46 protein-coding genes and 1 tRNA gene (2 of these 47 cut by a window edge) are annotated in these 57,671 nt (G+C 67.0%); 13 read left to right on the top strand and 34 right to left on the bottom strand.

The genetic code is table 11. From position 1 onward, the window contains the following. Together GGQ62_RS12515 and GGQ62_RS12510 are read right to left on the bottom strand one after the other, a co-directional pair. Positions 1-319, bottom strand: the 5' end (the start) of a protein-coding gene (locus tag GGQ62_RS12515; protein ID WP_152578631.1) for a 2-dehydro-3-deoxygalactonokinase. 551 nt of this gene lie to the left of the window's left edge; only the first 319 of its 870 coding nucleotides appear in the window; the start codon lies at positions 317-319; its stop codon lies off the left edge, out of view. Next, entirely contained in the window at positions 319-2,535 is a 2,217-nt protein-coding gene (locus tag GGQ62_RS12510; RefSeq protein WP_152578630.1) for an alpha-galactosidase, read from the bottom strand. The genes GGQ62_RS12515 and GGQ62_RS12510 overlap by 1 nt, the downstream gene beginning before the upstream one ends. A 201-nt stretch (positions 2,536-2,736) precedes the next feature. Here GGQ62_RS12510 and GGQ62_RS12505 point away from each other — a divergent pair, with 201 nt between their 5' ends. Together GGQ62_RS12505 and GGQ62_RS12500 are read left to right on the top strand one after the other, a co-directional pair. Beyond that, positions 2,737-5,445: a TonB-dependent receptor gene (locus GGQ62_RS12505; RefSeq protein ID WP_167649619.1), complete on the top strand. Its 2,709-nt coding sequence runs from the start codon at positions 2,737-2,739 to the stop codon at positions 5,443-5,445. A 69-nt stretch (positions 5,446-5,514) separates the two neighbouring features. Further along, on the top strand, positions 5,515-6,552 hold the full coding sequence (locus tag GGQ62_RS12500; RefSeq protein WP_152578628.1) for an aldose epimerase family protein: 1,038 nt from the start codon (positions 5,515-5,517) through the stop codon (positions 6,550-6,552). 46 nt (positions 6,553-6,598) lie between these two features. Here the strand turns inward: GGQ62_RS12500 and GGQ62_RS12495 are convergent, their stop codons facing one another. Genes GGQ62_RS12495 through GGQ62_RS12475 form a run of 5 tightly spaced genes read right to left on the bottom strand, consistent with a single transcriptional unit; the run spans position 6,599 to position 11,927 of the window. Continuing rightward, on the bottom strand, positions 6,599-7,306 hold the full coding sequence (locus GGQ62_RS12495; protein WP_152578627.1) for an SDR family NAD(P)-dependent oxidoreductase: 708 nt from the start codon (positions 7,304-7,306) through the stop codon (positions 6,599-6,601). Further along, the gene (gene dgoD, locus GGQ62_RS12490) at positions 7,300-8,445 is read right to left on the bottom strand and encodes a galactonate dehydratase (protein WP_152578626.1); all 1,146 of its coding nucleotides are present in this window, start codon (positions 8,443-8,445) and stop codon (positions 7,300-7,302) included. The genes GGQ62_RS12495 and dgoD overlap by 7 nt, the downstream gene beginning before the upstream one ends. Beyond that, positions 8,438-9,424 carry an L-arabinose ABC transporter permease AraH gene (gene araH, locus GGQ62_RS12485; RefSeq protein ID WP_152578625.1) on the bottom strand — a complete coding sequence of 329 codons (987 nt, stop codon included), beginning with the start codon at positions 9,422-9,424 and terminating at the stop codon, positions 8,438-8,440. The genes dgoD and araH overlap by 8 nt, the downstream gene beginning before the upstream one ends. Next, positions 9,421-10,938: an L-arabinose ABC transporter ATP-binding protein AraG gene (gene araG, locus GGQ62_RS12480; RefSeq protein WP_207790570.1), complete on the bottom strand. Its 1,518-nt coding sequence runs from the start codon at positions 10,936-10,938 to the stop codon at positions 9,421-9,423. The genes araH and araG overlap by 4 nt, the downstream gene beginning before the upstream one ends. Then, positions 10,935-11,927, bottom strand: a complete 993-nt coding sequence (locus GGQ62_RS12475) for a substrate-binding domain-containing protein (protein WP_152578623.1) — start codon at positions 11,925-11,927, stop codon at positions 10,935-10,937. The genes araG and GGQ62_RS12475 overlap by 4 nt, the downstream gene beginning before the upstream one ends. Positions 11,928-12,024: 97 nt before the next feature. Here GGQ62_RS12475 and GGQ62_RS12470 point away from each other — a divergent pair, with 97 nt between their 5' ends. Next, positions 12,025-12,885, top strand: a complete 861-nt coding sequence (locus GGQ62_RS12470) for an SMP-30/gluconolactonase/LRE family protein (RefSeq protein WP_152578622.1) — start codon at positions 12,025-12,027, stop codon at positions 12,883-12,885. A gap of 31 nt (positions 12,886-12,916) precedes the next feature. Further along, positions 12,917-13,669, top strand: a complete 753-nt coding sequence (locus GGQ62_RS12465; RefSeq protein ID WP_152578621.1) for a FadR/GntR family transcriptional regulator — start codon at positions 12,917-12,919, stop codon at positions 13,667-13,669. A 17-nt stretch (positions 13,670-13,686) separates the two neighbouring features. Here the strand turns inward: GGQ62_RS12465 and GGQ62_RS12460 are convergent, their stop codons facing one another. Continuing rightward, the gene (locus GGQ62_RS12460; RefSeq protein ID WP_341533754.1) at positions 13,687-15,924 is read right to left on the bottom strand and encodes a penicillin acylase family protein; all 2,238 of its coding nucleotides are present in this window, start codon (positions 15,922-15,924) and stop codon (positions 13,687-13,689) included. Between the two features lie 71 nt (positions 15,925-15,995). On the opposite strand from GGQ62_RS12460, the gene GGQ62_RS12455 reads away from it, so the two are divergent. Next, entirely contained in the window at positions 15,996-17,354 is a 1,359-nt protein-coding gene (locus tag GGQ62_RS12455; protein WP_167649618.1) for a M24 family metallopeptidase, read from the top strand. 87 nt (positions 17,355-17,441) lie between these two features. On the opposite strand, the gene ligD is transcribed toward GGQ62_RS12455, so the two are convergent. The 22 genes from ligD to bchF form a co-directional block, all read right to left on the bottom strand. Then, complete coding sequence (ligD, locus tag GGQ62_RS12450) at positions 17,442-19,865, bottom strand: DNA ligase D (protein ID WP_152578619.1); 2,424 nt, start codon at positions 19,863-19,865, stop codon at positions 17,442-17,444. Then, complete coding sequence (gene ku / locus GGQ62_RS12445; RefSeq protein WP_152578618.1) at positions 19,862-20,767, bottom strand: non-homologous end joining protein Ku; 906 nt, start codon at positions 20,765-20,767, stop codon at positions 19,862-19,864. Before ku ends, ligD begins: the two co-directional genes overlap by 4 nt. Before the next feature lie 75 nt (positions 20,768-20,842). Beyond that, on the bottom strand, positions 20,843-21,733 hold the full coding sequence (bchO, locus tag GGQ62_RS12440; protein WP_152578617.1) for an alpha/beta fold hydrolase BchO: 891 nt from the start codon (positions 21,731-21,733) through the stop codon (positions 20,843-20,845). Beyond that, positions 21,733-23,457 (bottom strand): magnesium chelatase subunit D, encoded by a 1,725-nt coding sequence (locus GGQ62_RS12435; protein WP_152578616.1) that lies wholly within the window; start codon positions 23,455-23,457, stop codon positions 21,733-21,735. Before GGQ62_RS12435 ends, bchO begins: the two co-directional genes overlap by 1 nt. Before the next feature lie 14 nt (positions 23,458-23,471). Continuing rightward, positions 23,472-24,488, bottom strand: coding sequence for a magnesium chelatase ATPase subunit I (gene bchI, locus GGQ62_RS12430; RefSeq protein ID WP_152578615.1), 1,017 nt, complete (start codon positions 24,486-24,488; stop codon positions 23,472-23,474). 43 nt (positions 24,489-24,531) lie between these two features. Continuing rightward, positions 24,532-25,797 (bottom strand): M24 family metallopeptidase, encoded by a 1,266-nt coding sequence (locus GGQ62_RS12425; RefSeq protein WP_152578731.1) that lies wholly within the window; start codon positions 25,795-25,797, stop codon positions 24,532-24,534. Positions 25,798-25,859: 62 nt separating this feature from the next. After that, entirely contained in the window at positions 25,860-28,181 is a 2,322-nt protein-coding gene (locus tag GGQ62_RS12420; protein WP_341533753.1) for a TonB-dependent receptor domain-containing protein, read from the bottom strand. 119 nt (positions 28,182-28,300) lie between these two features. Beyond that, positions 28,301-29,950 (bottom strand): hypothetical protein, encoded by a 1,650-nt coding sequence (locus GGQ62_RS12415; protein ID WP_152578614.1) that lies wholly within the window; start codon positions 29,948-29,950, stop codon positions 28,301-28,303. A gap of 106 nt (positions 29,951-30,056) precedes the next feature. Then, on the bottom strand, positions 30,057-31,280 hold the full coding sequence (gene hemA / locus GGQ62_RS12410; protein ID WP_152578613.1) for a 5-aminolevulinate synthase: 1,224 nt from the start codon (positions 31,278-31,280) through the stop codon (positions 30,057-30,059). A gap of 18 nt (positions 31,281-31,298) precedes the next feature. After that, positions 31,299-32,159: a putative photosynthetic complex assembly protein PuhE gene (gene puhE / locus GGQ62_RS12405; RefSeq protein WP_152578612.1), complete on the bottom strand. Its 861-nt coding sequence runs from the start codon at positions 32,157-32,159 to the stop codon at positions 31,299-31,301. Position 32,160: 1 nt separating this feature from the next. Next, positions 32,161-33,267, bottom strand: coding sequence for a magnesium-protoporphyrin IX monomethyl ester (oxidative) cyclase (acsF, locus tag GGQ62_RS12400; protein ID WP_152578611.1), 1,107 nt, complete (start codon positions 33,265-33,267; stop codon positions 32,161-32,163). Between the two features lie 22 nt (positions 33,268-33,289). After that, positions 33,290-33,589 (bottom strand): hypothetical protein, encoded by a 300-nt coding sequence (locus GGQ62_RS12395; protein WP_152578610.1) that lies wholly within the window; start codon positions 33,587-33,589, stop codon positions 33,290-33,292. Beyond that, positions 33,586-34,188 (bottom strand): photosynthetic complex assembly protein PuhC, encoded by a 603-nt coding sequence (gene puhC / locus GGQ62_RS12390; RefSeq protein ID WP_152578609.1) that lies wholly within the window; start codon positions 34,186-34,188, stop codon positions 33,586-33,588. The genes GGQ62_RS12395 and puhC overlap by 4 nt, the downstream gene beginning before the upstream one ends. Then, the gene (gene puhB / locus GGQ62_RS16635; protein WP_207790532.1) at positions 34,185-34,859 is read right to left on the bottom strand and encodes a photosynthetic complex putative assembly protein PuhB; all 675 of its coding nucleotides are present in this window, start codon (positions 34,857-34,859) and stop codon (positions 34,185-34,187) included. The genes puhC and puhB overlap by 4 nt, the downstream gene beginning before the upstream one ends. Next, positions 34,823-35,587, bottom strand: coding sequence for a photosynthetic reaction center subunit H (puhA, locus tag GGQ62_RS12380; protein WP_152578607.1), 765 nt, complete (start codon positions 35,585-35,587; stop codon positions 34,823-34,825). Before puhA ends, puhB begins: the two co-directional genes overlap by 37 nt. 13 nt (positions 35,588-35,600) lie before the next feature. Beyond that, positions 35,601-37,019, bottom strand: coding sequence for a BCD family MFS transporter (locus GGQ62_RS12375; RefSeq protein WP_152578606.1), 1,419 nt, complete (start codon positions 37,017-37,019; stop codon positions 35,601-35,603). Continuing rightward, the gene (gene bchM, locus GGQ62_RS12370; RefSeq protein ID WP_243446253.1) at positions 37,016-37,717 is read right to left on the bottom strand and encodes a magnesium protoporphyrin IX methyltransferase; all 702 of its coding nucleotides are present in this window, start codon (positions 37,715-37,717) and stop codon (positions 37,016-37,018) included. The genes GGQ62_RS12375 and bchM overlap by 4 nt, the downstream gene beginning before the upstream one ends. Before the next feature lie 17 nt (positions 37,718-37,734). Continuing rightward, positions 37,735-38,631: a ferredoxin:protochlorophyllide reductase (ATP-dependent) iron-sulfur ATP-binding protein gene (gene bchL / locus GGQ62_RS12365; protein ID WP_152578605.1), complete on the bottom strand. Its 897-nt coding sequence runs from the start codon at positions 38,629-38,631 to the stop codon at positions 37,735-37,737. Between the two features lie 10 nt (positions 38,632-38,641). Then, positions 38,642-42,337 carry a magnesium chelatase subunit H gene (locus tag GGQ62_RS12360; RefSeq protein ID WP_152578604.1) on the bottom strand — a complete coding sequence of 1,232 codons (3,696 nt, stop codon included), beginning with the start codon at positions 42,335-42,337 and terminating at the stop codon, positions 38,642-38,644. Next, the gene (gene bchB, locus GGQ62_RS12355) at positions 42,327-43,898 is read right to left on the bottom strand and encodes a ferredoxin:protochlorophyllide reductase (ATP-dependent) subunit B (RefSeq protein WP_152578603.1); all 1,572 of its coding nucleotides are present in this window, start codon (positions 43,896-43,898) and stop codon (positions 42,327-42,329) included. The genes GGQ62_RS12360 and bchB overlap by 11 nt, the downstream gene beginning before the upstream one ends. Beyond that, a complete protein-coding gene (locus GGQ62_RS12350) occupies positions 43,898-45,157 on the bottom strand; it encodes a ferredoxin:protochlorophyllide reductase (ATP-dependent) subunit N (RefSeq protein WP_152578602.1) in 1,260 nt (419 codons plus the stop codon). The genes bchB and GGQ62_RS12350 overlap by 1 nt, the downstream gene beginning before the upstream one ends. Further along, a complete protein-coding gene (bchF, locus tag GGQ62_RS12345; RefSeq protein ID WP_152578601.1) occupies positions 45,154-45,681 on the bottom strand; it encodes a 2-vinyl bacteriochlorophyllide hydratase in 528 nt (175 codons plus the stop codon). The genes GGQ62_RS12350 and bchF overlap by 4 nt, the downstream gene beginning before the upstream one ends. 215 nt (positions 45,682-45,896) lie before the next feature. Between bchF and GGQ62_RS12340 the strand changes: the two genes are divergently transcribed. Genes GGQ62_RS12340 through GGQ62_RS12315 form a run of 6 tightly spaced genes read left to right on the top strand, consistent with a single transcriptional unit; the run spans position 45,897 to position 52,292 of the window. Continuing rightward, entirely contained in the window at positions 45,897-46,790 is an 894-nt protein-coding gene (locus GGQ62_RS12340) for a cobalamin B12-binding domain-containing protein (protein WP_152578600.1), read from the top strand. Positions 46,791-46,847: 57 nt separating this feature from the next. Beyond that, positions 46,848-48,254, top strand: a complete 1,407-nt coding sequence (ppsR, locus tag GGQ62_RS12335; RefSeq protein WP_152578599.1) for a transcriptional regulator PpsR — start codon at positions 46,848-46,850, stop codon at positions 48,252-48,254. 52 nt (positions 48,255-48,306) lie between these two features. Then, positions 48,307-49,236 (top strand): chlorophyll synthase ChlG, encoded by a 930-nt coding sequence (chlG, locus tag GGQ62_RS12330; RefSeq protein WP_152578598.1) that lies wholly within the window; start codon positions 48,307-48,309, stop codon positions 49,234-49,236. Continuing rightward, positions 49,233-50,570, top strand: coding sequence for a BCD family MFS transporter (locus GGQ62_RS12325; protein ID WP_243446682.1), 1,338 nt, complete (start codon positions 49,233-49,235; stop codon positions 50,568-50,570). Before chlG ends, GGQ62_RS12325 begins: the two co-directional genes overlap by 4 nt. Next, positions 50,567-51,796 carry a geranylgeranyl diphosphate reductase gene (locus tag GGQ62_RS12320; RefSeq protein ID WP_152578597.1) on the top strand — a complete coding sequence of 410 codons (1,230 nt, stop codon included), beginning with the start codon at positions 50,567-50,569 and terminating at the stop codon, positions 51,794-51,796. The genes GGQ62_RS12325 and GGQ62_RS12320 overlap by 4 nt, the downstream gene beginning before the upstream one ends. A gap of 13 nt (positions 51,797-51,809) precedes the next feature. Next, positions 51,810-52,292: a TspO/MBR family protein gene (locus tag GGQ62_RS12315; RefSeq protein ID WP_152578596.1), complete on the top strand. Its 483-nt coding sequence runs from the start codon at positions 51,810-51,812 to the stop codon at positions 52,290-52,292. A gap of 43 nt (positions 52,293-52,335) precedes the next feature. On the opposite strand, the gene GGQ62_RS12310 is transcribed toward GGQ62_RS12315, so the two are convergent. The 3 genes from GGQ62_RS12310 to GGQ62_RS12300 form a co-directional block, all read right to left on the bottom strand. Continuing rightward, on the bottom strand, positions 52,336-52,866 hold the full coding sequence (locus GGQ62_RS12310) for a c-type cytochrome (RefSeq protein ID WP_243446252.1): 531 nt from the start codon (positions 52,864-52,866) through the stop codon (positions 52,336-52,338). A gap of 121 nt (positions 52,867-52,987) precedes the next feature. Next, positions 52,988-53,061 (bottom strand) — tRNA-Gly (locus GGQ62_RS12305). A 70-nt stretch (positions 53,062-53,131) separates the two neighbouring features. After that, entirely contained in the window at positions 53,132-53,956 is an 825-nt protein-coding gene (locus GGQ62_RS12300; protein WP_167649617.1) for a YfaZ family protein, read from the bottom strand. A 169-nt stretch (positions 53,957-54,125) separates the two neighbouring features. Between GGQ62_RS12300 and GGQ62_RS12295 the strand changes: the two genes are divergently transcribed. Next, complete coding sequence (locus GGQ62_RS12295) at positions 54,126-55,661, top strand: DUF4403 family protein (RefSeq protein ID WP_167649615.1); 1,536 nt, start codon at positions 54,126-54,128, stop codon at positions 55,659-55,661. 40 nt (positions 55,662-55,701) lie between these two features. On the opposite strand, the gene GGQ62_RS12290 is transcribed toward GGQ62_RS12295, so the two are convergent. Then, positions 55,702-57,300, bottom strand: a complete 1,599-nt coding sequence (locus tag GGQ62_RS12290) for a cisplatin damage response ATP-dependent DNA ligase (protein WP_152578593.1) — start codon at positions 57,298-57,300, stop codon at positions 55,702-55,704. 103 nt (positions 57,301-57,403) lie between these two features. Between GGQ62_RS12290 and GGQ62_RS12285 the strand changes: the two genes are divergently transcribed. After that, a protein-coding gene (locus GGQ62_RS12285) for a MerR family transcriptional regulator (RefSeq protein WP_152578592.1) crosses the window boundary here: on the top strand, positions 57,404-57,671 show its 5' portion. 434 nt of this gene lie beyond the right edge of the window; 268 of the gene's 702 nt are visible here — the first part of the coding sequence; the start codon lies at positions 57,404-57,406; its stop codon lies off the right edge, out of view.

Genomic DNA, 57,671 nt, shown 5'->3' with positions numbered 1-57,671 from the left:
GGCAGACGCCGGGCACGATGGCGACGCCGTCGCCGACCGCCAACAACCCGGCGGCAATGGTTTCCAGCCCCGCCGGCGCCGCGACATAGGGCGCTTCGCGCCAGCCGCGCGTCGAACCGACCATCCCCGCCGCCAGGACCGGCAGCGCGCCGAAACGCGCCCGCAGCGCCGCGATCGCGGCCGGATAGGCCTCTGGCGACAGCGCGGCGACGCCCTCGGCATCATCGAGCCGGTCGACGACCCGGCCGTCGTCCAGCACATGATAGACACGCCGGTTGGTCGTGCCCCAGTCGATCGCCAGAAAGCCCTTGCCTGTCATCAGCTGCCCCGGGTCAGGATGAAGCCGGCACCCTGGAAGTCCCCGCGCAACGGCACGTCGAGCCCGCGGCCCATCCAATAGGCGCCGCTGGCGACCGCCGGCACACCTTCGGGCAGCGCCGCGCCGTCCATCCGTTCGATCCGGTAGCGCGCCGCCGGGTCGAGGCCTTGCAACCGGATCGGGGTACGCGGATCGAGCCGGTGGGTGCCCTGGACCAGCGTGAACAGCGCCGCCTGCGACTTGTCGGCCGCCACATAAAGCGTCGTCGATTCGACGTCCCCCGGCGTCGGCCGGACCAGCCGATACAGATCACCGCGCTGCACCGTGGCGCGGATGCGCTTGTAGGCCGCGACATAGGTACTGGCGGTGGCGAAATCCTCCGCGACCCAATGATTGAGGTTGGTGCCGATGCCGAGCCCGCCCTGCATTGCGGACAGGAAGCGGAACGACAGCGGCGTCGAGCGCTTGTTGAGCCAATTGGGGCTGTCGGTGACCCACGCCATCATCGTGCCGGGCGCATAGGCCTGGGTGAAGCCATCCTGGATCAGCAGGCGATCGACCGGATCGGTGTTGTCCGACGCCCAGACCTGGTCGGTCAGCCCCATGATGCCGAGATCGACGCGGCCGCCGCCGCCCGAACAGCTTTCAATCTCCACCCCCGGATGCCGCCGCCGCAGCTCGGCAAGAATGCCATAGAGGTTGCGGACGTAATCGACCCAGATCCGCTGCTGGTCGGCCGGCGCCGCGCCGAGCCAGCCGGGTTCCGACCAGTTGCGGTTATAATCCCATTTCAGAAAGGCGATCCTGTTGGTCGTCAGCAGTTCGTCGAGCACCTTGAGCAGATGGTCGCGCACCTCGGGCTTGGCGAGGTTGAGGACCATCTGGTTGCGCCCTTCGGTGCGCGGGCGCCCGTCGAAGGCGATCACCCAATCGGGATGAGCGCGATACAGGTCGCTGTCGGCGTTGACCATCTCGGGTTCGACCCACAGGCCGAATTCCATGCCGAGCGCGTTGACGCGGCTGATCAGCGGCTTCAGCCCGTTGGGGAATTTCTGCCGATTGACGGTCCAGTCGCCCAGCCCCGCCTTGTCGTTGTTGCGCGCGCCGAACCAGCCATCGTCCATGACAAAGCGTTCGACGCCGATCTTGGCCGCCTTTCCGGCGAGCGCCACCTGCCCCGCCTCGTCGACCTTGAATTCGGTGGCTTCCCAGCTGTTGTAGAGGATCTTGCGCAGTGCCGGCGCCTTGTCGGCGGCATGCGGCAGGATCGTGTCGCGCTGGAAACGATGGAACAGGCGTGACGCCTCGCCCATGCCGCGCCCGGTATGGCCGGCGTAGAAGATCGGGGTTTCGAGCTTTTCCCCGGCGCCGAGCCGATAGGCGAAATCGAACGGGTTGTAGCCGCCGGTCACCCGCACCCGGCCGGCAACATCCTGGTCGACGGTGATGCGGTGCGATCCGCTCCACGCCAGCGCCCCGAACCAGACCGGGCCGTCGGCCTCCGTCGTCGCGCCGGCGCGCGATATGGCGAAAAAGGGGTTGTTCTCGCTGCCGGTCGAACCACGGCGGCTTTCGAGCACGGTGGCGCCGGCCGATACCGGGCGTTGCTGCCGCGTCCATTCCGCGCCCCAGCGGCCGGTCAGGAAATTCAGCTGATAATCCCGCCCGACCGGCAGGACATAGGTGCCCGACATCGCCTGGTCGACGCGGATATCGCCTGCGGTCCCGTTCACGATCGTGGCCGACCGGCCGACGATGCCGGTGTCGCGGTCGATCGTGTAGCGCAGCGTCACGTTCACCGGACGGCTGATGTCGCGCAACTGGACGGTGACGCCATCGCGTTCCAGCCGGTGCGCGGCATAGACGAGGACGAGGTCGCGATTGCCGTCGGGAAAGGCGATCTTCAGCGCCGCTTCGGCGAACAGTCCGCCGCCCCAGCCGGCATGTTCCTGCGGCACCACATTGGCGGCCACATCGAACCCGCTGAGGCCCTTGATCGCCGGCGAATCGACCGGGTCGCCGTTTGCCAGCCGGGCGCCCCAATAGACGGATTGCAACAGTCCCTGCCCGTCCACCTTGAATGCATAGGTGACATCGCCGCCATCGAGGCGGAAGACGCGCGTGCCTGCGTCATAGGCGGACTCGGCCGACGCCGACGCCAGGGGCGAGAGGCACAGGCCGGCAAGCAACACCCCCCGAATGAGCCGCGCCTGCATCGGTATCTCCCTGTTATCATACATTAGCTATGCGCCTCGCTCGGCTTGTGTCACCCGATCGCCACATATCAAGTCATAATTTGTCAAAGGGCACAAAATGCCGCTCGACAAACTTTGCGATAATATCATACTTAATGCTGCGAACATAACAAGCGCCTAGGGGAGGAATTCATGCGTAGCATAAGGTTGGCGGCATATCTGGTGACAACAGCCGGAATGGCCCTGTCGACGACACAGGTGATGGCACAGACGCCGGCACCGGCAACACCACCGGCTGCAGCCGCCGATGACATCGTCGTCACCGGCCAGCGCGCCAGCCTGGCGAAGTCGCTGGAAATCAAGCGCGACACCATCGGCATCGTCGACGCGATCTCGGCTGAAGACATCGGCAAATTCCCCGACCAGAATATCGCCGAATCCTTGCAGCGCATTCCCGGCGTGTCGATCGACCGCGTCAACGGCGAAGGCCGCGGCATCACCGTTCGCGGCCTGGGGCCCGAATTCAACACCGTGCTGCTCAACAACCGCCTGCTGTCGACCGACGCCGGCGGCCGCTCCTTCTCGTTCGACATCCTGTCGTCGGAATTGATCAGCGGTGCCGAAGTCTACAAATCGTCCGAAGCGCGGCTGCAGGAAGGCGGCATCGGATCGACCGTCATCCTGCGCACCGCGCGCCCGACCGACCGCGCCGGCTTCCGCATCTCGGCCAATGTCGCCGGCCGCCATGACAATACCTCGAACGAGGTGACGCCGTTCTTTTCGGGCGTCATCAGCCATTCGAACGAGGATCGCACCTTCGGCGTCCTCGCCAGCATCATCTACGACAAGCGCATTTCGCAGCTGACCAACATCAGCACCGACGGCTGGATCATCAACCAGAACATCGACACCAACGGCGACCGCGTCCGCGACACCCGCGGCGTCTCGTTGCCGCGCACGGTCAACTACACCTCGACGCGCAACGATCGTGAACGCATCGGCGGCACCTTCGCGCTCGATTATGTCGTCTCGGACGAGCTGAAGCTGACCCTCGACGCGCTCTACACCCAGCAGAAGGTCGACAGCCGCACCAACCAGCTCGGCTATTATGTCGATCCCGACCGCATCACCAACGCGACCATCAACGGCAATGGCACGGCGACGAGCTTCACCGTGCTGCCCGCCACCGCGACCTCGGGCCTCGCGTCCGACAATATCCTGTCGACTTCGCCGCAGGATGCCCGCACCTACCAGATCGGCGGCAACCTGGCGTGGACGCCGAGCGACGACCTGACCGTGGTGTTCGACGCCGCGCACTCCAACTCGCGCAACCTGTCCGACCAGCTCTTTTATGTCGTCGGCACCCGCCAGGTCGGCGTCACCCCGACCTTCAATCTTGTCGGCTCCGACGGGCTGCCGGAAATGACCAATATCCTGGCCACCAACGACAAGTCGCAGCCACGGCTGCATTGCTGCTCGGAACGCGGCGGCCGCAACTACGACACCATCAATCAGGGTTCGATCGACGGGACCTGGGACGTGGGCTCGGGCATTCTTTCCAAGCTGCAGGCCGGCGTCCAGTTCACCAACCGCCTGAAGACGACGGTGGTCCGCGAATCGCCCGAGCCGCTCGGCTGCTTCTATTGCGGCTATCTGGCGACCGCGCCGGGCACGCTGTTCAGCGACTTCTCGGCCAACGTCCAGGGCCGCGACATCACCTGGCTCGACTATGATCGCGACGCACTCGTCCGCTATTATGGCAGCGCCGCGGCGGTAAGCCAGGTCGGCGGCACCAGCCAGTCGGCGATCGACGCGCGCAATCGCTTCCTTGCGGTCTATGGCGGCAACAACAACAGCCTCGACCCCATCGATCGGGAGCGCGGCTCGGGAACAGTGCGCGAAAACACCTACGCTGGCTATGTCCAGGCCAGCTTCCAGGGCGATTTCGGTGAACGGCGCTGGACCGGCATGCTCGGCGCCCGCGTCATCCACACCAATTTGTTCGCCACCGGCTATTCGGTGACGCTGCTCAACATCATCCAGAATCCGGCCGATCCCACCGCCGCGGTGCCGGTCTATTCGCCGACGGTGCCGGTCACCGCCAACAACAACTATACCTATGTCCTGCCGACGGCGAATTTCCGCCTCGATGCCACCGACAAGCTGACCTTCCGCCTGGCCGGATCGCGTACGCTGACGCGGCCGACGCTGAGCCGGCTCGGCCTGTCGCAGGATTTCGTCTTCCGCCCCCCCAACTCGAACACGGTCAGCGGCGGCAACCCCTTCCTGAAGCCGTTCCTCGCCTGGAACGCCGATGTGTCGGCCGATTATTACTTCAGCCGCACCAGCTATGCCAGCATCGCCGGCTTCTACAAGAAACTGCAGAACTTCATCATTTCCGGCCAGCAGCCGGAAGAGTATTTCGGCCTGCAGTTCATCGCCAACCGTCCCTATAATGCCCAGGACGGCGATGTGTACGGGTTCGAAGCTGCGGTTTCGGCGACGTTCGACTTCCTGCCGGCGCCGTTCAACCACTTCGGCGGTGCGGCCAACTACACCAAGGTCGAAAGCTCGATCAGCTTCGATCCGTCGCTGAGCAACCAGACCTTCAATGTCGAAGGCCTGTCGGACAGCGCCAACCTGGTGCTGTTCTATGAAGACGACCGGTTCCAGATCCGCGGCGCCTACAACTGGCGCGCGCCGTTCCTGCGCCAGACCTTCGGGCCGCAGAGCCAGCCGGAAAACATCAACAGCTACAAACAGTTCGATGTCAGCGCATCGCTCCGCCTGTTCGACCAGGTGTCGCTCTATGGCGAAGTGCTCAACCTGACCAACCAGAAGTTCCGCAGCTATTCGCGGTTCGACGAACGGCTGATCACCCTGTCCGACCAGGGTCGCCGGGTCACGGTCGGCGTGCGGACCACCTTCTGACGCACGGCGATCATCGATAAGGGGGCCGGAGCGGCGACGCTCCGGCCCCTTTTCGTTTATGGGGCGAACATGATCACGGTCGAACGCACTTCATCGCTGCTACCGGACGGGCGCCGCTGCGGCGTGTTCCGCCTGACCGCTGCGGGCGGCATTGCCGTGACCATTGCGGAGCTTGGCGCCACGATCATGCGGATCGATGCGCCCGACCGCGAGGGCCGGCTGGCCAATGTCGTGCTGGGGTTCGATGATATCGCCCGCTACCCGGCCGCCGGTGGCCCGGGCGGTGACGCCTGCCTGGGCGGCAGCTGCGGGCGCGTCGCCAACCGTGTCGCGGGTGCCCGGATAACGATCGACGGCCGGGACATTGCGCTCGCCGCCAACGATGGCCCGAACCAGCTCCACGGCGGCCCCGACGGCTTTCACCGCCGGCTGTGGCAGGGCGAAGCGCTGGCGGACGGCGTGCGGCTGACGCTGGACAGCCCGGATGGCGACCAGGGCTGGCCCGGCGTGCTGCGCGCCGAAGCCACGATGCGGCTGATCGCCCCCGACACGCTCGCCATCCGCTACCGTGCGACGACCGACCGGGCAACGCATGTCAATCTCGTCAACCACGCCTATTTCAACCTGGATGGCGGCGGGACCATTCTCGACCACCGGTTGACGATCGCTGCCGACACATTCCTGCCGATCGACACTGCCGCGCTTCCGACCGGCGAGCGGCGCAGCGTTGCCGGCAGCCCGTTCGACTTCCGCCAGCCGCGCACCATTGCCGAGGCGATGCGCCAGCCCGACGGCCAGTTGCCCGCCGACCTCGGCTTCAACCATTGCTATGTTTTGCCGGCAGAAGGCCTGAAAACGGCGGCACGCCTGTCGTCGCCGCGCAGCGGCCGCTGGCTGGCACTGGCGACCGACCAGCCGGGCCTGCAATTTTACGACGGCTATGCACTCGGGCGTGGCGGCTCGGGGTTTGCCGACCGGGCGGGCGTAGCGCTCGAGGCGCAGGCCTGGCCGAACAGCCCCAACCGCCCGGACTTTCCCTCGACCCGCCTTGACCCGGGGGGCTCCTACACGTCGGAGCTGCAGCTCCAGTTCGGCGCGGAAGGTTGAGCGATGAGCCCCGAACACAAACGGGGTGCAGGGGCTCAGCCCCTGCCTAAAGCCGCCCCATCCGCCCGCCGTCGGCGACGATATCCTCCCCGGTGATGAAGCGCGCCGCGTCCGACACGAGGAATTGCACCAGTGCGGCGATCTCCGCCGGCTGGCCGACGTCGGCCGGATCGAGGACTTCGGCGCCGGAGCGGATCGCCGGGCTGTCGCGCAGCATCGCGGTGTCGATGGCGCCGGGCAGGATCGCGTTGCAGCGGATGCCGCGTTCGCGCCCCTCGATCGCCGTCGATCGCGTCAGGCTGACCATCGCCGCCTTGGATGCGGCATAGGCGGCAACCAGCGGCGTCGTCCGCCGGGCGTGGACCGAGGCGATGTTCACGATCGCCCCGCCCGGCGCCATTGTGCGCAGCGCGTGGCCGGTCAGCAATGCCGGCGCGACGAGGTTGACGGCGAGCAGGCGCTGCCAGTCATCGGCGTCGTGCGCGGCGATCGGCTTGAAGATCATCATGCCGGCGACATTGACCAATATGTCGATTCGGCCGAGCCGCGCCGTCGCCGCCGCCCAGACGGCATCGACCGCCGCCGGGTCCCCCAGATCGGCAGCGAACCATCCCGCGTCGCCGGCATCCCCGGGCACATCCCGATCGACCAGCGCCAGCACCGCCCCCGCTTCCGCCAGCGCTGCCGCCACCGCGCCGCCGATGCCCCCGGCGGCGCCGGTCACCAGCGCGACCTTGCCGGGAAGACCTACCATTCGCGCAACGCGCCGTCGCGGCCGCGCCAGACCGGGTTGCGCCAGCGGTGCGGCTTGATGGCGGCGGCGCGGACAGCGTCCTCGTCGATCTCCACGCCCAGCCCGGCCCCTTCCAGCACCGCCACCATACCGGCGCTGACCGACAGCACCTCGGGGTTGCGGACATAGCTGAGCAGGTCGGCGTCGGCCTGGTTGTAGTGGATGCCGAGCGACATCTCCTGAATGACGAAGTTGGGCGACGAGGCCGCCACCTGCAGGCACGCCGCAAGCGCCAGCGGCCCCAGCGGACAATGCGGCGCCAGCGCGACGTCATAGGCTTCGGCCATCGCAGCGATGCGCCGGCATTCCGAAATGCCGCCGGCGTGGCTGAGGTCGGGCTGCGCCACGTCGATGCTGGCGGCTTCGAAGAACGGCTTGAAGTCCCAGCGGCTGTAGAGCCGCTCGCCGAGCGCGATCGGCAGCACCGTCTGCGCCGCCAGCTGGGCGATGGCTTCGGGCTGTTCGCTGGTCAGCACCTCCTCAACGAACAGCGGACGCAACGGCTCGAGCGCCCGCACCAGTTGCCGCGCCATCGGCTTGTGAACGCGGCCGTGGAAGTCGATCCCGACATCGACGCCGGTTTCGCGCACCAGCGCCAGCCGTTCGGCGGCGGCGTCGACGGCGGCCGGGCTGTCGAGCCAGTCCATGTCCTCGGTGCCGTTCATCTTGACGGCGTCGAAGCCCTGTTCGCGGCGGCGCCTGGCGGCGTCGGCAACATCGGACGGCCGGTCGCCGCCGATCCAGGCGTATACGCGCATCCGGTCACGCACGCGGCCGCCGAGCAGGTCCGACACCGGCACCCCGAGCATCCGGCCCTTGATGTCCCACAGGGCCTGATCGATGCCGGAAATGGCCGAAAGCAGCACCGGTCCGCCGCGATAGAAGCCGAGGCGATGGAGCAGCTGCCAGATGTCCTCGATCCGTCGCACGTCATGGCCGATGATGCGGTCGCGCACGGCCTCCATCGCGCCGACAACGGCTTCGGCATGGCCTTCCAGGCTGGCTTCCCCCCAGCCGACGGCGCCTTCATCCGTGCCGATGCGGACGAACAGCCAGCGCGGCGGCACGATGAAGGTTTCGATCGTGGAAATTCTATGCATGGGACGTCTCGTTGGGCGCCGCGGCAGGCCGCCGGCGGAAGGTGGGCAGGCGGCCGCCCTGGCGCAGCCGATCGGCAATGACCGCGACGAGCAGGATGCCGCCGCGAACAAGATATTGGTAGAAAGTCGGCACGTTGAGCAGGTTGAGCGCATTCTGCGCAGCGCCCATGATGAGGACGCCGACGATGACGCCACCGATGGTGGCGACGCCGCCCGACAGCGAGACCCCGCCCAGCACGCACGCCGAAATCACCGCCAGTTCCAGCCCCATGCTGGTGTTGGGCTGGCCGCTGGTGATGCGCGCCGCGAGCACGATGCCGGCAACCGCGGCGGCCAGCCCCTGCAGTGCGAACACCATCACCCGCACCCGCGTCACCGGCACCCCGGCGAGCCGCGCCGCCTCCGGATTGCCGCCGATGGCGAGGATATTGCGGCCGAATACTGTCCGGTTCACGACAAGGCCGAAGACGACGAAGCTGAGCAGCATCACCCAGATCGGCCAGTTGATGCCGAGGAAACTGCCCGAACCGAGCGCGTAGAAGGCCTCCGCCGGAATGGCGACCGATTCGCCGCCCGACACCAGGAACGCCAGCCCGCGCACCATCTCCATCGTCGCCAATGTCACGATCAGCGAATTGACCTTCAGCCCGGCGATGACGACACCGTTGAACAGCCCGACGAGCGTGCCCCCCGCCAGCCCCGCCAGCACGCCGAGCGCGACGCTGCCGGTTGCGCCGATGACGACGGCGGTCAGCACGCCGGCCAGCGCCACTGTCGATCCCACCGACAGGTCGACCTCGCGCATGGCGAGCACCAGCATCATCGTCGCCGCAATGGTGCCGACCAGCGTTACCGACAGCATCAGCCCGCGCAGGTTCCGCAACCCCAGAAAGTCCGGAACGAACAGCGACAGCAGGACGAGCAGGACGGCGAGCAGGATCAGCGGCCCCGATCGCTGGAACAAACGACTGGCGGTCATGCAGACATCCTGTGTGGGGCGGCGGCGTCCGCATCGGGCAAGGCGAGGCGCAGCAGGCGTTCGGGCGTCGCGTCACCGCGCGCGACGATGCCGCTGATCGCCCCTTCGCGCATCACGACGATGCGATCGGCCACGCCGAGCACTTCGGGCATGTCGCTCGATGCGAACAGGATGGCGCCGCCGGCTTCGGCAAAGCGGTACATATGGGCATAGATTTCCTGCCGCGCGCCGACGTCGATGCCGCGCGTCGGCTCGTCGAGCAGCAGCACCCGGGCATCGGCCATCAGCCAGCGCGCGATGATCGCCTTTTGCTGGTTGCCGCCCGACAGGGTCGAAATGGCAACCTCTGGGCTGGCGGTCTTGACCCGCATCTGCGCGATCCGGTCGGTCGACGCCGCCTTTTCGGCGCGATCCTGCAACAATGGCGTCGCCCCGGCACGATTGCGCCAGGCCAGCGCGACGTTCTCGCGAACCGAGGCCAGCGGCACGATGCCTTCCTCCTTGCGGTCCTCCGGACACAGCGCCAGCCCGGCGGCGATGGCGGCGCGCGGATCGCCGGGGCGCAGCGGCGCGCCACCGACCGCGACAGCGCCCGATGCCGGCGGCACCGCGCCGAAGACGAGGCGGAAGAGTTCGGAGCGACCGGCGCCGACAAGGCCGAAAAAGCCCAGGATCTCGCCGCGCGCCACGCTGAGCGTGACCGGTGCGGTGACCCCCGGGCCGGTGATGGCGTCGAGCGCGATCGCCATGTCGCCGCTGGCCCGCGCCCGCCAGTCATAGATGTCGGCGATGGTGCGGCCCGCCATGGCCGACAACAGCCGGCCTTCGTCGTCCGGCCCGACCGGTGCCGCATCGAAGACATGACGCCCGTCGCGCAGCACCGTCGCGCTGTCCGCCAGCGCGAACACCTCCTCCATGCGATGGCTGACATAGATGATGGCGCGGCCTTCGGCGCGCAGCTGGCGGATGATCGCCATCAGCCGGGTGGTTTCGCGCGCGCTGAGCGAGCTGGTCGGCTCGTCGAAAGCGATGACGCGGGCGTCGCGGAGGAGGGCACGGCCGATCTCGACCATCTGGCGTCGGCCGATCGGCAGGTCGCCCAGCCGCGAATCGGGGTCGATGGGCTCGCCCAGCCGCTCGAGCACCGCCAGCGCCTGCCGCCGCAGGGCCCGCCGGTCGACAAGGCCGAAGCGGCCCGGCAACGCACCGAGCATCAGGTTTTCAGCGACGCTGAGATCGGGCGCCAGTTGCAGTTCCTGGTGGATGATGGCGATGCCGGCGTCGCGGCTGTCGCGCGGCGCGGCGAAGCGGCGGGCGACGCCATCGACCAGCAACGTGCCGCTGTCGGGCTGATACTGGCCCGACAAGATCTTGAGCAGGGTCGACTTGCCGGCGCCATTCTCCCCGATCAGCGCGCGGATTTCGCCGCCGGCCACGGTGAAGCTGACACCGTCGAGCGCCACGACCCCCGGGAAGACCTTGCCGACGCCGGCATATTCCAGCAGCGCGGTCACGCCGCCGCTTCCCGGGCCAGCAGGTCGCGATAGGTGTCGCGGGTGATGACCGTGCCGCTGGTCAGCGTCAGCGGCGGCGGACGCCGGCCGTCGCCCACCCATTCATACATGGCGAGCGCAGTGTCATAGCCATGGCGGCGCGGACTGAGCAGCACCGAGGCATAAAAGCCGGTCGGCCGCGGCTTCGCCAGGTCGGCGATCGCCACTTCCGACCCGCCGATACCGACCCCGATGATGTTGGCAGCGGCCATCGACAGCCCTTCGGCGGCGCGCACCCCGCCGACCACCGTCTCGTCGTTGAGGCCCAGGATGATCCACCTGTCGATGCCGGCGCGCGCCGTCAGCACCGGCGACGCGGCGCTGAAGGCGCCTTCGGTATCGGTCGTGCGCTGCGGCGCGCTGAAGATCGCCGATGCCGGATAGCCCGCCGCCTGCAGCGCCTCGACGGCGCCAAGCAGCCGTTCGCGGCCGGTTTCCAGGCTGTCGAAGCTGATCCGCAGGATGCCGGTTTCGCCGATCGGCCAGCCGCGGCGCTTGGCCTCTGCCGCAGCCGCCGCACCGGCCAGCGCCCCGATCTTGCGCGCCGAAATGCCGACATGCGGGATGCCGGCGATCGGCAGGCCATCGGCACCGGTCAACCGGTCATCGACCGACATGGCCTTCAGTCCCGTATCGGCGGCAAAGCCGGCGATGGCGGGCCCAAGCCGCGGATCGGGCGCGCAGATGATGAAGCCTTGCGCGAAACGCGCGTACAGCGTGTTGAGCGCCGACAGCACCCGGTCGCCATCTTCCGCGCCGATGGCGATGAGCGAAAAGCCGTGGCGCCGGGCCGCGGCACGGGCAAAGCGCCATTCATCCTGGAACCATTGTTCCTGCGGCTGCTTGACGAGGAAGCCGATGCGGATATCACCGGGCGCCGATGCACAGGCGCCGAGCAGGCTCGCGCCACCCGCCGCGGCGGCGCCCGTCAACCAGGATCGGCGCGTCATCGGCACCCGTTCACTCTCCCCGCAGCAATCGCGTCCACTCTTGCCGCCGTGATCGACAATCGTCAATTTATATCATACTTATATCGCAGGAGACATCATGACCGATTATCGAATTGTCCCGCGCGACGCACATGACATCCTGGGGGAAGGCCCGGTGTGGAGCGCGCGCCGCAACGCGCTGCTGTGGGTCGATATCATGGGCCAGCAGCTCTGGTCGCTATCGCTTGCCGATGATCGCATCACCAGCTGGCCGATGCCCGAACGCATCGGCTGGGTGGTGGAACGCGCGGGCCGCGACGACCTGCTGGCCGGCTTCAAGAGCGGCATCGTCACGCTCGCCCTCGACCCGCTGTGCATCGCGCCGCTGCATCGGCCCGAACCCGACCGTCCGCACAACCGGCTCAACGATGCCAAGGTCGATGCCGCCGGCCGGCTGTGGTTCGGCAGCAAGGATGATCGCGACCAGGATGCCAGCGGCGCGCTGTACCGGCTCGATCCCGGCGGCACCCCGGTCCGCATCGACGACGGCTACAAGGTCACCAACGGCCCGGCGTTCAGCCCGGACGGGCGCTGGCTGTACCACACCGACAGCGGCCTCGGCCGCGTCTATCGCTTCGCCCTTGGCGATGACGGCAGCCTTGGTCCCCGCGCGCTGTTCATCCAGTTCGAAACCGGTTGGGGCAGCCCGGACGGAATGACGATCGACGCCGACGGCCATTTGTGGATCGCCCATTGGGGCGGCGGCCGCATCAGCCGCTTCGACCCGGCCGGACGACTGGTCGACAGCGTCGCACTGCCGGCGACCAACATCACCAGCTGTGCCTTTGCCGGGCCGGGGCTCGACCGGCTGTTTGCCACATCGTCGACAATCGACGCCGAAGGTGAACCCGATGCCGGTGCGCTGTTTGAAATCCGGACGGGCGTGATAGGGTTGCCGCCGCACTGCCACGCCGGATGATTCCGGCCAGATGTCCAGATGAGGGAGCCGGATGAACGACCTGCCACGCCCGGCCATCGATCACGTGCCGAGCACCGATGACGAAGGGCGCAACCTGACCGGCAGCATCGTCAACGATCTTGGCCGTGCCATCGTCACCCAGACCTACACGTCGAAGCAGGCCTTCCCGACCGAGGCAGCGCTGTGCCAGCTGTACAGCGCCAGCCGCCCGGTGGTCCGCGAAGCGGTCAAGATGCTGACGGCCAAGGGCCTGTTGTTCGCCCGCAAGCGCGCCGGCACCGTGGTCCAGCCCGAAGAAAGCTGGAACCTGCTCGACCCCGATGTGCTGCGATGGATGCTGGAGCGCGATTTCTCGATCGACCTGATGATCGACTTCACCGAGATCCGCATGGCGATCGAGCCGCGCGCGGCGATGCTGGCGGCACAGACATCGAACGGCAAGCAGCGCCGCGCCATCATCGATGCCATCGACCGGATGTTTGCCGCCGAGCGCGGCGAGGATGCGCTGGAAGCCGACATCGGCTTCCACATCGCCGTGCTGGAGGCGAGCAACAACCGGTTCCTGCGCCAGTTCACCGACCTGATCGACACGACGCTGCGCTTCTCGATCCGGCGCACCAACGAATACAAGGGCGTGCCGCGCGCCAGCGCCCGCGACCACCAGAAAGTCGCCGAAGCCATCGCCGCCGGCGACGCTCGGCTGGCCGGCGCGCGCATGCACGACCTCATCCGCGACGCGCTCGACCTGCTGCTGGCGGCGGGCAAGCAGCCGCCGCGGCCCTGATCGGGAGGCCTGATCGCCTACCGGTCGAGGCAGCGACCATCGCCGATCGGCGCGGGCGCAGTGCGGCGGACGCCGTCATCCGGCCGCGCGGCGCCGGGCCGGTAGCGCCGCGATTCGAACGGGGCGAGCGCCGCGGCCGTCAACGGCACTTCGCGCAGGTCGCCGGCGACATAGCGGCGGGACTGATCGTCGAAATGCGGTGAGGCGGGGTCGCCGCTCTGCCCGCCGACCGACACCGCCCAGGCGCGCACCTGCGGCCCGAATTCGACCGCCGCGACAAAGCTGTTGCCGGTGCTGCCATAGAAACACCGCTGGCCCGGCTGGCGTTCGACGCTGAACGCTGCCAGCGAGCCGAAATTGCCCGAGGTGAAGCCGACCGGCAGGCTGGGCTGCGCATCGTCGAACGCCTGGGTGATCGCGCCGCTGATCCGCTGCAGCCGATTGATCCGCCCCCAGGCGATGCGCCAGCCACCGAAATCCCGCACCATCGTCGTCACCGCCGTGTCGAACGCGGCGATGCGGTCGGCATCGGTCATCCGCGTGTCGAACCAGGTGAACAGCGGCACATTGGCCGCCGCTGCCTTTGGCCCCTGCTGCGCCCACATCGCCTCGCCCCAATGGACGGCAAGGCTCGTCGGCTCGGAACCGCTGCTCCAGCGCCGGTCCCAGCCTTCCAGCAGCGCCAGCGGCGCCGCCAGCCGCGCCCGCCGCGGGTCGCCCGCCGGCAGCGCATCGAAGCCGCGCCGCAGCTGGGGGATCTGCGCGTCGAACAACGGCAGGAAAGGATCAAAGGCAGCCGCAGCAAGACTTTGCGGGGTGAATTTCGCCGCCGTGTCGAGCAAGGCGGTGGCGTGGACGCCGCGCGGGTTCTCGCCGAACTGGTCCATGTAGCGCGGAAAGTCCGCCGCCTTCGGACTGGCCGAACCGGCGGCGCCCCATGGCCAGTTGTTGGTGTTCATCACCCAGCCGGTCGCCGGCGCCACGGCCTGCGGCAGCTGGTCGAGCCGGTGCAGGCCCCGCCAGTCGGTGGCCGGGTCGCTGCCATCGACGGGCCGGGTATAGTCGAAGCGATCGTCGCGCACGGGGACGAACTGCGGGTGGAGATAGGCGATGGTGCCATCATCGGCGGCGAAGATGGTGTTGTTCGAGGAATTGGCCTTGCGATCGGAGGCGCGCAGATAATCGCGCAGGTCGGCGGCCTTGGTGCGCAGGAAACTCTGCTCCAGCGCGGCACGCGGCGCATTGAGCATTGCCACGGCAATCCAGCGCCCGCCTTCGGCGCGGATGATCGGGCCGTGGTGGGTGGACAGGACGGTGAAGCGCCGCGCCGCCAGCGCGCCATCGGCCTGCCGCACCCGCAGCGTCACGGCGCGCTGGCGAACCGGTCGCCATTTGCTGCCATGGCGGTAATGCAGCACGCCGCCACGCTTCGCCACTTCGACGCCGAACTCGTCGATGGTGTCGACTCCGCTCGACGTATGCATCCAGCCGACATGGCGGTTGAACCCCTGATAGACGAAAAACTGCCCCCAGGTCGCAGCGCCATAGACATCGAGCCCGGCGTCGCTCGTCACCTGTTGTTCGGCGCGGAAATAGAAGGAGGTATGCGGGTTGATCCACAGCAGCGCCCGGCCGTCGGAGCTTCGCGAAGGCCCGATGGCGATGCCGTTCGACCCCTTGGGCTCGGTCATTCGCCCCGCCAGGGCGAGACGCGCCGCCGGATCGGGCGCTGCCGCACCGCCGTATAAGGCCGCCAGCGCCGCCAGATCGACCCCGCGTTCGATGTCGCCGCCGATGCTGCCTTCCGAAAAGGCCAGCGCCATCCAGGGTTCGAAGCGGCTGATGACCTGCGGGCGCACGTCCGGATGCGTCGCGAGATAATGGTTCAGCCCCGCTGCCCAGCCATCCATCAACGCCCGCAACCAGCCCGGCGACCGGCGATATTCGGCCTGCAGGCCATCGAGATCGAGGAACAGCCGCTGGCGCAGATCGAGCCATAGCGCCGCCTCGCCATCGGCCTCCGCCAGCCGGCCCAGCGCCGCCAGATAGTTGCGCTCGATGCGCGGAAAATCATCCTCGGCCTGGGCATAGACCATCGCGAACACCGCATCGGCGTCGCTTTTGCCATGGACATGCGCGATGCCGAAGCCATCGCGGACGATACTCGACCGCGCCGCCCGCGCGTCGTCGCGCCCGGCAGCCGCCGCCGGTGCCGCCAGTGCCATTGCCAGGCCGATCGTCAGAAGCGCGCGCACCCATTCCTCCCGCCGTTGCGTTCACTTTAAGTCATATATATTGTCGCCGCTCAAGGACATTGGAGACTGAAATGGTTCGTCTGCGCGAAATCGCCATCCCCGACTTCGGTGCCATCGCCGATCCGGTCCCGCTGTCGGGGGCGACCTATGCCGCCCGGTGCGATGCTGCGTTGGCGGCGGCGGGGACCGACTGGCTGATGGTCTATGCCGATCGCGAGCATATGGCGAACATCGCCTTCCTCTCGGGCTTCGAGCCGCGCTTCGAGGAGGCGCTGCTGCTGCTCGGCCCGGCCGGCGCGCGCGTGCTCGTCGCCGGCAACGAATGCCTCTCCTACGCCCGCATTTCGCCGCTGCCGGGGCTGCGGCCATTGCTCAGCCAGACGATGAGCCTGGCCGGGCAGGACCGCACCATCGCCCCCCGGCTGACCGACGTGCTGCGCGACGCCGGCATCGGCCACAGCCACCGCCTGGGGCTCGTCGGCTGGAAATATCTGGAATCCGCCGAATGGGATGGCGATGCACCGCTGCCGATGTATCTGCCTGCTGTCCATGTCGCGGCGGCCACCCGTGTCGCCGGCAGTGTCGTCGACGCCACCCCGGTGCTGCTCCACCCCGAAACCGGCCAGCGGTCGATCATTGGCGCCGACCAGATCGCGGTGTTCGAAGCCGCCGCCGCGCGCAGTTCCGAAATGGTCTGGTCGATCCTCAGCCAGGTCCGCCCCGGCGACAGCGAACGCGAAGCCGCAGCGCGCATGGGCTATCGCGGCGAACCCTTTGCCGTCCACGCCATGCTGGCCTCGGGCGATGCCGCGGGTGGCCCGGTCATCGGCCTCGCCAGCGCCGGATCGCGCCGCATTGCCGAAGGCGATGGCGTGTCGACCGCCGTCGGCCTGTGGGGCGGCCTGACGGCCCGCGGCGGCCTCGTCACCGCCGGACATGACGCCTTCGAAAGCCTCGCCGCCGGCTATTTCGCCGGGCTGCTGCGCTGGTACGAAGTCGCCGACATCGGCGTGGAGGGCGGCACGCTCGAGGCCGAAGTCCAGGCGACTCTGGCGCAAGGCGGGCTGCGCTCGATGCTCAACCCCGGCCATCTGACCGGGCACGAGGAATGGTCGGCAACCCCCGTCCGCCCCGGATCGACCGACCGGCTGCGATCGGGCATGCACATGCAGGTCGATGTCATCCCGACGCCGATGCCCGACGGCTGGGCGCTCAATTGCGAAGACAGCATCGTCTTTGCCGACGAACACCTGCGTGCCGAGCTCGCCCGCGACTATCCCGCCGTCTGGGCGCGCATCACGGCCCGCCGCGCCTTCATGACCGATGTCATCGGCGCACAGATCGCACCATCGGTGCTGCCGCTGTCCGCGACACCGCTCTGCCTGCCGCCCTGCTGGCTCCGCAGCGACCGCCTGTTCAGCAGGGGGTGACCCCCTGCACCCCGTTGTTGGGGCCATCCGCCGACGCTTCGTTCACTTCAATAAATTGGGTGCAGGGGGTCACCCCCTGCCGGGCGTTCACTTCGGCAGCTTCGACGCCCTCACCGTCTTGCGCCGTTTCGCCATCGCCAGCACGGCGGCCGGGTCGGCGGCGGTGAAGCCATTGCCGCTGGTCGCCTCGGCGAGTTCGGCCCAGGTCAGCGGCACGGCGACGCCGGCGCCATCCCGGGCGCGCACCGAGAATGGCATGACGGCCGTGGCGCCGCGCTGGTTGCGCAGCCAGTCGATGAAGATACGGCCCTTGCGCTTGGCCTTGCTCATCGTCGCGGTGAAGTCCGCCGGACGTTCGGTTGCCAGCGCTTCGGCGAAGCTGCGCGCCCAGGCCTTGACCACCGGCCAGTCGGCATCGGGCACCAGCGGCGCCACGACATGGACGCCCTTGCCGCCGGTAACCATCGGCAGCGACGCCAGCCCGACCGCCTTCAGCCGATCACGGACAAGCAGCGCGGCCGCCTTGACCGCGTCGAATCCCAGCCCCTCGTCGGGATCGAGGTCGAACACCAGCCGGTCGGGACGCTCGAGATCGGCAACCCGCGACCCCCAGCCGTGGAATTCGATCGTCCCCATCTGGACGCAGGCGACGACGCCGGCGGTGTCTTCGAGATAGAGATAATCCTCCTGCTTGCCGTCGGTCTCGGCAATCGGGACGTGACGGACGCTGTCGGGAAACATGCCGCTGTCGTGTTTCTGGAAGAAACACGCCTTGCCGCGCCCCTGCGGACACCGCACCAGGCTGATCGGCCGGCCCGCCATGTCGGTCAGCATCGCATCGCCGAGCAGCGCGTAATATTCGGCCAGCGCCTGTTTGCTGAGGCCGAGGTCCGGAAACACGATTCGGTCGGGCGAGCTGATGGTGACACCGAGCGTTGCGAGCGCCGACGCGCCCGACACGGCCTTGCCGGCTGGCTTTTCGGCGATCACGGTCTTGGCCGGCTTGTCCTCGCGCAGGCCGATGAAGCTGGCGTGACGGACAATGCCGTCGGACGTGAATTCGGCAAAGGCAACTTCGGCGACCAGTTCGGGCTTGACCCAATGCGCCCGCCGCCGCGCCTCGGCACTCAGCTTGCCGGCAAAGGGCGTGGTATCAGCGGCAAGGCCGGCAAGCCGCTCGGTCAGCATCGCGAGCGTGCGGTCATCGAAGCCGGTCCCGACATGGCCGGCATAGCGCAGGCCGTCCGTTTCGTGCACGCCGAGCAGCAGGGAGGCAAAGCCGCGGCCCTTTTCCGATGCCGCCCAGCCGCCGATGACAAATTCCTGCCGGTGCGTGCACTTGGATTTCAGCCAGACCTTGGTACGCCCGCCGCGATACGGCGCGTCGGCGCGCTTGCTGACGACGCCTTCATAGCCGGCACCGCACAGCGCCGCGAACATGCGTTCCCCGCCGCCGCGGACATGCTCGGCATAGAAGAGCGGCGATGGCGCGTCGGCGAGCAGGGTTGCCAGCGCTGCCTTGCGCTCGGTCAGCGGCGCCTTGGTCAGGTCGATACCATCATGTTCGAGAAGGTCGAAGCCGAAGGCAACGATCGGCCCACCGTCCTTGAGCGCCGCCTGTAGCAGGCCGAAGCTTGGCCGGCCATCGCCATCGAGCGCGCAGATTTCGGCGTCGACCAGCGCCGATGCGCACGGCAGCGCGGCAGCAGCAGCGGCGACGCTCGCGAACTTTTCGGTCCAATCGAGCCCGCTGCGCGTATAGGCCAGCGCCTTGCCGCCACCCACGGCAAGCAGCGCCCGATAGCCGTCATATTTGGTTTCGTGCAGCCAGTCGTTGCCGGTCGGCGGTGTGTCGACCAGCGTCGCCAGCTGCGGCGCGCGAAACGCCGGTGGCGGCATCGTGCCCTGCTTTTTCGTCTTGGGTGACACCTTTGCGCCCTTGGCAATGTCGTCCATCGACCGCCCGGTCGACACGCTGACGTCATGGGTCGCCACCAGATCGGCGCCATTGGCATGGTCGTCGGCGATCTTGAACAGCAGCCAGTTTTCCCGGCCGGCCTTCTTCCCTTCATCGGGCTTGAGCCGAATCAGCACCCATTCGCCGTGCATGCGCTCGCCGTGGAGGATGAAGTGGAACTTGCCGTTCTTGACCCCTTCACGCGGCTCGTCGATCGGCTCCCAGGTGCCGCGGTCCCACAGCATCACCGTGCCGCCGCCATATTGGCCCTTGGGAATCGTGCCTTCGAAACTGCCGTAATCGAGCGGATGGTCTTCCGTCCGCACCGCCAGGCGTCGGTCCTTGGTGCTGGTGCTCGGCCCGCGCGTCACCGCCCAGGACAGGAGCACGCCGTCGAGTTCCAGCCGAAAGTCCCAGTGCAGCCGTGTGGCGCCATGCTTCTGGACGACAAAGGCGCGGGCCTTCGACTTGACCTTGCCCCGCTTGCCTGCCGGTTCCGTCGTCAGTGCAAAGTCCCGCTTGGCGTTGTAGGTGGCAAGCGGATCGGCGGTCATGCGCGTTTTTTCGCCTTGGGCGCGGCGCCGGATGCGGCCTTGGGTTCAGCCTTCGCCGGCGTCTTGGCGGCGGCCTTGGCGGGCTTTGCCGCTGCCTTGGCGGGCGCGCCCTTTGCTGCCGTCTTGCCGCCCTTCTCGATCGACTCCTTCAGCGCTGCCATGAGGTCGATGACATTGGACGGCTTGACCGACGGCGCGTCGGCCGGGGCCGGCTTCTTGCCGCGCTTGCTGTCGATCAGCGCCCGCAAGGCTTCGTCATAGCGGTCGTGGAACTTGGCGGGATCGAACGCCGCCGTCCGCTTCTCGATCAGCGCCGTCGCCAGTTCGAGCAGTTCCTCGGGCGGCTTGCCGTCCGGAATGTCGCGGAAGAACTGCTGCGCCTTGTTGACTTCATCGGCATAGCGCAGCGTTTCCATGATCATGCCGCGCCCGCAGGGCTTGAGGCTGCACAAATGCTCGTGACCGCGCATCGCCAGCTGGCCGAGCCCGACCTTCTTGGCGGCCTTCAGGGCATCGCGGATGACACCAAAGGCTTCCTCCGCCAGCGTGTCCTTGGGGACGACATAATAGGGCTTTTCGAAATAGATCGCGTCGATCTCGCTCGAATCGACGAACTGCACCAGCTCGAAAGTCTGGCGGCTTTCCAGCTTGACCTCGTCGAGCTCGGCATCGCTGAGCAGGACATATTCGCCCTTTTCGATCTCATACCCTTTGACAATGTCCTCGGCCTCGACCTCGCCGATGCCGGGGACGGTCTTTTCCAGCTTGATGCGCTTGCCGCTCGGCTTGTGAATCTGGTTGAGCGCGATTCCGGCGGTGCTGCGCGTCGCCGAATAGATTTCCACCGGGATCGAGACAAGCGCCAGGCGAAGCTGGCCGGTCCAATAGGCACGTGCAGGCATCGGCGGTCCTTTGATCGGGTCGGACGTCAAATGCTTATGGCAGCGATTCGTTCCGCGCGCGACGCCGTGCAGGCGTCAGCGTTTGGCCGTTGCCAGCAACCCGCACGCCACGGCGAAGTCGACGATCAGCGCCGCGTGCTGCGCCGGGGCTTCCTCATGCGCCAGATGGCCAAGGTCGGGCAGGATATTCAACCGGCCATCGGGCAGCCGGCCCGCTACCGTGCGCGAGGTCGCAGGCGGAATCGTCGTATCGCGGGCGCCGTGGAGGAGCAGCACCGGCAGGGCGATGCGCGGCAGCGCCGCTTCGAGCGGATGCAGGTCCCAATTTGCCATCAGCGCCAGCGCGCCGCCGAGATGCCCCGAGGTGCGCAACAACCGCTCGTACAGCGCGACGCCATGGGCATCGATCACCGACCCCGTCGAACGCTTCAGGAAGGACGCGACCTCCCCCGGCCGCCGCGTGCGCATGGCAAAGAGCTCGGGCGTCAGCGGATTGACGAACATCACCCGCGCCATGGTCGGGAACAGCTTTCCGGCCATGCCGGGGAACGGCAGCAGTGCCCCGCCGAGCGACACGACCGCCCGCGGCCGTGCCAGCCCCTTGTCGGCCATGGTCAGCGCGATCGCGGCACCGGCGCTGTGGCCGACGGTCAGCACCGGCGGCAGCCCCAGCGTGTCGACCAGCGCCGCCAGCGCCGTCGCGACATTCACCGGCGATGCCCGCCCGATCGCCGAAGTAAAGCCATGGCCGGGCAGATCGGGCGCCACGACGGTGAAGCGTTCCGCCAGCAACGGCATCAGGTCGCGCCAGCTGTGCGTGGCAGCACCGGTACCGTGGAGCAACAGCACGACCGGCCCCTGCCCCATGACCTGGACATGCCATTTCAGGCCGCCGGCCACGACGAAGCGGCTTGCGGCAGCGTTCGGCCAGTCACGGCCTTCCCGGTCCCAGCGCGGCGCTGCCATCAGCCGCGCACCGTCGCTGAATTGACGGCGGCGACCACTGCCTTGGCGTCGAGGCGCGGCAGCGCGACGAAGCGCGCGCCCAGCGCCGCCGCCAGCGCCGCGCCTTCGGGGCGGGGCCGCGCGCTGCAATCGATGAAGACGCTGGCGATGCCGGTGGCGCCGAGCGCCCGCGCGCTCGCCAGCGCCGCCTCGTGCGGACTGCGCGTCGCGTCGCCACCGACATTGGCACGGCCATCGGTCAGGATCACGATCAACGGCGTGCGCCCGCGCGCCCGCTCGGCCTCCGCCACCCAACGGGCGAGGTCGAGCCCGGCGGCGATGGGCGTGCCGCCGCCCCCCGCCAGCGCCGCGAGTTCCTTCTTGGCTCGTGCCAGGCTGCGCGTCGGCGGCAGGGTGACGGCGGCGTCCTGGCCGCGAAAGGCCACCAGCGCCACTTCGGCGCGCTTCACATAGGCCTGGGCCAGCAACAGCTCGATGGCGCCCTTGGCTTCGGACAGCCGGGCAAAGGCAGCCGACCCCGAGGCATCGACTGCAAAGACCGTCGTCGATTGGGCGCGGGCGACATAGCGCCGGATACGCAGGTCGTCATGGCGGATCGACAGCCGGCCGTCGTCACGCGCCCCGCGCAGTTTCTGCCACGGTGCCGCCGCCTTGATGGTTTCGATGAGCGCCAGCCGCGCCCCGCGGCCCGGCGCCCCGGCACGCACCCCGGCAGGGCGGCCGCTGGTCAGTGTGCGCAGCTTGGCGCCGCTGCTGCCCCCTGCCGGCGCCTTGAAGGCGATGCCATTGGCAAGCGCATCGAGCAGGCCCGGCGGCAGCGCGGTTTCGGCAGCCTCGACGACCATGTCGGTCAAATCCTGCGGGCTTTCGTTTTCGGATTCGTCGCCCGCGTCGTTGTTGTCGGACGGCGGCGGTGGCTCGGGCGGAGGTTCGGACTCGGCGGTCTCGGGCTCGTCAGGCTGCGGCACCTGCCGCGCCCGCGGGCCGAGCACCAGCGCCGCTGCGCCTTCCAGATCGGGGTTGGCGATGGCGCTGCGGCCATCGATGCGCGCCAGTGCATGGGCGACGCGCTGCGCCTGGATCGGTGCGCGGATCGACGCGATGCCGAGCTGCACCGCCGCCGTCGCCAGCGCCGTCACCGCATCGTCGACCGGCGTTGGGTCGCCGACGGGCGCCGGAGCCGGTGACGGGATCGCCGCCCCCGACAGCAGCGCCGCCATCGGCAGCCGCACCCGCGACAGGTCGAGATGGATGGCGAGCCGGTCGGCCAGCGCCGGTGACACCCGGTCCTCGCCATCGTCCAGCGATTCATCGAACAGCACCAGCAGCGGGCCATCGTCGTCCAGGGCGCTCGCCAGCCGGGCCGCCAGCGCCGGTGCCAGCCGCTCGGCCATCGGCACCAGCAGCACGCCGACGCCCGGGCCATCACCCAGTTCCGCCAGCAGCCCGCGCCGGGTCACCGGCCGCCCGGCGGCCAGCGTCGCGGTCAGATCGAGGCCACCGTCGAGCGCTTCGCCATCGGCGCTTGCCGGCAGGCGGCGGACATGCGCCACCTGCCCCAGCGCTGCCCCCCAAAGGTCCCGCACCGGCCCCGGCCGCGCCCGCAAAAGCACCCCGCCGACGCCCGCCGGGTTCCCGGCCAGCACCGCGACCACCCGTAGCGCCAGCGCCCAGCGCTCGGCACTCGCCGCATCGATCTCCGGTGCGTCGGGCGGCGCCAACATCGCCGCCACTCGGCTCATGCCGCGATCAGCTCGGCGACGGCGCGGGTGATGCGGACCGTCGATCCGACATCGTCGGTGACATTGCGGCGCAGCCGGTGGCGCAGCGCCAGCGTCGCGACCTCCCCGACATGGTGCGCCGTCACGGCCTTCTTGCCCGCCAGCGCCGCAGCCGCGCGCGCGGCACGCAGCAGCGTCAGTTCCCCGCGCAGCCCATCGGCGCCGACCGCCTGGCACAGCCGGCTGCCAAGCTCGAGCATGGCATCGGCGACCTCGACCTTGGGCAGGCGCTTGCGCGCCGCCGCGATGCGCGCCAGCGTCGCGGCTTCTTCGGCCGCATAGGTCGCAGCAAAACCTTGCGGGTCGCGGTCGAAGCGGTCGCAGCGCTTGACGATCTCGATCCGGTCGGCAAGTTCCGTCGGCGTTCGCACATCGACCGACAGCCCGAAGCGGTCGAGCAGTTGCGGCCGCAGTTCGCCTTCCTCCGGATTGCCCGATCCGACGAGGATGAAGCGCGCCGCGTGGCGGATGCTCAGCCCCTCGCGCTCGACCAGGTTCTGCCCCGACACCGCCACATCGAGCAACAGGTCGACCAGATGATCCTCGAGCAGGTTGATTTCGTCGATATAGAGAAAGCCGCGGTTGGCCTTGGCGAGCAGGCCCGGCTCGAACCGCTTCTCGCCGGTCGCGAGCGCGCGTTCCAGGTCGAGGCTGCCGACCACTCGGTCCTCGGTGGCGCCGAGCGGCAGATCGATGAACGGCACCGGCACTTCGGCGACGGCCTTGCCGGCACGCGCCCGGCAATCATCGGGGCACGGCGCCGGATCGCCGGGAGCGCAGCCATAGCGGCACCCGGCAACGATCGTCATCGGCGGCAGCAACGCCGCCAGCGCCCGCACCGCCGTCGACTTGCCGGTGCCGCGATCGCCGAACACCATGACACCGCCCAACCGCGGTTCGACCGCCGCCATCAGCAGCGCCTGCTTCATTTCGGACTGGCCGACGATGGCCGAAAACGGGAACGGGGCTTTCATGACTGTCCATCTAGCATGACACTTCCCGCCCGCAAGCGGCACGTCAGCCGAACGGCTTGTCGAGGCTCGTCGGCGGCACGCTGAACCATTCCGGACCGGCCGCAGTCATGTGGAAACAATCCTCCAGCCGCACCCCGAACTGGCCCGGCAGATACAGGCCGGGCTCGTTCGAAAAGCACATGCCCGGCGCCAGCGGCGTCGCTTCGCCATGGACGAGGTTGACCGGTTCATGCCCGTCCATGCCGATGCCATGGCCGGTGCGATGCGACAGGCCCGGCAATTGGTAACCCGGGCCAAAGCCCTTGGCCTGGTAAAAACGCCGCACCGCATCGTCGATGCTGCCCGCCGGCGCCCCGATGCGTGCTGCGCCGCGCGCCACCTGCTGGCCCTGCGCGACAATGTCCCACACCCGCCGCACCGCATCGGGCGCCTTGCCAAGCACGAAGCTGCGCGAGATGTCCGAGGCATAACCGCCGACCGAACAGCCGCAATCGAGCAGCACGACCTCGCCTTCGCGCACCGCCTGGGGCTTGCGCGAACCGTGCGGATAGGCCGATGCCTCGCCGAGCAAGACGAGCGCGCCGGTTGGCGTCCCGCCCAGCACCGTCGTCGCCGCATTGACATGCGCTGCGATCTCGCCAGGCGTCATGCCTTCGCGGATGCGCGGCCAGGTCCAGCGGAACGCCGCAGTCGTCACGTCATTGGCGGCCTGCATCAGCGCGATTTCTGCCGGCGTCTTGATCATCCGGCAGCCCCGCACGATGGGGTTCGCGGACACCAGCCGTGCGCCGGGCAGGCGTTGCGCCAGGCCGTCGCTGGCAAAGAAGCGCACCGTTTCCTCGATGCCGATGCGGCCCGACCCGGCGCCGCGGTCCTTCAGCGCGCCGGCGAGAAGCGCCAGCGGATCCTCATCCTCCTGCCACACCCGGACGCTGGCGGGGATCCCCAGGCTCTGGCGGACGGAGGGTTCTTCGAAGAACGGCGTGATGACGATCGCTTCGCCGCGCGCCGGGATGACGGCGGCGGTCAGCCGCTCGCTGCGCCACCACTGGACGCCGGTGAAATAATCGAGCGAAGCGCCGGGTTCGAGGACGATTGCGGCGATGCCCGCCTTCGCCATCAATTCCTGCGCCCGCGCGAGGCGGCCCGCCCTTTCGGCGGCGTCAATCAGTTTGACGTCGTCGGTCATCGGCATCAGGCCGGCGGTATCGATCGCGCCGGCCGTCGCCGCCCAGGCGGCGCGCGGCAGGGCGGCGACGGCGCCGAGAGTGAGGGCAGCAGCGCCGAAGCGCCGGCGATCGAAGGACATTGGCATCATGCCTGCGACTTTCGCAGAGCCGCAGGCGAATGCAAGACGGACGGCCGCCGGTTTCAGAAGTCCTTGCGCACCGTCACGAACCATTGCCGCGGCGCGCCCGCCAGCAGCGTCTGGTTGTCACCGCTGAACCCGTATCCGTTGGAGCCGATGGTGGCGACGTAGCGCTTGTCGGTCAGGTTGGTGACCGAACCTTCGATGCCGAAGCCGTTGAGCAGGCCGCTGGCGCCTTCGAAGCGATAACCGACCTTGGCATCGAACAGCGCACGGCCCGGCACCGAGCGGTCGTTCGAGTAGGTGAAGAAGCGTTCCGACATGAAATTGCCGTTGGCACGGGCATAGAAACCATCCTGATCGAAGGCGATTTCGACATTGCCGATATGGCGGGGCGAGTCGACGACCAACTTGCCCTTGATTGCCTGGGTAACCGCCCCGGCGGCGTTGACGACATTGTCGCGATAGGTCGAGTCATTATAGGCATAGCTGGCGGTGACGGTGATCGGATCGATGACCTTCCACGTTAGCCCGGCTTCGACGCCGAGCGACCGCACCGACCCGACGTTGGCGAGAATGACCGGGTTGCCGACAATGCCGGCGCCGGCCTGGGTGCCGAGGATGCGGTTCGAAAAATCGACATAATAGCCTGCGATGACACCGCGCACCGGGCCAAAGCCGAAGCGATAGCCAGCTTCGACAGTTTTCGACCGTTCCGGCCGCAGGTTCGGGCGCAGCGCGGCAAAGCCGGCCTGGGTGGTCGCGAACGGCCCGGTCGTCGCCGATGCGTTGAAGGCGCGCTGGTTTTCGGTGTAGTTGGCAAAGACTTCGCCGGCGCCGGTGCCCAGTTTGTAGAGCACACCGGCCTGCGGCAGGAAAAAGTCCTCCGACTTGATATTGCCCAGCGCCAGGGCGCCGGTGACGATGTTTTCGCGCGCCCGCAGCTTGACGCTCTGGCCCTTGAAGCCGGCGGTGATCGACAGCGCATCGGTCAGGCGGATGTCGTCCTGCAGCGCATATTGGACGGTTTCGGTGTTATAGGCATTGTCCCACTGCGATGTGAACGGGTTCGACTGGAAGGTCAGCGCCGTCGTGCTCGGTGTGGTGGCACCGGCGACATTGTAGAACCGCCGCGCCTGGTCGAAGTCGTTGTTTTCCCACCACAGGCTCAGTTTTAGCGCATTCGACCCGATGTCGGCGGCGAGGTCGCCGAGGAAGCCGACGCGTTCGATGCGATATTCGGTGGTGCGCAGCGAAATGCCATTGCCCGACGGGCTGGCGAGATAGGGCGTGAACCACGACCCCTGGCCCTTGTTGTTGTGGTAATAGCCCTGGACATTGGCGCGCAGCCGGTCGGTCAGCGGCACTTCCAGCTTCAGCCCGCCCAGCCAGTCGCGGCGCAGGCCTCCGGCATCGTAATAAGCGTCATCGACGCTTGCAAAAGGTGCCGGATAAACCGTGCCGGCGGTGTTGGGCAGCCGCGGCACGGCGCCGCCGACATCGCCGCGATTGGCGGCGATCTGTGCGATCCGCAGCGCCAGCGGCCAGTCGCCCGAGATATTGTCCCAATCATAGCCGAGGCGGTTGATCATCCCCAGGGAGAGATCCTGATAGTCATTTTCCCGGCGGTCGGTGAAGTTGACAAAGCCCGTCATGCGGCCGCCGCCGGCGAAGTCGTAGGTCGCCTTGGTATTGACCTGGTGGGACCGCTGCTCGCCGACGCCCTTCCACTTCTTGGCGTTGAGATAGGCGTAGGACACGCCGGCGCGGAAGCCGCCGATGTCGCCGCTGTCGATCGCGGCATAACCGCGGATCGTGTCGTTCGATCCATAAGTGAAATTGCCGGCGACGCCGAGGTCCTGCGACAGTTCGCGTGAGCTGAATTCGATCGTGCCGCCGAGGTTGGAGGTGCTGGCAGTGCCGAGCGCACCGGCACCCTGGCTGACCCGGACGCTGCCGACATTGTCCGAAATGATGGCACGGCTGATATGAAGGCCGTTGACATTGCCATAGCTCATGTCGCCGAGCGGCACGCCATCGAGGGTGAAGCCGAGCTGGTTCTGGTTGAAACCGCGCAGGCTGATCCGCGTCGACCATTCATAGACACCGAAGGGATCGGCAGACTGGAAATTGACGCCCGGCAGCTTTTCGATCGCCTTGAACGGGCTGGACCCTGCCACCGTCTGGCGCATGTCCATCTGGGTGACTTCGGTGACCTGGCGGACCTGGCCGCGGCCGAAAACGATGATTTCACCATCGTCGGTCGCATCGGCCGCAGCAATCTGGGTAACGGCGGGCGAAGGCGTCTGGGCGAAGGCAGCAGAGGCGGCAAAGGTCAGGCTGGCCCCGGCAAGCAGCAGGGCGCGGACAGGCATCATGGTCATGGGTTTCACCGCTTGGCAAGAAGGACAGCCGGCGTCTGGCGAAAGATTGTGACGTTGTTATTCAAGCTTCGTTGCAGATTGGCTTCGCCGCACCGCTGTTGCCCTACCGCAACATTCGGTCAGATCCCGAAAACCTTCAGCACGGCATCGATGGCGCCTTCCAGCCCGTGGCGGATACCGCGCTTCGCTCGCCCGGCCATCGGCGCCTCCTCAGCGATCAACAGCCCCGATCCGGCAGCGACCCTGTCTTTCAACAGCGGCTCCCTGCCGAACAGATAGGGAATGAAGGTCTCTGTCCGCCCGGTCGAATAGGCAATGCCGGCCGAAAAGCCGATCAGCTGGTCCTGCCCGATGCTCCGCCCCGCCAGCGCCGGTTCGACCCGCACGCCGCGGCCGCCGGTCAGGATGATCTCGGCAGGACCGTGGAAGACCAGGAAGCGCAGCTGCCAGGTCAGCCAGGCGTTGAGCGTGCCCAGCCGCCAATGGGCCGTCACGCGCAGTGGCGTGCCGATCGGCTGCACCACCCCGGCAATGGCGCGCGGTTGCAGCACGGCGGCCGCCCCCGCCGGCAAGCCGAGCACCGCCACTTCGGCAAAGGCATCGTGCGTCGCCGATACCGTCACCGTGTCGCCCGGCCCGCCGCGAATGCGGGTCAGGAAATACAGGCCCGACACCAGGCTGCTGATCGGGTGGCGGGCATCGAGCAGCCACTGGGTCGCCTTGGCACCGCCCAGCGACACGGTCTGTTCGAACCCCTGCCGCACCAGCAATTCCTGCCCCGGCGCCAGCAGGATTGTCTTCGACACGGAGGACCGCTCGGCGGGCAGCGGGATCGGCACTGTGGTGTCGAGCAGCTTGATCGGCCGCTGCAGCGATGCCAGCGGCGCCAGCACCCAGTAGAACAGCGTGCGGATGGCAAACGGCGTCACGATGATGGCAAGCAAGGCCCAGAAGGCCGGCCACAACAGGTCGCCGATGCCCAGCTTTGCGTACCAGCGCCGCGCTTCGCGTTCGGCGCTTGCCTCCAGCACCTGCCTCTGGGCGGCGGCAGCGGTTTCGAGCGGTTGCAGGCGCGCCTGCAACGCGGCGAGGGCAAGCTCGGGCGTCGCCAGCGCAGTTATGTCGCCCAATTGCCGCCGCGCCGCGATCAGTGCCGTCCGCCGCGCCGCGTTCGCGGCCCTTCGCTCCGCGTACACGTCGCCGAGATCCCGCACCGCAAGCCCTTCCCGAACGTAGCGCTGCGGTGACATTGCCGGCGGCAGCGCGGCGATATTGGCGGCGTCGGCCGCAATGCGCCGGTCGAGATCGGCAATCTGGTTGTCGAGCGAAAGCGCCCGGCCGCGCGTTTCGACATTGTCGCGCAGCCGTTGCAGAAACGCGATTTCCTGGTCGAGCCGTTCGATGGCAAGATCGCGTCGCACCCCGGCGACGATCGCATCACGTGGTGCCCGCAAAACATCGGCGCTGCCCGGCTGGCGGCGCAGCAGTGCGTCGCGCTCGCTGGTCGCGACCCGGATGCGTGCGGCGATGGCCGTCTGCGAGCTGCGCTGCGCGTCATCGAGCCCGGTGACCGCCTTTCCACGCATCTGCTCGATGTCGTTGGCGAGTTCGGTCCGGGCGCTCTCGATCCGGGCAATCGACGTCGACACGCCGTTCGATGACGCGGCGGACTGCCGATACTGGCCATAAATCGCCATGGCGGCGATGAGCAGGACGAACACCAGCGCATGGCGCGCGATCCACCCCAGAATATTGCCGAGAAGTGTCATGGCGACGGGCTATGCCGAGCAACAGGCAAAGCCGGCCAGCAAAGCATTGTGCTTCGCTGGCCGGCTTTGAGCCTGTGCGCGCGACACGCGCGCCTGCGGTCGGCGTCTAAGCCGCTGCTTCAACCCGGTGCAGCGCGCACTGGCCCCAGATATCGCTCAGCGCCCGGACCAGCCGGTCGATATCGTCATCGCTGTGCACCGGACCTGGCGTGATGCGCAGCCGCTCCGTCCCCACCGGAACCGTCGGGTAATTGATCGGCTGGACATAGATGCCGTGGTTTTCCATCAGCCAGTCGCTGATCATCTTGGCCTTTTTGGCGTCGCCGACCATGACGGGAATGATGTGGCTGGGGTTTTCCAGCTGCGGAATGCCCATGGCGCGCAGCGCAGCGCGCACCTTGGCAACGCGCTCCTGCTGGCGCTTGCGCTCGAACGGGCTGGCCTTCAGATGCCGAACGCTGGCGAGCGCCCCGGCGGCGATTGCCGGCGGCAGCGCTGTGGTGAAGATGAAGCCCGAGGCGAAGCTGCGGACGAAGTCGCACATGGCCTTCGACCCGGCGATATAGCCGCCGACGACGCCGAAGGCCTTGCCGAGCGTGCCTTCGATCACCGTCAGCCGGTCCATCAATCCTTCGCGTTCGGCAACGCCGCCGCCACGCGGGCCGTACATGCCGACAGCATGGACTTCGTCGATGTACGACATGGCGCCATGCTTTTCGCAGACGTCGAGGATTTCCTTGATGGGCGCGATATCGCCATCCATCGAATAGACGCTTTCGAACGCGACCAGCTTGGGCCGACCGGGCTCGATCGACGCCAGCAGCCGGTCGAGGTCGGCAACGTCATTGTGGCGGAATTTCAGGCATTCGGCGCGGCTGTGGCGGATGCCTTCGATCATCGAGGCATGGTTGAGCGCGTCCGACAGCACGACGCAGTTGGGCAGCTTGTTGGCAAGCGTGCCGAGCGCCGCCCAGTTCGAGACATAGCCCGAGGTGAACAGAAGCGCGTCTTCCTTGTCGTGCAGATCGGCCAGTTCGAGTTCGAGCTGGCGATGGGCGTGCATGGTGCCCGAAATATTGCGCGTGCCACCGGCACCGGCCCCCGACCGGTCGAGCTCGTCGTGCATCGCCTCGATGACCGACGGATGCTGGCCCATGCCGAGATAATCGTTCGAGCACCAGACGGTGACGTCCTGGGTCTCGCCATTTTCCAGGTGACGAGTCGCACGCGGATATTCGCCCTTGCGGCGCTGCAGTTCGGCAAACACGCGGTAGTTTCCGCGTTCTTTCAGGCCGTCGAGCGCCGCCTGGAAATGGGCTTCATAATCCATGTACTATCTCCCCGGTACTCAATGCCGTGCACTTTCAAGGCTCGCAAGCGGATTCGGCGTGCGAAGTGCCACGGTTTCGGCCGTTCTTGTGCCGTCGCGGTGGGTGGAATGGGCTATTGCGACACGGTCGCGCATTGCCCAGCGAAAAAGCCGTGTGTCCTGCCATGGCACGACCAGAAAACCGTGTTCGATGAACGCCAGCACGACAAGCGCGAACGCGAGCGCATAGCCGGTGGCGACCCCGCCTTCCGCCTGCATGGCGGCGTTGCCCAGCCACGCCGCAAGCGCCGCGATCCCCGACAGGCTGGCGATGAAAAAGCCGCTGGCGGGACGGATGCGGAAGTAGCTGGCGAGATAGCGCATGTGATCGGGCATCATTTCGGTCGAAAGGTGCGGCACGCCGGCAAAGATGTTGAACTTGGCCGACAGGCGCATGACGAACAGCAGCAGGAAGGTCAGCGTCGCCGTCTGGTTGGGCTGACCCCAGGTCGCAGCCGCCATGACGACGACGGTCGCGAACATCGCGACTTCATGATGGATGAGTGTGGCAGCAGCGAGGCGAAACCGACGCCAGCCGCGTGCTTCGGGCGGGCAAGGTTCGCGGTTCGGCCCGGTGACAAAGCCCATCAGGAAGCTCAGCTCGTGCCAGCCCCAAAGCACCAGCGCGCAGGCAAATGCTGCATAGGCGGCGGCGGGGCTGGTTTCGGGCGCCGTCGCGATGACCCCCGCCATGGCGAAACCGCTGGCGATTGTCGCACCGACCAGGCTCGCCGGCCAGGTGCGGCTCGGCAGCCGGTCGAGCCACAGCACAAAGCCTGTGGCGACGAACCAAAGCACCGTTGCAAACAGCAAGGGGAACAGGAACGGTTGGGCCAGCATCTTACCAGACGGGCTGGAGCCGGATGCTGGCTGGCAGTTCGGTCTTCTGGACCGGCTGCAGGTAGAGGCGCGCAAAGGTCACGCCCGCCGACAACTTGAGCCCGAGGCGCTTGACCGCCGCCACCGCGCCGCCCTCCTTGTGCGTCGCATCGATCGCCGCCGAAATGCCGCGCATCTTTTCGAGAAGCGCCCGGAACTGCGGAGCGTCGGTATCGAGCGCCAGCGGGAACACCTGCCGCGTGATCATCGTCGTGATGTCGAACACTTTGAAATCATACTCGGTCGGGTCAATTCCGAACGCTTTGTACAGGACCGGCCGATTATGATCACGCACGTACATCGTCGCATAGACGGCGACGAGGAAGAACCGAATCCACAATTTGTTATAGCCCTGGATCAGCTTGGGGTCGGCGCGCATCAACAGGGCGAACGCTTCGCCATGGCGAAACTCGTCGTTGCACCAGGCCTCGAACCATTTGAAGATCGGGTGGAAGCGCATTTCGGGATGCTGCTCGAAGTGCCGATGGATCGTGATGTACCGGGCGTAGCCGATCTTTTCCGACAAATATGTCGCGTAATAAATGAACTTTGGGCGGAAATAGGTATATTTCTTGGTCTTGGTCAGGAAGCCCAGGTCGATGCCGATGCCGGCATCCTTCAGACTGTCGTTGATGAAGCCCGCGTGCCGCGATTCGTCGCGTGCCATCAGCTTGAACAAAGCCTTGGCGTCGGGGTTGGTCACCCGCTTGGCGATTTCGGCGTAAAGGATGCAGCCGGAAAACTCCGACGTCATCGACGTCACCAGAAAGTCGGTGAACTCGATCCGCAACGCCGGCGGCAGGTTTTCGATGACGCCGTCGAACTCTTCCGTGCGCTTGAAGTGGCGCTTGTTCGGATCGGCGGTCATTTCGGCGATCAGCGCATCCCATTCGCCGCGGACGGCGCTGACATCGATCTTGTCCATCGCATCGAAATCGGTGGTGTAGAAGCGCGGGGACAACACCGTGTCCTCGTTCGCCATGGCCTGGGTCACGTCCTTGGTGATCGCGACGGCGCGGTCGGCGTCGCCCTCCGCATCGGCTATCGCGATCGGCACATGCGCGTTCATTGCGCTTTCTCCCCACCCGCGTTCATCGCGGCTTTTCCGACGTGAAGGTGATCTCGTACAATTCGGTCAGGTCGAACTGGGCGCGCAGCTTCGTCCACCACTGCATGACCAGTCCCGCGCGCGACACCGTCGCCCGCCGCCGCAGCGTGATCGCCTCGCCGAACGGCAAGCGCACCGGCGAACCATGGACGCGCACCTGGTCGCCCGGGCCGAGCAGGACATTGTCATCAAGCTCGACATGCGCGTGCAGCGCATCCGCCGTATGTTCGACGGCGATGGTGCAGCCGGTCTCCCAGCTTTCCCGGGCAAAAAGCCGCGTCACGCGGGGTCGGCCGCGGACACCGGTGCGGAGGTCGCAACCGGTACATCAGGCAAGGTATTGCCGACGCTGCTGTTATCGTCCGGCGTGCGCGGGCCATTGGGCTGCATCTTCTGGATGCTTTCGACCACATGCACCCCCGGCGCCAGCAACTGCGCAAAGGCTGCGCGGTTGGTGTGTCCGAAGCTGCCAAGCTCGAGAATCCGCCCCGTCGAAGGGTCCTTCAGCGTCAGCGCGCCATCGGCCCATTGCGTGATCGTCACCGCGCCGTAGCGCGAGACATCGTGCAACATGCGTTCGCGCATCATGCCGCGCATAACGCCGCGGATAAAGCCGCTGTTCGATCCCGGTTCGAGGATGAGCGCCGGACGACCGGTCTTGGCATCGTTGGCAATAAGCGCGCCATCGGCACGGTCCGCAAAGACGAAATCGCGCTGGGCGACAATGCCGACATGCTTCTCGATCCGCTGTTCCGGCGCCGTCGGCCGGCCGGGAAGCACCCCGAGCCGGACGCTGAACACGACGAGGATCGTGATACCGACGACCCCGCCGGCGACACCCAGCACCCAGGTCGGAAATTTCTCATGGGCAAAATCGCTCATGCGGCGACGCCGATCGCGGGCGACGACAACTCGACATGCGATCCCGCCGCCTGGGGTGCCAATTCAACCGTGCTGGTCTGGACCGGATCCGCACCCCTGAGAGCCTCGGCGAGGATCGGCACGAAACTTTCCGGGACGGCGCGCAGCATCGGCTGTGGACTGGCCACCTTCCAGGGCTGGACATGCGGCCACATCTGCAGCCAGCCGAGCGGGAAACGATCGGTCGGACGCAGGACGATGTCGACGCGGCCATTGCCAAGGTTGCGCACGTCGGCTGCGCCAATCGCCTTCAATGGCAGGTTGATGCATTTCGGCAACGCCACGCCGAAGCGCATGACGACACGGCGGCTGGTCAACGTGTAGATAGTGGAACGCGATGAGGCCCGCGCGAGGAAATACAGGACACCGAGCCCGAGACCTGCCGCCAGAAGCGTCACCAACGCGCCCTTGAGGCCGGTGCCGCCGGCCACAAACGCCAGCGACGCGACAAAGACGAACCACACGGCCACGAGCCGGGTGTGGAACACGGCACGCGCAAGAGTCTGCCAATCAGGCGACCCCTGCCAGACAATGGTTTCCCCGGCCGGCAGGTTGCCGGGCAGTCCGGGGATGGGTTCGATCTCGTACTCGATGGTCACAACAGCGGCTCCGAACGCTCGGGCGTTGCCCACAGATAGCCTGCTCCGAAGTAGGCCGAAACCTTTTCCTCCTCAAGCAAGGTAATCTGCGTAGGGGATTTCAACTGCGGGCAACCTGCGAACTGCGACGCCTTGATCGCGTCCGACACGACGCCGCGGCGGGAAATGCGCGCCATCGCCATCGGCAGGGTCGCGGTGCCGCCATCGGTCAGCGCCACGTCGATGTAGCGGATCACATGTTCCGCCCGGTCCACCCAGATGTCGCGCACCGTCCCGGCTACCAGGCCATCGAGCCCGGAGACCGGCAGGCCGCGCGGATCGACGTCCTTGGTCGCGACGCTGACATGTTCGGCAATCGCCATCGGCACGATGCGCGGCCGGCCGAACATGTCGATGTCCGGACGGTCGGCGCGCAGGGCATAGCCACCGGGCCCGACCCCCGACCCGAGCGGTTCCCCGATCACATCGAGCGGCGTGCCGGGATAGACGCGCGGCAACACGTTGGTCGGCAACGCGTCGCGCGGAACGGCCTCAGGCGTGTAGGTGCCGAGTCCGTGCGGCAGCTGAAAGGTCTTGCGGTCGCTGAAGTCGAGCCGGGCGACATCGTTGCCGACCACGCCCGAGATATCATGTTCGAGCGGATAACCTTCGCGGCGGCTTTCCCGGTTCAGATACCAGACCAACCCGATGAAGAAGAGGAAGAACAGGTAGAAGGCGAGCTCGGCAACGTCGAGACCTCCGACAAGAATGACACTGGACATTTGAGTCTCCCCTTCAGGTTGGGAATTCGGTCAGGCCGAAACGGGCGCGGGATTGTGCGTCCACAGCTCGCCGCGCCAGCGGGCCTAGGGCGATAAGACTGCCGAAAAGCAGGAAAATTTCGATATGCCAGACAATCGAATAGCCGGTTGCCGGGTCGACGAGGCCAGGCCCGAGTTTGCCGGCCATTGCCATCGCGCCGACGCCGTCCCGGATGATACCCGACAACAGGATGCCGAGGCCGGCCGCCGAAGCCTGCACCGCGCCCCAGACGCCGAGCGCCAGGCCCGAGCCGCCTTCCTCGCCCAATGCCATCGCGGCCGTCAGCGTGCACACCGCAAACAAGCCATTGCCAAGACCGATTCCCGTTGTGCCCAGCGACAACAGCGCCACCGAATGCGTCGGCGCCGAAAACACCACCAGCGCAAAGGCGACGATGCCGACAAGCGCCCCGCACGCCGCCAGCCGCGCCGCGTCACGGCCCTGTGCCAGCGCCTGCGCTGCCATCGACAGCCCGATCAGCGTTCCCATCGACGATAGCGCCGTCAGCCCGGTGGTGCGTCCCACCGAAAGTCCCAGCACCTGTCCACCATAGGGTTCAAGCAGAATGTCCTGCATGCCGAATCCCGCTGCGCCGAGCGCGACGGCGGTCAACAGACGGCGGGTGCGCGGTGCGGCGGTGAAGTCGCTCCAGCGCACGGCAAAGGCCTTGTCCTCTTCGGCCGTCGTCGTCGTTCCGCCGACCTGGCGGACTTCCTGCTTCCAAAGGGCGATGACGTTGAGGACCAGCGTGACGACCGCCGTGCCCTGGATCACGCCGACCAGCTGCGTCTCGGTAAAGTCGGTCAGGATCCGGCCGAGCACGACCGACGAGATCAACATGCCGACCAGCAACATCGTGTAGAGCAAGGATACGACGCGCGGCCGCGCATCCGCCGGCGCCAAGTCATTTGCCAGCGCCAGGCCGGCAGTCTGCGTCACGGCGACGCCGGCACCGACCATCAGAAACGCAAGCGCGCCGAAGATCTCGCCGGCCAGCGGGCCCGACTGGCCGCCGCCGGTCATCACCAGCAGCGCGAACGGCATGATCGCCAGCCCGGCGAACTGCATCATCGTGCCGGCCCAGATATAGGGCACGCGCTTCCAGCCGAGGATCGAACGGTGCGTGTCGGACTTGTGCCCGATCAGCGCGCGCATCGGCGCGAACAGCAACGGCAGCGCCACCAGCACCGACACCAGTGTCGCCGAAATCTTCAACTCGACGATCATCACCCGGTTGAGCGTCGCGTTGAGCAGGACCATGGCGAGTCCGACCGACACCTGGAACAGCGACAGGCGCAGCAGCTGCGACAGCGGCAGTTCCTTGGTCGCGGCGTCGGCGAACGGCAGGAAACGCGTGCCGATCTTCTTTACCAGGCCCGTCGTGCGGCTCATGCAGTCAGCACTTCCTGCGCGTGAGAGGTGTAGAAGCCGCGGCTGACGCGCGTATCGCGCCCCAGCCGCGCATGCGGAACGGCGCGCGCCAGATTGGCCTTCAAATGGCCATGGCCGACCGGGATGATCGTCGGCGAGCGATCGCTTTTGGGGAACAGCCGCCCCACCGCGCGCGCCGTGCGCAGCAGCGGTGTGCCGGGCGCGAAGGTGAAGATCAGGCTGTGCCGTGCCCGACCCGCCAGCTTGGCGGTTGCGGCGGCAATCTCGTCGGCTTCGTAATGGATCAGCACGTCCATTGAAACGATATGGTCGAAATCGCCCAGCGCCGGATCGAGCATGTCGCCGGCCACCAGCGTGATCCGGTCGCGGACATCCTCCGGCAACCGTTCCATGCCCGTCGCGACAAGCTGCGGAGAGACGTCGACACCGACCACGGTGGCGCCGCGCCGCGCCGCCTCGATCGCCAGCATCCCGGTACCGCAGCCGGCATCGAGCAGCCGGCGCCCCGACAGGTCCGCCGGCAACCACGACAACAAGGTGTTGCGCATCTCGGTGCGCCCGGCGCGGACCGTGGCGCGAATTTTCGAAACCGGCGCGTCGCTGGTCATCGCCGCCCAGGCGTCATAGGCGGTGCGGTCGAAATAGTCGGTCAGCCGGGCGCGCGTCGCCTGCCAGCCCGGAGGATGCATGTCAGTCATCGAGGCGGTGCTGCCGATCATTCAAACCCGAGGAACTCGAAGATGTCGCGGTCCTTCATCGGATTGGCTTCGAGCGGACGCGTGCCGGCCCAGAGCGTCGCCGCCAGCCGTTTGTATTCGTTGCACACGGCTTCGATCTCCGGTGTCGAGTCCATTTCGAAGATCGTGCACTTCTTCAGGCGCGACCGGCGGATGGCGTCCAGATCGGGGAAATGCGCCAGTGTCTCCAAGCCCGTCGCGGCGCAGAAACGATCGATCTCGTCGGTCTGCGCCGAGCGGTTGGCGATGACGCCCGCCATGCGAACCTCGTAGTTCTTCGACTTCGCCTTGATCGCGGCGACAATGCGATTCATCGCGAAAATGCTGTCGAAGTCGTTCGCTGCCACCACCAATGCACGGTCGGCGTGCTGCAACGGGGCTGCAAAGCCACCGCAGACGACATCGCCGAGCACGTCGAAGATGACCACGTCGGTTTCCTCGAGCAGGTGATGCTGCTTGAGCAGCTTGACCGTCTGCCCGACGACATAACCGCCGCAGCCCGTGCCCGCCGGCGGTCCGCCCGCTTCGACGCACATGACGCCATTATAGCCTTCGAACATATAGTCCTCGGGCCGCAGCTCCTCATGGTGGAACTCGACCGTTTCCAGCACGTCGATGACCGTCGGCATCAGCTTCTTGGTCAGCGTGAACGTGCTGTCGTGCTTGGGGTCGCAACCGATCTGCAGCACGCGCTTTCCAAGCAAGGAGAAGGCCGCCGACAGGTTCGACGACGTCGTCGACTTGCCGATGCCGCCCTTGCCATAGACAGCGAACACCTTGGCGTTGCCGATCTTCATGTTCGGGTCGAGCTTGACCTGCAGGCTGCCTTCGCCATCGGGCGGCGTCGCCGGTCGTTCGAGATCGAGCAAACCCATAGACTTTTCCTCAAGCCGCCTGTTGCACGCCGCCGGATACCCCTTCCAGGATATCCTCGGCCGCGTCGGACGCCGCGCGCAGCGCAGCCAGCGTGGCGGCATCCGGCGTCCAGTAATTGCGTTCCGATGCTTCGATCAGCCGGTTGGCGACCTTGGCAGCAGCGCGCGGGTTCATTTCGGCGATCCGGTTGCGCATCGCCTCATCGAGCACATAGGCCTCGGTGATACGCTGGTACACCCAGGGATCGACTTCGCCGGTCGTCGCCGACCAGCCCATCGTCGTCGTCACGCTCGCCTCGATCTGGCGCACGCCTTCATAGCCGTGGCGCAACAGGCCTTCCTGCCAGACAGGGTTGAGAATGCGCGTGCGTGTCTCCAGCGCCACCTGCTCCTGCAGCGATCGCACCTTCCCGGCCCCTTGCGACTGGTCGCCGATATAGACCGGCGCCGTCGTGCCGCCCTTGGCACGGGTGATGGCGCGGCTGATCCCGCCGAGCGTATCGACATATTGGTCGATCGCGGTGATGCCGAGTTCGACGCTTTCGAGGTTCTGATAGGCGCAATCGACGGTCTTCAACGCCGACGCCAGCAGCCCCGCCTGGCGCACCGGTGCACCCTTGACGCCATAGGCATAGCCCTTCTGCTTTTCATAGCAGTCGGCGAGCTCGTCGGGGTCGGTCCAGCCGCTCGAATCGATCAGCAGGTTGACGTTGGCGCCATAAGCCCCCTCGGCGTTCGAATAGACCCTGAGCGCCGCCGTCTCGAGATCGCAGCCATGTTCGGCGGCGTGCGCGAGGCTGTGCTTGCGGACGAAATTGTGCGTTGTCGGCTCGTCAGCCTGCGCCGCCAGAAGTGCAGCTTCGGCGAGCATCCGCGTCTGCAACGGCAAAAGGTCGCGGAACACGCCCGACAGCGTCACCACGACGTCGATCCGGGGCCGGCCAAGCTGTTCGAGCGGGATAAGTTCGGCCCCCGACAGACGGTTGTAGCTGTCGAAACGCGGCCGCGCGCCGATCAACGCCAGCGCCTGTGCCAGCTGCGCGCCTTCCGACTTCAGATTGTCCGTACCCCACAAGACCATCGCCACGGTTTCGGGAATATGGCCCGAATCTTCGATGCTGCGGTCGATAAGACGCTGCGCCTGGGCAAAGCCGTCGCGCACGGCAAAAGCCGAAGGCAGGCGGAAGGGGTCGAAGCCGTGGATGTTGCGGCCGGTCGGCAGGATTTCCGGCGTGCGCAAGATGTCGCCGCCCGACACCGGCCGAACATAGGCACCCTTCAGCGCCTGGACGAGGCCGTCCATCTCGTGATTGGTCGCCAGCGCGTCATTGAGCGCCGACAGTTCCTTCATGATCGGCGAATCGAACCGCGCGGTGCCGGCGACAATGGCTTCGATCGCGGCGCGCGGCACGACCGCGTCGCGCGTCATCGCCACGGCCGCGAGCATGTCGACCCGCTCCTCGGGCGTCGCGGCCTGGCCGGCAACATGCAGCCCTTGCGGGATGAGCTCGCGCTCGATTTCGTAGAGCCTGGCGGCCAGAGCCGGCACATCGCTGCCATCGAGATCGAGTGCTGCTGCCTGCTCGACAATGACATCGTGCAGGGCACTGATCTCGTCGCTCGCCGGATCGGCGCTGCGCCAGCGCTCGACGGTCGCCTTGAGGTCGGCAAGACCCTTGTAGACGCCCGAATTGGTCAACGCCGGCGTCAGATAGCTGACCAGCGTCGCTGCCGACCGCCGCTTGGCGAGGACACCTTCCGACGGATTGTTGGCGGCATAGAGATAGATGTTGGGCAGGTCGCCGATCAGCCGCTCGGGCCAGCAGTCGGCGCTGAGCCCGGTCTGCTTGCCGGGCATGAACTCCAGGCTGCCATGGGTGCCGAAATGCAGCACGGCATGGGCACCGAAGTCGTCGCGCAGCCAGCGGTAGAACGCCATGAAGGCGTGGGTGGGTGCGAAGCGACCATCGAACAGCAGCCGCATCGGGTCGCCTTCATAGCCCAGCGCCGGCTGGATGCCGATGAAGACATTGCCGAACTGCGCCCCCAGGATGAAGACATTCTGGCCATCGGTCTGAAACTTGCCCGGCGCCGGGCCCCATTCCGCCTCGATCTCGGCAAGGAACGGCTCGCGCGCGACGATCGTCTCGGCGCTGACCTTGGCGTGGACATTGGCTTCCATGCCATAGGCCATGGCATTGCCGTTGAGGATGCGGCGACGGACTTCGTCGGCGGTTTCCGGCACATCGACGGCATAGCCTTCGCGGTGCAGCCGCTTCAGCGTCTCGTGGAGCGATTCGAAGACTGCGAGGAACTGCGCCGTGCCGGCGGCACCGCCATTGGGCGGGAAGTTGAACAGGACGACCCCGATGCGACGCTCCGCCTCGGCCGAACGCCGCAGCGCCGCCAGCTTGAGCATCCGCGCCGCCATCGCTTCGGCCCGCTCCGGGCAGCTTTGCATCGCCCGCACCTGCCCGCCGACCGGCCAGGTGCAGCGCCGCGCGCACCCTGTGCACGGCGCGTCGGAACCGTCCGAACGGCCGCCGAACACCATCGGCGTGGTCCCGCCATCAAGTTCCGGGATGGCGATCATGATCGTCGATTCGAGCGGCAGCAGCCCCTGCTTGTTGGCGCCCCAGCCCTGCAGGGTCTGGAATTCCACCGGGTGCGCCGCGACATAAGGCCGATCGAGCCGCGCCAGGATTTCCTCGGCTGCCTTGGCATCGTTATAGGCCGGGCCGCCGACGAGGCTGAACCCGGTCAGGTTGATGACGGCGTCGACGGTGGCGACACCATCGGCCATGAACAATTCCTCGATCGCCGGACGCGCATCGAGCCCGCCGGCGAAGGCCGGAATGACGTTGAGGCCCTTGGCTTCCATGGCGCGGATGACGCCGTCATAATGGTTGGCGTCCTTGCCGAGCACATAGGAGCGCAGCAGGATGAGGCCGATCGTGCCCTTGGCGTCGGCCCGCAGCGGCAACTCCGCGATGTGCGTGCCGATCCGCTCGGGCAGATCGGGATGATAGACGCCGATATCGGGGTAATCGCGCGGCGCGTCCGCCTTGTGGGTTCCGCGCAGCGACCGCCGCGGGCCATCGGCGTAGCGATCGACCAGCGCCCGGACCATGGCAAAGGCATTGTCGTCCGACCCGGCGAGCCAATATTGCAGGGTCAGGAAATAGGCGCGCACGTCCTGCGCCGTGCCCGGCACGAACTTGAGCAATTTGGGCAGGCGACGCAGCACCGCCATCTGCGCGGCACCACTGTTCGGGGCACCTTCCTTCGACGAACCGCGCAGCTTTTTCAGCCAGCCGAGCGGACCCTTCGGCGGCGCGTCCATGCGGTAGTCGCCCATCCGCGTCAGCTTGACGATCTCGGATGCCGACATCAGGTTGACCATCGCGTCGCAAGCTTCGCGCCGCGCTTCCAGCGCCGGCTTGATGGCGCGGATCTGGTCTTCGAGGAAGATCATCGAGGTGACGATGATGTCGCCGCGGGCGATATCGGCGCGCGCCGCGTCGAGCTTGGCCTGGTTGTCCCAGTCGGCGGCGGCGTGAAAGCCGATCGACACACCCGGCTGTTCGCGCTCGAACCGCGCCCGGGCGCGTTCGATGGCGCCGGACAGATGGTTGTCGAGCGTGATGATGACGACCCGTGCCGAAGGGTCCGACGAGCCGTGCGATGGGGGCGTATCAGCGCGCATAATGGGCTTTGGCCTCGTAAAGCGTCTCGACCGAGATCGCGGCGACGCCCTTTTCGCTGGCGTAGCGTTCCGTGTTCCGCTTGGCCTTGCCGCGGACAAAGAAGGGGATTTTCATCAGTTCGCGCGTGGCTTCGGCGGACCAGCCGCCGGCCTCGACATGCGCCGCAACAGCCGCCGGGGTCGGCGCTTCGGCAGCATCGGCCATCGCCGGCGCTTCGGCATGGGCCGGGGTCGCTGCGCCATGCCCGAGATGGCTGGGACCAGCGGCGTCCGAAAATTCGAAATCGTCGCGGAACATCGTCAGCAGATGCTCCTCAAGCCCCATCACCAGCGGATGGACCCAGGTGTCGAAAATGACATTGGCGCCTTCAAAACCCATCTGCGGGCTGTGGCGCGCCGGGAAATCCTGGACGTGGACCGGCGCCGAGATCACCGCGCACGGCAGCCGCAGCCGCTTGGCGATGTGCCGCTCCATCTGGGTGCCGAGCACCAGCTCGCAGCTGGCGGCCGCAATGGCTTCTTCCACCGCCAGATAATCGTCGGTGATCAACGGTTCGACGCCATAGAGCTTGGCCGCCGCACGGATGTCGCGCGCAAATTCGCGGTTGTAGCAGCCGAGCCCGACAACTTCGAAGCCCAGCTCGTCGCGTGCGATCCGCGCCGCGGCGATGGCATGGGTCGCGTCGCCGAAGATGAAGACGCGCTTGCCGGTCAGATAGGTCGAATCGACCGAGCGCGACCACCAGGGCATCCGGCCGGCATCCGCATCGGCCGGCGCCGCAATGCCCGCCAGCGCACAGACTTCCGCGATGAATTCGCGGGTGGCGCCGACGCCGATCGGCACGGTCTTGTTATGCTTCTGGCCAAAGGTCTTCTCGAGCCAGCGCGCCGCTTCATGGGCGATTTCGGGATAAAGCACGACGTTGAAATCGGCCTCGCCCAACCCTGCGATCGCCAGCGGCGTCGAGCCGAGCGGCGCTGTCACATGTACGTCGATTCCAAGGTCCCCGAGCAGCCGGGTGATCTCCTGCACATCGTCGCGGTGGCGGAAGCCGAGCGCCGTCGGCCCGAGGATATTGGCGCGCGGACGACGGCCTTCGCGCGGCGGTGCCACACGCGCCTTGTCGGCGAGTTGCCGGACGATCTGATAGAAGGTCTCCGCCGCGCCCCAATTTTCCTTGTGGCTGTAGCTCGGCAGGTCGAGCGCGATGATCGGGCACGGCAGGCCCATCGTCAGCGCAAGGCCGGCAGGATCGTCCTGGATCAGCTCCGCCGTGCACGAGGCGCCGACGATCATCGCCTGCGGCTGGAAGCGTTCATAGGCGTCGCGGGCCGATTTCTGGAACAGCTCGGCCGTGTCGGTGCCCAGGTCGCGCGCCTGAAAGGTCGTATAGGTCACCGGCGGCCGCTCGCCGCGCCGCTCGATCATGGTGAACAGCAGGTCGGCATAGGTATCGCCCTGCGGCGCATGCAAGACATAATGCAGCCCCTTCATGCCCGTCGCGACGCGCATGGCCCCGACATGGGGCGGGCCTTCATAGGTCCAGACGGTCAGCTGCATCAGACGGTCAATCGGTCACGGCGGACCAGCGGCCGCGCAAACAATTCGGCAAGGTCACCGGCCTGTTCGAAACCATGAACCGGCGAAAACACCAGCTCGATCGCCCATTTCGTCGACAATCCCTCGCGCTCCAGCGGGTTGGCAAGGCCGAGGCCGCAGACAGTGAGATCGGGCCGTGCCGCGCGCACCCGGTCGAGCTGCTTGTCGACGTCCTGGCCTTCGGAAATCTGCGTGCCGGCCGGCAACGCCGCAAGATCGTCGGCGAGATGGCCACGGTGGAGATAGGGCGTCCCGACCTCGACCAGCGTCATCCCCAATTCTGCCGACAGGAAGCGCGCCAGCGGCACTTCCAGCTGCGAATCCGGCATGAAGAAGATCGACTTGGCATTGAGGCGCTCGGCATGATGGGCAAGCGCGCGCTTGGCACGCTCGCGACCCGGCGCGACGACGCTGCGAAAGTGCATCTCGTCGATGCCGAATTCGCGTGCCGCGGCGTGCAACCAGGCCGTGGTGCCCTCGGCGCCGAAGGGGAACATCGCCGGCAGATGCCGTGCGCCGCGCGTTTCGAGCGCGCGCGCCGTATCGCCGAGGAACGGCTGCGCCAGCAGGAAGCGCGTGCCCGGCCCGACGCCCGGCAAGTCCTTGGCCCGGCGCGGCGGCAGCGACTCGACGCGGGCAATCCCCAGCTCGGCAAACAGGCGGCGGAACTGGTCCTCGACGACATCGGGCAAGGCCCCGACGATCAGCAGCTGGTCGGCGGCTTCGGCGCGCATTTCCGGCACCAGTGCCGCCAGGCAGGCGTCTTCGCCCTGGGTGAACGTCGTTTCGATGCCGCTGCCCGAATAGTTGAGGATGCGGACACCGTCGTAGCTGCCGTTGAGCCGCTCTGCGGCACGGCCGAGGTCGAGCTTGATGACTTCGCTCGGGCAGCTTCCGACGAGAAACAGCAACTTGATCTCGGGCCGCCGCGTCAGCAGCTGGCGGACAACCTTGTCGAGTTCCTCATTGGCATCGGCGAGGCCTGCAAGGTCGCGCTCCTCGATGATCGCGGTGCCGAAGCGCGGCTCCGCGAACACCATGACGCCCGCGGCGGATTGCAGCAGATGGGCGCATGTCCGGCTGCCGACGACAAGGAAAAAGGCATCCTGGACCTTGCGATGCAGCCAGATGATCCCGGTAAGCCCGCAGAACACCTCGCGCTGGCCGCGTTCGCGCAGCACCGGCAATTCGGCGGGGCGAACGGGTGCGAGCACGCTCATGCGGTCACCGCTCCCGGCGTTCCGCCATCGGCTTTCGCCGGCGCTTCGAGTCGCGCCATCCGCAGCTTCCAGATGAACTGCCCGGCGTTGATGACGTAGGTGAAATAGGCCGCCAGTGCGAGCCACATGAGCTGTTGGCTGTTCAGCGAATTGGTGAACAACGCGACCAGATAGGCCGTGTGCAGCGCAATGACGAGCATCGAAAACACGTCTTCCCAGAAAAAGCTCTCGGCGAACAGATATTTGCCGAATACGACTTTCTCCCAGATCGCGCCGGTCACCATGATTGTGTAAAGCGCAAAGGTCTTGATCACCACCGACCAGACGGCCGCGTCATGATATTCGCCGGTGCGCAGGTAATTCAGGACAAGGTAGAGGCTGACAGCGAAAATCAGGAACTGCACCGGCGCCAGCAGGCCCTGGACCAGCGTCCATCGGCTGTTGTCGCGCCGCACGCGCTCTTCCGCCGTGTAAAGCGGTCGCCTTGCCTTCGGACCGTTGGAGCTCGTTGTCGCGCCTGTCACCAGTCTCTCCCCACAGGCTGAAACCTACCATCGGGGCAAGAAGTGTCAACCTGACTTTACGTCAACGGCGTTTGACAGACTCCCCCTTGCGGCCTCGCGCGCGGTTGTTTAGCCTTAGCGGGCAAAGTGCGGCGGTTTGGCACAGACACAGGTTTGCAACTGCGGATCTGGCGGGTCAGGGGATCGCACGGAACAAAGGTGGGGTGCGGCGCGCCATGGCTTCGATGCTGGAGATTGTAACCGAAGCCAGGATCGCGGCCGGCAAAAGCTGGGACCGCGCACGACGTGCAGCATCGCGATCACGCGAGACGGCCAGTCCCGATGCGCTTGCGCGCGTCATCGAAGGCGACATCATTCCCCGCCTGTTGCTGGCGCATCGCACCCTGGGCGCCACGCCGTCGGCTGCGGCCCACCCTGCTGCCGAAATTCCCGCCGGCTACGCCGACCAGTTCGCCGCTGCGACGCTGACCGAAGAGGTCACGCCGCTGCTGGCCCGGGTCGAATCGCTGATGGCCGGCGGCGTATCGGTGGAAACCATCTACCTCCACCTGCTGGCGCCCGCTGCACGGCGGCTCGGCAGCTGGTGGGACGAGGACGCCTGCGACTTTGTCGATGTGACCATGGGCCTTTGGCGATGCCAGGAAATCGTTCACGCCCTTTCGGCGCTCATCCCCGGCGTCTCGCCGGTGGCAGGGGCCGAGCGCCGGGCGCTGTTTTCGCCCGCGCCAGGCGAACAGCACGGCCTGGGCGCGCTTATTGTCGAGGAATTCTTCCGGCGCGAAGGCTGGCAGACCTGGAGCGCGCCGGCGCTCGACGAAACCGAATTGCTCGCTCTGGTTGCCGGCCGCGCCTTTGACGTCGTCGGGCTGACGGTCAGCGTCGAACGCCATGTCATGCCGCTTCAGACGACCATCGCATCGCTGCGCAAGGTCTCGCGCAACCCGGCAATCATCGTCCTGGTCGGTGGCCGCGTCTTTACCGAACAGCCGGCGCTTGCTGCCGAAATCGGTGCCGATGGCACGGCCGCCGATGGCGCGCTGGCCGTCGGTCTTGCAAGCGAGTTGTTGAACCGCCGTTTGGTTACGGGCATGACACAACATACAACCTGACGACAGGGGCCATCGGCATCAGGCCGGGGTCCGACGGGAGATGGCATTCGCGCCAGCATGGACGTTCGCACCGCCAATGCCGATCATCGGCCGCTGCCTAAGGTGCAGTCCTCTTTCGGCAAGCTGCCGGCCGATGCCGCAATCCGCGGCATGGTGGCGGCATGCGACCTCGCCCTGCTCATCGATTCGCACGGCATCGTCGAAGATGTCACCCTTGGCGCCCCCGACCTTGCCGATCATGGCGTGCGCGACTGGCTCGGCCGACGCTGGGTCGATACCGTGCTTCCCGAAAATCGCGGCAAGATCGACGATCTGCTTGCGGGCAAGGGGGATCCGGGCCGCTGGCGCCAGGTCAACCACCCGTCCCCCGCCGGCGACCTGCCGATGCGCTATCTCGCCATCCCCGCCGGCGATGGCCGCGTCCTGGCGGTGGGCCGCGACATGCGCGCTGCCGCCGCGCAGCAGCAACGGCTGCTCAAGGCGCAGCAGGCGATGGAGCGGGACTCGCTTCAGTTGCGCCAGCTCGAGGCGCGGTATCGATTGCTGTTCGACACCACCCAGGACGCCATCATCGTCATCGATGCGACGTCGCGGCGCATTGCCGACATCAACCCCGCCGCGCGGCGGCTGACCGGCTTCGGCGCCGTCGCCATCGATGGCCAGCCCTTCACCAGCCTGGTCGACCCCGGCGACCGGGAAGCGATTTCGGCACAGCTCGGCGCGATCGCCGCTGCCGAGCAGCGCCATCCGGTGCGTCTCCACCTGACCAGCGGCGACGCCTGCCTGATGTCGGCGACGCTGTTCCGGCAGGACCGCGGCAGCTTCCTGCTCCTCCGCTTGCGGCCCCTGGTCGACACCGGCACCAGTCCGGAACGTCCGCTGGTCGAAGTGCTGGAGCGGATGCCCGACGCCTTTGTGCTGACCAACGACACGCTCGACATCATTGTCGGCAACGGCGCCTTTCTCGACATGGTGCATGTCACGCGACGCGACGACATCACCGGCCAACCGCTGTCGCGTTTCCTCGGGCGGCCGGGAATCGACCTCGGCCTGCTCGAATCGCAGTTGCGCGACCATGGCCTGGTCCGCAACTTCGCGACGATCGTGCGAGCGCGCGACGGCAGCGAAGAGGACGTCGAAATCTCGGCCGTCACGTCGGTGGAGGGCGGCGATACCCGCCACGGCTTTAGCATCCGGTCCACCATGCGCCGCGTTGCGGCGGCCAGCGACGATCGGCAGCTGCCGCGGTCGGTCGAACAATTGACCGAGCTTGTCGGCCGGGTCTCGTTGAAGGAAATCGTCCGCGAATCGACCGACCTGATCGAACGGCTGTGCATCGAGGCAGCGCTGACCTACACGTCGGACAATCGTGCGTCGGCGGCGGAAATCCTCGGCCTGTCGCGCCAGAGCCTCTATTCGAAACTCCATCGTCATGGTCTCGGCAACCTGTCCGATCCTGGCTGATGCCATGACAGCGCGCGTTGACGCCCGCATGTGTCAAGGCTAGCTTACACTTATGGATGGGGCGACTCTCGACACGACAGGCGGCAGGCGCGGCGCGGGTCCGACCCGGCGCTTCCCCCTCCCGCGCGACATTCTCGAACTTCTCAAGCCGGTTACCTGGTTTCCGCCGATGTGGGCGTTCATGTGCGGCGTTGTTTCGTCGGGCGTACCGCTCGCCGACCGCTGGGGCTTCCTGCTGGCGGGCATGATGCTGGCCGGGCCGCTGGTGTGCGGCAACAGCCAGGCCATCAACGACTGGTTCGACCGCCATGTCGACGCCATCAACGAACCGAAGCGTCCGATTCCATCGGGCCGCATCCCGGGGCGCTGGGGGCTCGGCATCGCCATCGCCGGTTCGATCATCTCGCTGGTGGTGGGCTGGCTCATCAACCCCGTGGTGTTCGCCGCAACCGTGCTCGGCGTCTTTCTCGCCTGGATCTATTCGGCGCCGCCGATCCGCGCCAAGGCCAATGGCTGGTGGGGTCCCGGCGTTTGCGCCGCAGCCTATGAAGGACTGACCTGGTTCACCGGCGCGGCGGTCATGGTCGGCGGCCTGCCCGACACGCGCATCATCATCATCCTCGCGCTGTACGCCGCCGGCGCGCACGGCATCATGGTGTTGAACGATTTCAAGGCCGTAAAGGGCGACGCGGTGTCCGGCGTGCGGTCGCTGCCGGTGCTGCTCGGCGTTGACCGCGCCGCGCGCGTCGCGTGCTGGACGATGGCAGTGCCGCAGCTCGTTGTCGCGGTGTTGCTCGCTCGCTGGGGCGCCATCTTCCCGGCGGCGCTGGTTGCAATGTCGGTGGGCATGCAGTTCCTGCTCATGCAACGGCTGATTGCCGATCCTGCCAAGCAGGCGCCGTTCTACAATGCCAGCGGCACCACGCTTTATGTCCTGGGCATGCTGACGGCTGCCTTCGGCCTGCGCGGCATGGGCCTGTGACCGCCCCCGCACCCCTTGGCTGGCTCAACATCGCCCGCCTCGGCCTGGTGCAAAGTGCGATCGGCGCGGTCGTCATGCTGGCATCAAGCCTGCTCAACCGCGTGATGGTGGTTGAATTCGCCCAGGTCGCGGCGCTTCCTGCCGGCCTTGTCGCCTTTCATTATGCGGTCCAGCTCAGCCGCCCGAAATGGGGACATAATTCCGATACCGGGCGCCGGCGCACCCCCTGGATCATCGGCGGCATGGCCATTCTCGCCATCGGCGGGGTTCTCGCCACCAAGGCAACGGTGATGCTTGCCGGGCCATTCGTGCCGGCGCTGCTGCTGGCGATCCTGGCCTATGCGATGATCGGCACCGGCGTCGGCGCTGCCGGCACTTCGCTGCTCGCCCTGCTCGCAACCCGCACCGCCCCGGCGCGGCGCCCGGCCGCGGCCTCGCTGACCTGGATCATGATGATCCTGGGCATCGTCGTCACCGCGTCCACCGCCGGCCGGCTGCTCGAACCGTTCAGTCCGGAACGGCTTATGCAGGTCGCCACCGGCGTCGCGGCCGGGGCCTTTGTCCTTGCCTGTCTCGCCGTTATCGGCATCGAAGGCCGCCCGGTCGCAACCCAGGCCCCAGCCACTGCGCCCGCCGATTTCGGCGCGGCGCTGCGGGGCATCTGGCAGGATCCCGTGACACGGCTGTTCACCATCTTCGTCTTTGTCTCGATGCTCGCCTATTCGATGCAGGACCTGATCCTCGAACCCTTCGCCGGCCTCATCTTCGGGTTGACGCCGGGGCAGTCGACATCGCTGTCCGGGGTCCAGCACATGGGCGTGCTGCTCGGCATGATCCTCGTCGGCGTCGGCGGGCATGGCTTTGGCGGCCGCAACGGCAGCTTTGCCGGATTGAAGCTCAAGCGCTGGATCATCGGCGGCTGCATCGGCTCGGCACTGGCGTTGGCGGCGCTGGCCATGGCGGCGACCGCCGGGCCCGGCTGGCCGCTGCAGCCGACCGTTTTCATCCTCGGCTTCGCCAACGGCGTCTTCGCCGTCGCGGCCATCGGATCGATGCTCGATCTTGCCGGCCGCGGCGAGCCGGATGGTGGCGATGGCGGGCAAGAGGGGATCCGCATGGGGCTGTGGGGCGCATCGCAGGCGATCGCCTTCGGCCTCGGCGGGCTGTTCGGTGCCAGCGCGGTCGATCTCGGCCGCCGACTGCTCGGCAGCGACGGCCCGGCGTTCGAGCTCGTCTTCGCCTTCGAAGCCGTGATGTTCATCGGCGCGGCGGCCATCGCCACGCGACTCAGCACCAGCGAAACCAAAAATCGACCGAGGGAGGCCATCGCATGACCGAGATTTTCGATGCCATCGTCGTGGGCGGCGGCCCATCCGGCGCCACTGCGGCCAACGACCTTGCCCTGGCCGGGCGCCGCGTGCTGCTGCTCGATCGCGCCGGCCGCATCAAGCCGTGCGGCGGCGCCGTGCCACCGCGCCTGCTCAAGGATTTCGACGTGCCGCTCGAGCAGCTGTGCGCCCGCGCCACCTCGGCGCGCATGGTGGCGCCGTCGAACAAGGCGGTGGACATGCCGGTCGGCGACGGCTTCGTCGGCCTGGTCGATCGCGAGGTTTTCGACGAGTTCCTGCGCGCCCGTGCCACCAGCAACGGCGCCACGCGCATCGATGGCACGTTCGAAGCGCTGGAACGCGACGCCGAAGGCACCGCCGTCATCGCCTATCGCCCGAAAGGCGCGCCGCGCGGCAGCGAACCGATCCGCGTGCGCGGCAAGGTCGTCATCGGCTGCGACGGCGGCAATTCGGCCGTGGCGCGCGCGGCGCTGCCGGCCAATGAAAAAGTTCCGTTCGTCTCCGCCTATCACGAAGTCATCGAATCACCCCCCGAAGGCTTCAGGGGCTTCGAAGGCGGCCGCTGCGACATCTATTACCAAGGCCATTTGTCGCCCGATTTCTACGCCTGGATCTTCCCGCATGGCGACAAGACCAGCGTCGGCGTCGGCAGCGCCGTCAAGGGCTTCGCCATGCGCGACGCCGTGGCGCGGCTGCGCGAACAGACCGGCCTCGATGCCTTCAAGACGATCCGGGTCGAAGGCGCACCGATTCCGCTCAAGCCGCGCAAGCGCTGGGACAATGGCAAGGATGTGGTCGTCGCGGGCGATGCCGCAGGGGTCGTCGCGCCGGCCTCGGGCGAAGGCATCTATTACGCCATGACCGCCGGGCGCCTGGCGGCCGAAGCTGCCGGCACCTTCCTCACCACCGGCGACCCGGCCGCGCTCAAGCTGGCGCGCAAGCGCTTCATGAAGCTGCACGGCCAGGTCTTCATGGTGCTCGGCATGATGCAGTGGTTCTGGTATCGCAGCGACAACATGCGCGAGCGCTTCGTCAAGCTGTGCCAGGATCCCGATATCCAGCAGCTGACCTGGGAAGCCTATATGAACAAGGAACTCGTCCGCAAACGCCCGATGGCGCATGTGCGGATCTTTCTCAAGGACACCGGCCAGCTGCTCGGCGCGGTATTTTCGGGACGCAAGCGGGAAGGCGCCGCCTCGGGCTCGATGTGACGGTCGTCGCTGAATGAATCCCGGCCGTTGGGTTCTCCCGGCGGCGGTGGCGGCGGTCACAACGCTGCTCATCGCCGCGCTGGGGGCAACGATCACCGTGCTCGGTCCCTGGTATCAGGATCTGGCCAAGCCTGCCTGGGCGCCGCCCGATATCCTGTTCGGGCCGGCGTGGACGCTGATTTTTGGTCTTTGCGCGATTTCGGCGGCGACGGCCTGGCTCGCGGCACCGTCGCAGACGATGCGCGATGTCGTCATCGGCCTGTTCGCCATCAACGGGTTTCTCAACCTGTTGTGGAGCTTTCTGTTTTTCCGGATGCAGCGCCCCGATCTCTCCGCCACGGAAGTCTGGTTCCTCTGGGCGTCGATTGCGCTGCTGATCATCATCTGCTGGCGTTTTTCACGCCCGGCCGCGCTGTTGCTGATCCCCTATCTGATCTGGGTGACCTTTGCCGGGGCGCTCAACATCGCCATCGTGCAGCTCAACGGGCCATTCTAACGGCCGGCGCTGGCCGGGACGGACGTCCCGGCCGGCGTTCAGTTCACGCCTTGGTCTTGAGATAGGCGATGACGTCGGCGCGGTCCTGCGGGTTCTTCAGGCCGGCGAAGGCCATGTAGGTACCCTTGATGACCTGCTGCGGCGCTTCAAGATAGGTGAACAGCTGTTCGTCGGTCCAGGTCAGGCCGCTGTTCTTGTTGGCGGGCGAATATTTGAAACCTTCGATGCTGCCGGCCTGGCGGCCAACAACGCCCCACAGCGACGGACCGACGCGGTTCACGCCCTTTTCAACGACGTGGCAGGTCCGGCACTGGCCAAAGACCTTTTCGCCCTTGACCGGATCGCCGGTCAGGCTGGCCAGGGTCACCCCCGCAGCCGGCGTTGCCGTCGCGGCCGTATCAGCCGCCGGTGCGGCAGCGGGCGCTGTCGCCTCAGGGATCGCCGGCGTGGTCACTTCCGCCGTCGTGGTCGCGGTGGTGGCATCGGCTGCCTTGTCAGACCCGCCGCAGGCGGCAAGCATCGCCATGAGTGCGGTGCCGGCTGCCAGACGAATTGCAGTTTTGGTCGCGATCATTTTTCTATCCCCGATTTGCGCATGGCCAACCATGGATCATCCACAGTCATCCCGTTTCTCAACACAAGGTCGAAACTCGCGGGAAGCCAACAGGTTCCGCACCCGCGATGTCCGGCAGCACTGGAGCGGGTAGCGGGGATCGAACCCGCATCACAAGCTTGGAAGGCTAGTGCTCTACCATTGAGCTATACCCGCAGCGCCAGCATCCTTGCGTCTGCCACAGCGGTCCCCGCCCGGTCAACGCGGCACCGCATCGGCCGGCTGCCTAGAAGGCGACTTCCAGAGACACGATCGGCCCATGGAATTCATATTGCAGGCGGCCGGTGAAATCGCGCTTGCGCGCCCGGAAGATGTAGTTGGTGTAGCGATAGCCCGCACCGAGCCCGACGTTGCGGATGATCCGCGCCGTCACGCCCGCCTGCGCTTCGACAAGGCTGCCGCTGTAATCGCCGACACTGAGCGACAGCCAGTCGGCCCGGGCGTTGAGCGCGAACACCGGTGACAGGACATAATTGCCATAGCCGCTGATCGTCGGGAGCGGCGCGCGCTGGCTGCGCTGTTCGGAAGCGAGCGCCGATGAAATGCTGCCATTGGCCGTGGTCACGGTTCCGGCGCCGAGCAATTGGACGGTGAAGTTGGTGATATGCCCGCCAAGCGCGACGCCCAGTTCGGCCCGGTCGGTCAGCAGCGGCGAATAGCCCAGCGCGACGCGATAGGTGGTGCTCTGCAGCAGCCCGGCGACATTGGCCTGGGCGTTGAACACGGTTTCGCCGACGGCGATCGACCCCGCAACGCTGCGGTTGCCGATGCGCTTGAGCCTGAAATATTCGCCTTCGATGCGGACCGCCCGCCCCAACCGGACGCCGACCAGGCCGATCGGCTGGCTGTCATGTGTCGGCAAGCCGATGTCACTTTCGAAATCGATCGCCGTGCCGCTGCTGCCGAGCAGCACATTGTCCAGCCGCATGTTCGAATTTGCCGTCGTGAAAAAGCCACCGCCCTGCGCCCAGAACCGGTCCCGGGGGCGTTCGGCCCACGCCGGTGCCGACGCCACGCCAAGAGCCGCTGCCAGCAAAAGCCCAGTCCGCATGCGAAAGCCCCCGCGCACAAGATCGCTGGATGCAAATATCATGGCTGCCGCGTTTTTCCTACGATCCGCCCGCGGCACCCGTTCGCTGCCCCTGCCGCGGTTGATCGAAAATGCGGAATCTGCGACAAAACGGCAACGGCTCGCTCGGCCGACCAGAAGGTGCCTGGCAATGCCGTCGTTTCGTCTGCCCATCGTGATCGCGCTGTTGCTCGCGCTGCTCGCGGGCTGCGAACGCAAGAACACCAATCTGGCACCGCCGCGGGTGACGACCGCCACCCCGATCGTGCCGCCGACATCCACCATCGTCATCCCGATCAGTGCGCGAATTGCAGACCTGGAAGCCGCGCTCAACGCCGAAGTCCCGCACATCGTCCATGAAATCGACAAGCAGACGACGTGCCTGAAGGCGGCGCGGGTGACGGCCTGTGTCGTCCCCAAGCTCAAATGCAAGGGGCTGAAATGCGAAAAGACCGGTTGCTCGGTCGGCCTCGACAATGCGCGCATCACCCCCGACATCAGCTGCCGCATCGTCGGCGAAGTCACGCGCGGCCCGATCCGCCTGGCAGGGTCAGGCAATGTCATCGATCTGGTCATGCCGGTGTCTGCAACGATCGCCGCGAAGGACATCGGCCATGTGATCAAGACCCAGGATGCCACCGGCGCCGCCGATGTCCATGCCCGCATCCGGCTCGGCATGGTCGGCGACTGGCAGCCGACGGCCAAGGTCGAGATCGATTATGAATGGACGCAGAAGCCCGGCATCTCGCTGCTCGGCGAACGCATCACCTTTGCCAGCAAGGCCGATCCGCAGTTGGCCAAGGTCATTGCCCGGCTGGAAGCCGATACGACGAAATATCTCGCCCGCCTCCACCCCCGCGACCGCATCGAAAGCGGCTGGAAACAGGCTTTCACCGCGCTCATGCTCAACCGCAGCAACCCGCCGGTATGGCTGCGGGTCACGCCGCAGGCACTGCGCTACAACGGATACCGGATCGAAGACGACCGGCTGGTGCTCGACCTGAAGGCCGTGGCCACCACCGAAGGCTTTGTCGGCGAACGGCCGCCCGACCCCCCGGTGACACCGCTGCCGACACCGGCCGACATTCCACAGGACGCGGGCTTCACCATCCGCATTCCCATCGTCGCCCAATATGCCGAACTGGAACCCGTGCTGGAAAAGGCGCTCCGCAAGCTCGCGCGCCAACCCATCGTCGTTCCCGGCGCCGGGCCGGTCGACGTCCGCTTCGGCAAGCCCATCGTCTATGCGACGACCGGCAATCGGCTTGCCATCGGCCTGCCGATGCAGGTCGCCGCGGACGGCGAAGCCTTCAGCACGACCGGCACCGTCTGGGCCACCGGCATTCCCTACAACCAGCCCGGCAGCCAGCAAGTGCGGGTCCGCGACCTGACCATCGATGGCCGCGGCGATGCCACCTTCGACATCATGCTGGCGGTGGCGCGGTCGCCCGGCGTTCTCGATGCCATCGGCGGCGGGCTGACCCAGAATTTCGGCCGCGACTATGCCAAGCTGCTCGGCAAGATCGATCGCGCGCTGATGGACAAGCGCGTCGGCGACTTCATTCTCGATGCCCGCATCGACCAGGTCCGCAACGGCGTTGTCAAACCCTTGGGCCAGGGCGTCTACATGCCGGTCGACACCACCGGCACCGCCACGCTGCGCTACGACCCGCGGCCGGTGCCCTGACCGGCGACTTGACCGGCGACTTGACCGGCGACCCGATCGATCAGACCAGGCGCGCCAGCGCCGCGACGGTATCGGCTTCCGCCGCCGGCTTGTCGGTACGGATCCGCGCAATCCGCGGAAAGCGCATCGCCAGCCCGGACTTGTGGCGCTTGCTGACGTGGATCGAATCGAAGGCGATTTCGACGACCAGCGACTTTTCGACTTCGATGACCGGCCCGAAGCGCCCGATGGTGTGCGACCGCACCCATTTGTCGAGCATCGCCAGCTCGGCATCGGTAAAGCCGAAATAGGCCTTGCCGACCGGCAGCAATTCGCCCGGCGCACCCCAGCAGCCGAAGGTGAAATCGCTGTACAGGCTGCTGCGCTTGCCATGGCCGCGCTGGGCATACATCAGCACGCAATCGGCGGTCAGCGGATCGCGCTTCCACTTGTACCACAGCCCGGCGCGGCGGCCGGCGACATAGGCGCTGTCGCGCCGCTTCAACATCAGCCCCTCGATGGCGTCGTCGCGCGCCGCGTCGCGCACGGCCGACAGCGCCGCGAAGTCGCGCGCCTCGACGATCGCCGAAAGGTCGAAGCGCGATGGATCGAGCGTGGCCACCAGGTCGTCCAGCCGGACCCGGCGGGCGTGCCAAGGCAACGCCCGCAGGTCTTCGTCCCCGATTACCAGCGCGTCGTACAGGCGCACGAACGCCGGTGCCTCGGTCATCAGCTTCGCCGGTGGCGCCTTGCGTCCCAGCCGCTGCTGCAGCGCGTTGAAGCTCGCCGCTGCGCCGCCATGTTGATCCCGGCCCTGCGCCTCGCCGCGCACCAGCAATTCGCCGTCCAGCGCCGCATGCGCGGCAAAGGCGCCGGCGACATCGGGAAAGCTGCCGGTGATATCGTCGCCGGTGCGGCTGTACAGCCTGGTCCTGCCGTCGCCACCGGCCGCGACCGGCACATGCACCACCTGGACGCGGATGCCGTCCCATTTCCATTCCGCGACGAAATCGGCGAGGTCGATCGTTTCCCCTTCCAGCGGCTGCGCCAGCATGAAGGGGCGGAACACCGGGGCGCCGCCCGAATCGGGCCGTGCCCCCGCCCCGGTCGCCCAGGCGAACAGCCGGTCATAAGGCGGCACCAGCCCGTGCCAGATTTCTTCGACCTCGCCGACATCGACGCCGAAGCTTTCCGCGAACGCCGTCTTGGCGAGCCGTGCCGAGGCACCGACGCGCATGCTTCCGGTGGCCAGCTTGATCAACGCATAGCGTCCCGGCGCATCGAGCCGATCGAGCAACCCCGCCACCACTCCCGGCGCTGCGGCACGCGACACCGACGCCAGCGTGTCGACGACATCGGCGAGCGACGGCGGCGGCGCCGCCACCGGCGGGTCGGGCCACAGCAACGACACGGTTTCCGCCATGTCGCCGACAAAGTCGTAGGACAGCGCGAACAGGACCGGGTCGACGCGGGCCGTCATCAGGTCGCGCAGCAACCGCGGCTGCACCATTTTCAGGTCGAGCCCGCCGGTCAGCGCCGCCAGCGCCCAGCCCCGGTCGGGATCGGGCGTCGTGCGCAGATAATCGCCGATCAATCGCAACTTGGCGTGGCGTGACCGGGTGTAGACCAGGGCGTCGAGAAGGGCGGCAAAAGCCTGCATGCGCAAATGGGTAGCACGCCCAAAGAGCCGGCGCGACCGCATAGCCATGCCTGGCAAATGCTGCTAGGGGCTGTCACTTCATACAGGAGGAAACCGCGCCCCGATGCGGATGCGCGAACTTGAAAAGGCCAGCGGAGTCGGGCGGGAAACCATCCGTTACTATATTCGCGAAGGTCTGCTGCCCGAACCGGATCGCGCCAGTCGCAATTCGGCATCGTACACTGGCGCCCATGTTACCAGGCTGCGTGCGATCAAGCGACTGCAGGAAGAACGCTTCCTGCCACTCGCCGTCATCCGCGCATTGCTCGATGCCGATGACGGGGATCGCTGGCTGGCCCCGACAGCGTTTCCCATGCTCGATGCGTTGCTGG

Origin of the sequence: Polymorphobacter fuscus, assembly GCF_011927825.1 — a bacterium.
Classification (GTDB): domain Bacteria; phylum Pseudomonadota; class Alphaproteobacteria; order Sphingomonadales; family Sphingomonadaceae; genus Sandarakinorhabdus; species Sandarakinorhabdus fusca.
This window is presented reverse-complemented; position numbering and strand designations above follow the sequence as displayed.

Bases quoted from the DNA above. Each gene is read 5' to 3' on its own strand.
- GGQ62_RS12495 (WP_152578627.1), bottom strand. From the start codon at position 7,306: ATGGTAGGTCTTCCCGGCAAGGTCGCGCTGGTGACCGGCGCCGCCGGG.
- dgoD (WP_152578626.1), bottom strand. From the start codon at position 8,445: ATGCATAGAATTTCCACGATCGAAACCTTCATCGTGCCGCCGCGCTGG.
- GGQ62_RS12340 (WP_152578600.1), top strand. From the start codon at position 45,897: ATGGCTTCGATGCTGGAGATTGTAACCGAAGCCAGGATCGCGGCCGGC.
- GGQ62_RS12350 (WP_152578602.1), bottom strand. From the start codon at position 45,157: ATGAGCGTGCTCGCACCCGTTCGCCCCGCCGAATTGCCGGTGCTGCGC.
- GGQ62_RS12320 (WP_152578597.1), top strand. From the start codon at position 50,567: ATGACCGAGATTTTCGATGCCATCGTCGTGGGCGGCGGCCCATCCGGC.
- GGQ62_RS12290 (WP_152578593.1), bottom strand. From the start codon at position 57,300: ATGCAGGCTTTTGCCGCCCTTCTCGACGCCCTGGTCTACACCCGGTCA.
- ppsR (WP_152578599.1), top strand. From the start codon at position 46,848: ATGGACGTTCGCACCGCCAATGCCGATCATCGGCCGCTGCCTAAGGTG.
- GGQ62_RS12375 (WP_152578606.1), bottom strand. From the start codon at position 37,019: ATGAGCCGCACGACGGGCCTGGTAAAGAAGATCGGCACGCGTTTCCTG.
- chlG (WP_152578598.1), top strand. From the start codon at position 48,307: ATGGATGGGGCGACTCTCGACACGACAGGCGGCAGGCGCGGCGCGGGT.
- GGQ62_RS12415 (WP_152578614.1), bottom strand. From the start codon at position 29,950: ATGACACTTCTCGGCAATATTCTGGGGTGGATCGCGCGCCATGCGCTG.
- GGQ62_RS12475 (WP_152578623.1), bottom strand. From the start codon at position 11,927: ATGACGCGCCGATCCTGGTTGACGGGCGCCGCCGCGGCGGGTGGCGCG.
- GGQ62_RS12455 (WP_167649618.1), top strand. From the start codon at position 15,996: ATGGTTCGTCTGCGCGAAATCGCCATCCCCGACTTCGGTGCCATCGCC.
- ligD (WP_152578619.1), bottom strand. From the start codon at position 19,865: ATGACCGCCGATCCGCTTGCCACCTACAACGCCAAGCGGGACTTTGCA.
- bchO (WP_152578617.1), bottom strand. From the start codon at position 21,733: ATGGCAGCGCCGCGCTGGGACCGGGAAGGCCGTGACTGGCCGAACGCT.
- ku (WP_152578618.1), bottom strand. From the start codon at position 20,767: ATGCCTGCACGTGCCTATTGGACCGGCCAGCTTCGCCTGGCGCTTGTC.
- bchL (WP_152578605.1), bottom strand. From the start codon at position 38,631: ATGGGTTTGCTCGATCTCGAACGACCGGCGACGCCGCCCGATGGCGAA.
- GGQ62_RS12500 (WP_152578628.1), top strand. From the start codon at position 5,515: ATGATCACGGTCGAACGCACTTCATCGCTGCTACCGGACGGGCGCCGC.
- bchB (WP_152578603.1), bottom strand. From the start codon at position 43,898: ATGCAGCTGACCGTCTGGACCTATGAAGGCCCGCCCCATGTCGGGGCC.
- GGQ62_RS12435 (WP_152578616.1), bottom strand. From the start codon at position 23,457: ATGTTGGCGCCGCCCGACGCACCGGAGATCGATGCGGCGAGTGCCGAG.
- GGQ62_RS12425 (WP_152578731.1), bottom strand. From the start codon at position 25,797: ATGTCCTTCGATCGCCGGCGCTTCGGCGCTGCTGCCCTCACTCTCGGC.
- puhA (WP_152578607.1), bottom strand. From the start codon at position 35,587: ATGTCCAGTGTCATTCTTGTCGGAGGTCTCGACGTTGCCGAGCTCGCC.
- acsF (WP_152578611.1), bottom strand. From the start codon at position 33,267: ATGAACGCGCATGTGCCGATCGCGATAGCCGATGCGGAGGGCGACGCC.
- GGQ62_RS12470 (WP_152578622.1), top strand. From the start codon at position 12,025: ATGACCGATTATCGAATTGTCCCGCGCGACGCACATGACATCCTGGGG.
- araH (WP_152578625.1), bottom strand. From the start codon at position 9,424: ATGACCGCCAGTCGTTTGTTCCAGCGATCGGGGCCGCTGATCCTGCTC.
- puhC (WP_152578609.1), bottom strand. From the start codon at position 34,188: ATGAGCGATTTTGCCCATGAGAAATTTCCGACCTGGGTGCTGGGTGTC.
- GGQ62_RS12315 (WP_152578596.1), top strand. From the start codon at position 51,810: ATGAATCCCGGCCGTTGGGTTCTCCCGGCGGCGGTGGCGGCGGTCACA.
- GGQ62_RS12295 (WP_167649615.1), top strand. From the start codon at position 54,126: ATGCCGTCGTTTCGTCTGCCCATCGTGATCGCGCTGTTGCTCGCGCTG.
- GGQ62_RS12465 (WP_152578621.1), top strand. From the start codon at position 12,917: ATGAACGACCTGCCACGCCCGGCCATCGATCACGTGCCGAGCACCGAT.
- hemA (WP_152578613.1), bottom strand. From the start codon at position 31,280: ATGGATTATGAAGCCCATTTCCAGGCGGCGCTCGACGGCCTGAAAGAA.
- GGQ62_RS12360 (WP_152578604.1), bottom strand. From the start codon at position 42,337: ATGCGCGCTGATACGCCCCCATCGCACGGCTCGTCGGACCCTTCGGCA.
- GGQ62_RS12310 (WP_243446252.1), bottom strand. From the start codon at position 52,866: ATGATCGCGACCAAAACTGCAATTCGTCTGGCAGCCGGCACCGCACTC.
- bchI (WP_152578615.1), bottom strand. From the start codon at position 24,488: ATGAAAGCCCCGTTCCCGTTTTCGGCCATCGTCGGCCAGTCCGAAATG.
- puhE (WP_152578612.1), bottom strand. From the start codon at position 32,159: ATGCTGGCCCAACCGTTCCTGTTCCCCTTGCTGTTTGCAACGGTGCTT.
- GGQ62_RS12420 (WP_341533753.1), bottom strand. From the start codon at position 28,181: ATGACCATGATGCCTGTCCGCGCCCTGCTGCTTGCCGGGGCCAGCCTG.
- GGQ62_RS12300 (WP_167649617.1), bottom strand. From the start codon at position 53,956: ATGCGGACTGGGCTTTTGCTGGCAGCGGCTCTTGGCGTGGCGTCGGCA.
- bchM (WP_243446253.1), bottom strand. From the start codon at position 37,717: ATGACTGACATGCATCCTCCGGGCTGGCAGGCGACGCGCGCCCGGCTG.
- GGQ62_RS12510 (WP_152578630.1), bottom strand. From the start codon at position 2,535: ATGCAGGCGCGGCTCATTCGGGGGGTGTTGCTTGCCGGCCTGTGCCTC.